General features: G+C 67.7%; 51 protein-coding genes and 2 rRNA genes (1 of these 53 running past the window's edge). 21 read left to right on the top strand and 32 right to left on the bottom strand.

Going from position 1 to position 52,008, the window contains the following annotated elements:
- Together M1D55_RS17710 and rrf are read left to right on the top strand one after the other, a co-directional pair.
- Positions 1–2,053 (top strand): 23S ribosomal RNA (locus tag M1D55_RS17710) (it extends 828 nt beyond the left edge of the window).
- A 126-nt stretch (positions 2,054–2,179) separates the two neighbouring features.
- Positions 2,180–2,293, top strand: a 5S ribosomal RNA gene (gene rrf / locus M1D55_RS17705).
- 155 nt (positions 2,294–2,448) lie between these two features.
- Here rrf and M1D55_RS17700 read toward each other — a convergent pair.
- The 6 genes from M1D55_RS17700 to M1D55_RS17675 all read right to left on the bottom strand — a co-directional run bounded on the left by M1D55_RS17700 (position 2,449) and on the right by M1D55_RS17675 (position 6,404).
- Positions 2,449–2,919, bottom strand: a complete 471-nt coding sequence (locus tag M1D55_RS17700; RefSeq protein WP_006577245.1) for a VOC family protein — start codon at positions 2,917–2,919, stop codon at positions 2,449–2,451.
- Between the two features lie 69 nt (positions 2,920–2,988).
- Complete coding sequence (locus tag M1D55_RS17695; protein WP_456281438.1) at positions 2,989–3,441, bottom strand: YciI family protein; 453 nt, start codon at positions 3,439–3,441, stop codon at positions 2,989–2,991.
- A 48-nt stretch (positions 3,442–3,489) separates the two neighbouring features.
- Positions 3,490–3,939: a YybH family protein gene (locus tag M1D55_RS17690; protein ID WP_456281437.1), complete on the bottom strand. Its 450-nt coding sequence runs from the start codon at positions 3,937–3,939 to the stop codon at positions 3,490–3,492.
- A 71-nt stretch (positions 3,940–4,010) separates the two neighbouring features.
- Entirely contained in the window at positions 4,011–4,385 is a 375-nt protein-coding gene (locus tag M1D55_RS17685) for a YciI family protein (RefSeq protein ID WP_064573660.1), read from the bottom strand.
- A gap of 107 nt (positions 4,386–4,492) precedes the next feature.
- The gene (locus tag M1D55_RS17680; RefSeq protein ID WP_006577249.1) at positions 4,493–4,858 is read right to left on the bottom strand and encodes a YciI family protein; all 366 of its coding nucleotides are present in this window, start codon (positions 4,856–4,858) and stop codon (positions 4,493–4,495) included.
- A 244-nt stretch (positions 4,859–5,102) separates the two neighbouring features.
- Complete coding sequence (locus M1D55_RS17675; protein WP_456281436.1) at positions 5,103–6,404, bottom strand: RNA polymerase sigma factor; 1,302 nt, start codon at positions 6,402–6,404, stop codon at positions 5,103–5,105.
- A 470-nt stretch (positions 6,405–6,874) separates the two neighbouring features.
- On the opposite strand from M1D55_RS17675, the gene M1D55_RS17670 reads away from it, so the two are divergent.
- Positions 6,875–8,200: an Nramp family divalent metal transporter gene (locus M1D55_RS17670; RefSeq protein ID WP_082928304.1), complete on the top strand. Its 1,326-nt coding sequence runs from the start codon at positions 6,875–6,877 to the stop codon at positions 8,198–8,200.
- A gap of 119 nt (positions 8,201–8,319) precedes the next feature.
- Here the strand turns inward: M1D55_RS17670 and M1D55_RS17665 are convergent, their stop codons facing one another.
- The gene (locus tag M1D55_RS17665; protein WP_064573657.1) at positions 8,320–9,276 is read right to left on the bottom strand and encodes a manganese catalase family protein; all 957 of its coding nucleotides are present in this window, start codon (positions 9,274–9,276) and stop codon (positions 8,320–8,322) included.
- 297 nt (positions 9,277–9,573) lie between these two features.
- Positions 9,574–10,467, bottom strand: a complete 894-nt coding sequence (locus M1D55_RS17660; protein ID WP_006577096.1) for a c-type cytochrome — start codon at positions 10,465–10,467, stop codon at positions 9,574–9,576.
- A gap of 207 nt (positions 10,468–10,674) precedes the next feature.
- Between M1D55_RS17660 and M1D55_RS17655 the strand changes: the two genes are divergently transcribed.
- Positions 10,675–11,391, top strand: coding sequence for a hypothetical protein (locus M1D55_RS17655; RefSeq protein ID WP_456281435.1), 717 nt, complete (start codon positions 10,675–10,677; stop codon positions 11,389–11,391).
- A gap of 132 nt (positions 11,392–11,523) precedes the next feature.
- Here the strand turns inward: M1D55_RS17655 and M1D55_RS17650 are convergent, their stop codons facing one another.
- The 4 genes from M1D55_RS17650 to pdxR form a co-directional block, all read right to left on the bottom strand.
- The gene (locus M1D55_RS17650) at positions 11,524–12,510 is read right to left on the bottom strand and encodes a Bug family tripartite tricarboxylate transporter substrate binding protein (RefSeq protein ID WP_456281434.1); all 987 of its coding nucleotides are present in this window, start codon (positions 12,508–12,510) and stop codon (positions 11,524–11,526) included.
- A gap of 167 nt (positions 12,511–12,677) precedes the next feature.
- Positions 12,678–13,601, bottom strand: a complete 924-nt coding sequence (locus M1D55_RS17645) for an alpha/beta fold hydrolase (RefSeq protein WP_456281433.1) — start codon at positions 13,599–13,601, stop codon at positions 12,678–12,680.
- Positions 13,602–13,732: 131 nt separating this feature from the next.
- Positions 13,733–16,162 carry a DUF3772 domain-containing protein gene (locus M1D55_RS17640; protein WP_456281432.1) on the bottom strand — a complete coding sequence of 810 codons (2,430 nt, stop codon included), beginning with the start codon at positions 16,160–16,162 and terminating at the stop codon, positions 13,733–13,735.
- 258 nt (positions 16,163–16,420) lie between these two features.
- Positions 16,421–17,833, bottom strand: a complete 1,413-nt coding sequence (gene pdxR / locus M1D55_RS17635) for a MocR-like pyridoxine biosynthesis transcription factor PdxR (protein WP_456281431.1) — start codon at positions 17,831–17,833, stop codon at positions 16,421–16,423.
- Positions 17,834–18,029: 196 nt separating this feature from the next.
- Between pdxR and M1D55_RS17630 the strand changes: the two genes are divergently transcribed.
- The 3 genes from M1D55_RS17630 to M1D55_RS17620 are packed head-to-tail and all read left to right on the top strand — an operon-like array spanning position 18,030 to position 19,558.
- Entirely contained in the window at positions 18,030–18,416 is a 387-nt protein-coding gene (locus M1D55_RS17630) for a cupin domain-containing protein (RefSeq protein ID WP_006577103.1), read from the top strand.
- Positions 18,413–18,868 (top strand): carboxymuconolactone decarboxylase family protein, encoded by a 456-nt coding sequence (locus M1D55_RS17625; protein WP_023263853.1) that lies wholly within the window; start codon positions 18,413–18,415, stop codon positions 18,866–18,868. The genes M1D55_RS17630 and M1D55_RS17625 overlap by 4 nt, the downstream gene beginning before the upstream one ends.
- Before the next feature lie 45 nt (positions 18,869–18,913).
- Positions 18,914–19,558: an HD domain-containing protein gene (locus tag M1D55_RS17620; protein ID WP_006577106.1), complete on the top strand. Its 645-nt coding sequence runs from the start codon at positions 18,914–18,916 to the stop codon at positions 19,556–19,558.
- A 31-nt stretch (positions 19,559–19,589) separates the two neighbouring features.
- Here M1D55_RS17620 and M1D55_RS17615 read toward each other — a convergent pair whose 3' ends face one another.
- The 18 genes from M1D55_RS17615 to M1D55_RS17530 all read right to left on the bottom strand — a co-directional run bounded on the left by M1D55_RS17615 (position 19,590) and on the right by M1D55_RS17530 (position 35,314).
- Positions 19,590–20,021 carry a YeeE/YedE family protein gene (locus tag M1D55_RS17615; RefSeq protein WP_064573645.1) on the bottom strand — a complete coding sequence of 144 codons (432 nt, stop codon included), beginning with the start codon at positions 20,019–20,021 and terminating at the stop codon, positions 19,590–19,592.
- 1 nt (position 20,022) lies between these two features.
- The gene (locus M1D55_RS17610) at positions 20,023–20,457 is read right to left on the bottom strand and encodes a YeeE/YedE family protein (protein ID WP_006577107.1); all 435 of its coding nucleotides are present in this window, start codon (positions 20,455–20,457) and stop codon (positions 20,023–20,025) included.
- Between the two features lie 18 nt (positions 20,458–20,475).
- Complete coding sequence (gene arsH / locus M1D55_RS17605) at positions 20,476–21,240, bottom strand: arsenical resistance protein ArsH (RefSeq protein ID WP_456281430.1); 765 nt, start codon at positions 21,238–21,240, stop codon at positions 20,476–20,478.
- Positions 21,237–21,665 (bottom strand): arsenate reductase (glutaredoxin), encoded by a 429-nt coding sequence (gene arsC, locus M1D55_RS17600; RefSeq protein WP_064573640.1) that lies wholly within the window; start codon positions 21,663–21,665, stop codon positions 21,237–21,239. The genes arsH and arsC overlap by 4 nt, the downstream gene beginning before the upstream one ends.
- A gap of 48 nt (positions 21,666–21,713) precedes the next feature.
- Positions 21,714–22,790, bottom strand: a complete 1,077-nt coding sequence (arsB, locus tag M1D55_RS17595) for an ACR3 family arsenite efflux transporter (protein ID WP_456281429.1) — start codon at positions 22,788–22,790, stop codon at positions 21,714–21,716.
- Positions 22,787–23,143 (bottom strand): ArsR/SmtB family transcription factor, encoded by a 357-nt coding sequence (locus M1D55_RS17590; RefSeq protein ID WP_456281428.1) that lies wholly within the window; start codon positions 23,141–23,143, stop codon positions 22,787–22,789. Before M1D55_RS17590 ends, arsB begins: the two co-directional genes overlap by 4 nt.
- A 93-nt stretch (positions 23,144–23,236) precedes the next feature.
- Entirely contained in the window at positions 23,237–24,226 is a 990-nt protein-coding gene (locus M1D55_RS17585) for a Bug family tripartite tricarboxylate transporter substrate binding protein (RefSeq protein ID WP_456281427.1), read from the bottom strand.
- Positions 24,227–24,268: 42 nt separating this feature from the next.
- Positions 24,269–25,738 (bottom strand): aldehyde dehydrogenase family protein, encoded by a 1,470-nt coding sequence (locus M1D55_RS17580; protein WP_232205606.1) that lies wholly within the window; start codon positions 25,736–25,738, stop codon positions 24,269–24,271.
- A gap of 28 nt (positions 25,739–25,766) precedes the next feature.
- On the bottom strand, positions 25,767–26,975 hold the full coding sequence (locus M1D55_RS17575) for an iron-containing alcohol dehydrogenase family protein (protein WP_456281426.1): 1,209 nt from the start codon (positions 26,973–26,975) through the stop codon (positions 25,767–25,769).
- 17 nt (positions 26,976–26,992) lie between these two features.
- Positions 26,993–28,531 carry an AMP-binding protein gene (locus M1D55_RS17570; protein WP_456281425.1) on the bottom strand — a complete coding sequence of 513 codons (1,539 nt, stop codon included), beginning with the start codon at positions 28,529–28,531 and terminating at the stop codon, positions 26,993–26,995.
- Between the two features lie 12 nt (positions 28,532–28,543).
- Positions 28,544–29,599 carry an NAD(P)H-dependent flavin oxidoreductase gene (locus tag M1D55_RS17565; RefSeq protein WP_456281424.1) on the bottom strand — a complete coding sequence of 352 codons (1,056 nt, stop codon included), beginning with the start codon at positions 29,597–29,599 and terminating at the stop codon, positions 28,544–28,546.
- A 12-nt stretch (positions 29,600–29,611) separates the two neighbouring features.
- Positions 29,612–30,424, bottom strand: coding sequence for an SDR family NAD(P)-dependent oxidoreductase (locus M1D55_RS17560; protein WP_456281423.1), 813 nt, complete (start codon positions 30,422–30,424; stop codon positions 29,612–29,614).
- Positions 30,425–30,471: 47 nt separating this feature from the next.
- Positions 30,472–31,263 carry an enoyl-CoA hydratase/isomerase family protein gene (locus M1D55_RS17555; RefSeq protein ID WP_232205610.1) on the bottom strand — a complete coding sequence of 264 codons (792 nt, stop codon included), beginning with the start codon at positions 31,261–31,263 and terminating at the stop codon, positions 30,472–30,474.
- A gap of 36 nt (positions 31,264–31,299) precedes the next feature.
- A complete protein-coding gene (locus M1D55_RS17550) occupies positions 31,300–32,451 on the bottom strand; it encodes a thiolase family protein (protein ID WP_456281422.1) in 1,152 nt (383 codons plus the stop codon).
- Positions 32,451–32,852 (bottom strand): Zn-ribbon domain-containing OB-fold protein, encoded by a 402-nt coding sequence (locus tag M1D55_RS17545; RefSeq protein WP_456281421.1) that lies wholly within the window; start codon positions 32,850–32,852, stop codon positions 32,451–32,453. The genes M1D55_RS17550 and M1D55_RS17545 overlap by 1 nt, the downstream gene beginning before the upstream one ends.
- Positions 32,849–33,841, bottom strand: a complete 993-nt coding sequence (locus M1D55_RS17540; protein ID WP_456281420.1) for a Bug family tripartite tricarboxylate transporter substrate binding protein — start codon at positions 33,839–33,841, stop codon at positions 32,849–32,851. The genes M1D55_RS17545 and M1D55_RS17540 overlap by 4 nt, the downstream gene beginning before the upstream one ends.
- A gap of 119 nt (positions 33,842–33,960) precedes the next feature.
- Positions 33,961–34,692 (bottom strand): TetR/AcrR family transcriptional regulator, encoded by a 732-nt coding sequence (locus M1D55_RS17535; protein ID WP_456281419.1) that lies wholly within the window; start codon positions 34,690–34,692, stop codon positions 33,961–33,963.
- A 112-nt stretch (positions 34,693–34,804) separates the two neighbouring features.
- The gene (locus M1D55_RS17530; protein ID WP_456281418.1) at positions 34,805–35,314 is read right to left on the bottom strand and encodes a hemerythrin domain-containing protein; all 510 of its coding nucleotides are present in this window, start codon (positions 35,312–35,314) and stop codon (positions 34,805–34,807) included.
- A gap of 204 nt (positions 35,315–35,518) precedes the next feature.
- On the opposite strand from M1D55_RS17530, the gene M1D55_RS17525 reads away from it, so the two are divergent.
- From M1D55_RS17525 to M1D55_RS17490, 8 genes are all read left to right on the top strand, one after another.
- Positions 35,519–35,689, top strand: coding sequence for a hypothetical protein (locus M1D55_RS17525; RefSeq protein WP_023263859.1), 171 nt, complete (start codon positions 35,519–35,521; stop codon positions 35,687–35,689).
- A gap of 19 nt (positions 35,690–35,708) precedes the next feature.
- Positions 35,709–36,080, top strand: a complete 372-nt coding sequence (locus M1D55_RS17520) for a hypothetical protein (protein WP_370646771.1) — start codon at positions 35,709–35,711, stop codon at positions 36,078–36,080.
- 62 nt (positions 36,081–36,142) lie between these two features.
- Positions 36,143–36,496, top strand: a complete 354-nt coding sequence (locus tag M1D55_RS17515) for a hypothetical protein (RefSeq protein ID WP_456281417.1) — start codon at positions 36,143–36,145, stop codon at positions 36,494–36,496.
- Positions 36,497–36,772: 276 nt separating this feature from the next.
- Complete coding sequence (locus tag M1D55_RS17510) at positions 36,773–37,813, top strand: TolC family protein (RefSeq protein WP_456281416.1); 1,041 nt, start codon at positions 36,773–36,775, stop codon at positions 37,811–37,813.
- Entirely contained in the window at positions 37,810–38,382 is a 573-nt protein-coding gene (locus M1D55_RS17505; RefSeq protein ID WP_456281415.1) for a hypothetical protein, read from the top strand. Before M1D55_RS17510 ends, M1D55_RS17505 begins: the two co-directional genes overlap by 4 nt.
- Before the next feature lie 18 nt (positions 38,383–38,400).
- Positions 38,401–39,573: an efflux RND transporter periplasmic adaptor subunit gene (locus tag M1D55_RS17500; protein ID WP_456281414.1), complete on the top strand. Its 1,173-nt coding sequence runs from the start codon at positions 38,401–38,403 to the stop codon at positions 39,571–39,573.
- A gap of 8 nt (positions 39,574–39,581) precedes the next feature.
- Complete coding sequence (locus M1D55_RS17495) at positions 39,582–42,686, top strand: efflux RND transporter permease subunit (protein WP_456281413.1); 3,105 nt, start codon at positions 39,582–39,584, stop codon at positions 42,684–42,686.
- A gap of 71 nt (positions 42,687–42,757) precedes the next feature.
- On the top strand, positions 42,758–43,144 hold the full coding sequence (locus tag M1D55_RS17490) for a hypothetical protein (protein ID WP_456281412.1): 387 nt from the start codon (positions 42,758–42,760) through the stop codon (positions 43,142–43,144).
- Positions 43,145–43,190: 46 nt separating this feature from the next.
- Here the strand turns inward: M1D55_RS17490 and M1D55_RS17485 are convergent, their stop codons facing one another.
- Positions 43,191–43,964 carry an SDR family NAD(P)-dependent oxidoreductase gene (locus tag M1D55_RS17485; protein ID WP_006577494.1) on the bottom strand — a complete coding sequence of 258 codons (774 nt, stop codon included), beginning with the start codon at positions 43,962–43,964 and terminating at the stop codon, positions 43,191–43,193.
- A gap of 155 nt (positions 43,965–44,119) precedes the next feature.
- On the opposite strand from M1D55_RS17485, the gene gcvA reads away from it, so the two are divergent.
- Positions 44,120–45,040 (top strand): transcriptional regulator GcvA, encoded by a 921-nt coding sequence (gene gcvA, locus M1D55_RS17480; RefSeq protein ID WP_456281411.1) that lies wholly within the window; start codon positions 44,120–44,122, stop codon positions 45,038–45,040.
- 27 nt (positions 45,041–45,067) lie between these two features.
- Here gcvA and trpS read toward each other — a convergent pair whose 3' ends face one another.
- On the bottom strand, positions 45,068–46,084 hold the full coding sequence (gene trpS / locus M1D55_RS17475) for a tryptophan--tRNA ligase (protein ID WP_456281410.1): 1,017 nt from the start codon (positions 46,082–46,084) through the stop codon (positions 45,068–45,070).
- 359 nt (positions 46,085–46,443) lie between these two features.
- Between trpS and M1D55_RS17470 the strand changes: the two genes are divergently transcribed.
- The 5 genes from M1D55_RS17470 (at position 46,444) to M1D55_RS17450 (ending at position 51,849) form a co-directional block, all read left to right on the top strand.
- Complete coding sequence (locus tag M1D55_RS17470) at positions 46,444–47,637, top strand: chromate transporter (protein WP_231906288.1); 1,194 nt, start codon at positions 46,444–46,446, stop codon at positions 47,635–47,637.
- A 186-nt stretch (positions 47,638–47,823) separates the two neighbouring features.
- Complete coding sequence (locus tag M1D55_RS17465; protein WP_064573602.1) at positions 47,824–48,747, top strand: LysR substrate-binding domain-containing protein; 924 nt, start codon at positions 47,824–47,826, stop codon at positions 48,745–48,747.
- A 174-nt stretch (positions 48,748–48,921) separates the two neighbouring features.
- Positions 48,922–50,064, top strand: a complete 1,143-nt coding sequence (locus M1D55_RS17460; RefSeq protein ID WP_456281409.1) for an NAD(P)/FAD-dependent oxidoreductase — start codon at positions 48,922–48,924, stop codon at positions 50,062–50,064.
- The gene (locus tag M1D55_RS17455) at positions 50,048–50,356 is read left to right on the top strand and encodes a (2Fe-2S)-binding protein (protein ID WP_456281408.1); all 309 of its coding nucleotides are present in this window, start codon (positions 50,048–50,050) and stop codon (positions 50,354–50,356) included. Before M1D55_RS17460 ends, M1D55_RS17455 begins: the two co-directional genes overlap by 17 nt.
- Positions 50,353–51,849, top strand: coding sequence for an FAD/NAD(P)-dependent oxidoreductase (locus M1D55_RS17450; protein WP_456281407.1), 1,497 nt, complete (start codon positions 50,353–50,355; stop codon positions 51,847–51,849). The genes M1D55_RS17455 and M1D55_RS17450 overlap by 4 nt, the downstream gene beginning before the upstream one ends.
- Positions 51,850–52,008 lie beyond the last annotated feature (159 nt).

Genomic DNA, 52,008 nt, shown 5'->3' with positions numbered 1-52,008 from the left:
TAGTGCCTCGTGTCTCACCTTCGGGGGTAGAGCACTGTCATGGTTGGGGGGTCTATTGCTGATTACCCCGCCATAGCAAACTCCGAATACCGAAGAGTGCAATCACGGGAGACAGACATCGGGTGCTAACGTCCGGTGTCAAGAGGGAAACAACCCAGACCGCCAGCTAAGGTCCCCAAGATTGGCTAAGTGGGAAACGAAGTGGGAAGGCTAAAACAGTCAGGAGGTTGGCTTAGAAGCAGCCACCCTTTAAAGAAAGCGTAATAGCTCACTGATCGAGTCGTCCTGCGCGGAAGATGTAACGGGGCTAAGCCAGTCACCGAAGCTGCGGACGCGCCTTGTGCGCGTGGTAGGAGAGCGTTCCGTAAGCCTGTGAAGGTGTCTTGTAAAGGATGCTGGAGGTATCGGAAGTGCGAATGCTGACATGAGTAGCGATAAAGGGGGTGAAAGGCCCCCTCGCCGTAAGCCCAAGGTTTCCTACGCAACGTTCATCGGCGTAGGGTGAGTCGGCCCCTAAGGCGAGGCAGAGATGCGTAGCTGATGGGAAGCAGGTTAATATTCCTGCACCGTCGTATGATGCGATGGGGGGACGGATCGCGGAAGGTTGTCCGGGTGTTGGAAGTCCCGGTCCCTGCATTGGAGAAGGCGCTTTGGCAAATCCGGGCGCAGGATTCAAGGATGTGGGGCGAGCGGCCTAGTGCTGCGAAGCAATCGGAAGGGGTCCCAAGAAAAGCCTCTAAGCTTCAGTCATACGAGACCGTACCGCAAACCGACACAGGTGGGCGAGATGAGTATTCTAAGGCGCTTGAGAGAACTCGGGAGAAGGAACTCGGCAAATTGGTACCGTAACTTCGGGATAAGGTACGCCCTGGTAGCTTGACTGGCCTGCGCCAGAAGGGTGAAGGGGTTGCAATAAAATGGTGGCTGCGACTGTTTAATAAAAACACAGCACTCTGCAAACACGAAAGTGGACGTATAGGGTGTGACGCCTGCCCGGTGCCGGAAGATTAAATGATGGGGTGCAAGCTCTTGATTGAAGTCCCGGTAAACGGCGGCCGTAACTATAACGGTCCTAAGGTAGCGAAATTCCTTGTCGGGTAAGTTCCGACCTGCACGAATGGCGTAACGATGGCCACACTGTCTCCTCCCGAGACTCAGCGAAGTTGAAGTGTTTGTGATGATGCAATCTCCCCGCGGCTAGACGGAAAGACCCCATGAACCTTTACTGCAGCTTTGCATTGGACTTTGAACCGATCTGTGTAGGATAGGTGGGAGGCTTTGAAGCGAGGACGCCAGTTCTCGTGGAGCCGTCCTTGAAATACCACCCTGGTTTGTTTGAGGTTCTAACCTAGGCCCGTGAATCCGGGTCGGGGACAGTGCATGGTAGGCAGTTTGACTGGGGCGGTCTCCTCCCAAAGTGTAACGGAGGAGTTCGAAGGTACGCTTGGTACGGTCGGACATCGTACCTAAAGTGCAATGGCAAAAGCGTGCTTAACTGCGAGACCGACAAGTCGAGCAGGTGCGAAAGCAGGACATAGTGATCCGGTGGTTCTGAATGGAAGGGCCATCGCTCAACGGATAAAAGGTACTCTGGGGATAACAGGCTGATACCGCCCAAGAGTTCATATCGACGGCGGTGTTTGGCACCTCGATGTCGGCTCATCTCATCCTGGGGCTGTAGCCGGTCCCAAGGGTATGGCTGTTCGCCATTTAAAGAGGTACGTGAGCTGGGTTTAAAACGTCGTGAGACAGTTTGGTCCCTATCTGCCGTGGGCGTTGGAATCTTGACGGGGGCTGCTCCTAGTACGAGAGGACCGGAGTGGACGTACCGCTGGTGTACCTGTTGTCTCGCCAGAGGCATCGCAGGGTAGCTATGTACGGAAGAGATAACCGCTGAAAGCATCTAAGCGGGAAACTCGCCTGAAGATGAGGATTCCCTGGAGCCTCGAGCTCCTTGAAGGGTCGTTCAAGACCAGGACGTTGATAGGCTGGGTGTGGAAGCGCAGTAATGCGTTAAGCTAACCAGTACTAATTGCCCGTAAGGCTTGATCCTATAACCAGTGCGTTTAGCGCGTTCGATACGCGCCGCTGGTATCCGCATACGTGCCATACAGCACAACCTACGCTACATCCCAATACGCCCGATTGGCCCCACAAGCCAGTCCGGCAACCCTTTATGCCTGGTGACCATAGCAAGTCGGAACCACCCCTTCCCATCCCGAACAGGACCGTGAAACGACTTCGCGCCGATGATAGTGCGGACTACCCGTGTGAAAGTAGGTCATCGCCAGGCTCTCCATTCAAGAACGCCCCAGATCCCAACAGGTCTGGGGCGTTTTGCTTTGCGGTGCAGCCGTGAAAATCACTGTCGTGAAAATCACTGTCCGCGCCGACGCAAGAGCATAAAAAAGCGGCCCCACGGGCCGCTTTTTACTATCCCGCTACCGATCAAGCACCGCAGCCGTGTTCCGCGGCCTTGGCCAGCTCTTCCGGCGGTACGTCACGCACGTGCGTGGCCACCGACCAGCGATGCCCGTACGGGTCTTCCAGTTGGCCGTAGCGGTCCCCCCAGAACATGTCCTGGACGGGCATCGTGACCTTGGCGCCCGCGTCGACGGCGCGGGCCACGGCGGCGTCCACATCCTCGACGTACAGATGCAGCACCACCGGCGTTCCCTTCAATGTCGTCGGCCCAAGGCTCTGCCATTCTGGCATTTCCTCCGCCATCATCACCGGCGAATTGCCGATGCGCAGCATCGCGTGCATCAGCTGGCCCTGCGGGGTAAGCAGCTTGAATTCCTCGGCCGCGCCGAATGCGCGTTTATAAAACTCGATTGCTTCCAGCGCATTCTTGCAAACGATATGCGGGGTCAGCGTGGGCATGCCTTCGGGAATTGGCTTGACTTGCGTTTGTGCCATCTTGGTTCTCCTGTCTGATCGTGCTGTGCGAACGGTCCTGGACCGTCTGTGTTGCGCGTGATCGCGTCGTTATTGCGATTGCTGTGGCGATTGCTGTGGCGATTGCTGTCGCTGCTGGATCTGTTCCAGCTCGCGGAAGCGCTCGATACCTTCGCTTGGCGGAAAATCCTCGAGGTCGTACAGCTGGCGTACCTCGATCTCGCAGTTGTCGTCGTCGGTGGCCGGATTCGGGAAGCGCCGGGTCCATTCCAGCGCCTCTTCGCGCGACTTCACCTGGATGATGGTGTAGCCGGCGATCAGCTCCTTGGTCTCGGCGAACGGGCCATCGGTGACGGTCCGCTGCTGGCCTTGATAGCGGATTCGCCAGCCCTTGGCGCTCGGTTGCAGGCCGGACGCATCGACCAGTACGCCGGCCTTCGATAGCTCCTCGTGGTAGGCCGCCATTTCGGCAATCAGCCCGTCCTCCGGCATCACGCCGCTTTCGGTCTTTTGCGTGGCTCGAACCAGAATCATGAAGCGCATTGCGGTATCTCCTGTCGGTAGATCAGTCTAGGCGATGCCATCGGCCGCTCAGGGCTGGAGTTCGAACAGCGCCTTGCCGCTCTCGATGTCGAACGGTGCGGAAAAATGATCGTGGGCAATCTTCCAGCCCTCGGCCGTCTTGCGCAGGCCGACGGTAACGCGCATCCACGAGGCACTCTCTTTGCCGTTCTCGTCCTGGTGGCCGCAGCGCAGCAGGTAGTGGCCATAACCGAGCTGCATGTCGACGAACAGTTGCAGGTCATGCATCTCGAACACCATCGGCCCGGTGCACATTTCCATGCAGGCCGCCCAGTGCTTGCCGTAGGCGTCGGCGCCCTTGAATTGCAGCTGCATCACGGCGTCGAAGGCGACGACGTCCGGGGTGTAGTGCGACATGATGCGCGGCACGTCGCGGGCGATCGAGGCCTGGCGCCACGCTTCGAGCATGGTCCGGATTTCGTCGTGGGCGGCGGTCTGGGATTGCGTGGCGTTGCTCATCTTGAGTCTCCTGAAAGAAAACGACGGATAGCGAGAGGAACGATGCGAAGTCCGGGGGCCGGCGCCGGCCGTCACTGCGCGGGCGGCGTACTGCCGACCGCCAGTGACATCACCGGCCGCACTTCGATGCTGCCCAGCCGCGCGGCGGGAATTCCCGCCGCCGCGTGCAGCGCCTCGTGCAGGCCTTCGGCCTCGATCAGATAGAAGCCCGCCAGCTGTTCCTTGGTCTCCGCGAACGGCCCGTCGGTGAACGACACCCTGCCGGCGCGTACCCGCAGCGTGGTGGCCGTTGCCGCGCTTTCGAGCGCCTCGCCGGCCAGATACATGCCGTCGCGCTCGAGTGCGGCGCTGAAGCGCAGACACTGTTCCACCAGGCTGCGCCATTCCGGCTCGGGCATCGCTTGCAGGACACGCTCGTCGGTATAGATCAGGCACAGGTATTTCATCGTCGCCGCTCCTCGGATTTCGGTGGCTGTTCGGACTTCCTGTTACCTAGTCGTACGGCGAACGTCCCAATCGACAATGCCCTGCAAAAAAATTCGCGACCCGGTGTTTACGACCCGCTGGCGCCCGGCAATTCCCGGATCGGCCGGATCTCGACGCTGCCGTGGCGCGCGGGCGGAATCTTCGAGGCGACCTGGATCGCCTCGTTCAGGTCGGCCGCCTCCATCAGATAGAAGCCGGCCAGCTGCTCCTTGGTCTCGGCGAACGGCCCGTCGGTGACGGTCACCTTGCCGTCGCGCACGCGCAGGGTCTTGGCGGTCTCGACCGGCTGCAGCGCCTCACCGCCGATGTAGTGGCCGCTGCTGCGCACCTTGTCGCCGAAGCGCAGGCATTCGCCGACCAGCGAATCCCATTCGTCGGGCGGCATGCTGTAGACCTGCTTCTCCTGGTAATAGATCAGGCAGAGATATTTCATCAGAGGCTCCTCGGTAGTGGTGGCGTTGGCCGGCCTCCAAGCGACGCGGCAACGAAACGGCAACGAAACGGCACGGAAAATCAGCATAGACGGCGCCGGCGACGGTGCCATGACGCCGGCAGGGCGATGGCCCTGTCATGGGATAGTCGTTCGGGACCGGGTGAAATCGACAGCGGGGATCGAAAGAAGGGGGCGACGGAGGGCCGAGAGCGAAAAGTCCGTCGCCACAACCGCTGGAAGCCCGTTATTGCGGCAGTGCGGCAAGCCGCCGTTCGATAAAGCGCCGCTCCGGGCCCTGGCGGACCAGCTCGAGCACGGTCCGATAGGCGGCACGCGCATCAGCGTAGCGGCCCAGGCGCCGGCACAGGTCGGCCCGGGCGGCGTGGGCCAGATGGTAGTCGCCCAGTTCGCCGCGGGCCAGGATCGCGTCGACCAGCAGCAGGCCCGCCTCGGGTCCGTCCCGCATCGCCACGGCGACCGCCCGGTTCAGCTCCACCACGGGGGAGGGCTGCAGCGCCAGCAACACGTCGTACAGCGCGACGATTTGCGGCCAATCGGTCGAAGCCGCGTTGTCCGCTTCGGCGTGCACCGCCGAAATCGCGGCCTGCAGCGAATAGGGGCCGAAGCGGCGCGAGGACAACGCGCGCTCGACCAGCGCGGTGCCCTCGGCGATCAGCGCCCGGTCCCAGCGGCTGCGGTCCTGCTCGTCCAGCAGCACCAGTTCGCCGTCGGACGAGGTGCGCGCTGCCCGGCGCGACTCGTGCAGCAGCATCAGCGCCAGCAGTCCCATGACCTCGGGTTCGGGCAGCAGTTCGAGCAGCAGCCGCGCCAGCCGGATCGCTTCGCCGGACAGGTCGTGGCGGGTCAGCTGGTCGCCGGAGCTGGCCGAATAGCCCTCGTTGAAGACCAGGTAGACCACGCGCAGCACGCTATCGAGGCGCTCCGGCAGGTCCTGGCGGTCGGGCACCTGATAAGGAATGCGCGCGTCGCGGATCTTGGCCTTGGCGCGCACGATGCGCTGGGCCAGCGTCGACGGCGCCGTCAGGAAGGCGTGGGCGATGTCCTCGGTGGTCAGGCCGCAGACCTCGCGCAGCGTCAGCGCGACCTGGGCGTCCGGCGCCAGCGCAGGGTGGCAGCAGGTAAAGATCAGGCGCAGCCGGTCGTCTTCCAGACAGGCGTCCTCGAACAGTTCGTCGAAGGCGCGCGTCGCGCTCTCGTCGACGATCGCTTCGACCTGTTCGGTGACGTCGTCCAGCGCCCGGAAGCGGGCATGGCGGCGGATGCCGTCGATCGCCTTGAAGCGGCCGGCCGAGATCAGCCAGGCACAGGGATTGGCGGGTACGCCGTCACGCGGCCATTGCTCCAGCGCGGCCTTGAAGGCGTCGTGCAGCGCCTCCTCGGCCAGGTCGAAGTCGCCCAGCAGGCGGATCAGCGTGGCCAGCACGCGCCGCGATTCGGCGCGGTAGACGGCGGCGACGGCGGCCTCGGAGGCCGCGCGGGCATCGGCAGCGATGGTTTCGGACGGTGCGGCGATGGGATCAGGCATCGGTCGTGGTCGGCGGAGGCCGCCGCGGACCGCGGCTGGCAGAGCGTGCACTGGCGCACGGGCATGCCGATTCTGCGGCGGATGGTTGGCGATGGCAAGGCAAGCCGAACCGTTGTAACAAAGTGCCGGCGTCGCGTTGGGGTGCGGGAGAACAGATGGATGCAGCCGACGTGCTGACGTCGGCAAGGAAAGCGCGATCCGGCGCCATCCGGACGCCTATAGTGTTCAGACCACGCGGGCATGGCTCGTGCTTGATATGGCGGCCGCGAGCAGAGTCGAGCCGAACCGAGCGCGCGCGAAAAAACGAGGAGACGCGAAGCCATGGAACGATTCCGGCGCGACTGGCGTGACCATCCTGTCCGGCTGCTGCTTGGCCTGACGATCAACGGCGGCGGCGTGGCGGTGCTGCTGGCCCGGCTGTTCGCCGATGTCTGAGCGCCCGCTGTCGCACGCTCTGCGGAGGAAGCGCGATGCCGCCTGACGCGACCCCGCCACCGGACGCCGGCGCGCAGGCCGCGGGGCCGCTCGGCGCCTGGCGACGCCCGCCCGGCGGCAAGCTGCATTGGCGCCGTCTGCTGGCCTTCCTCGGGCCCGGCTACCTGGTCGCGGTCGGCTATATGGATCCAGGCAACTGGGCCACCGACCTCGCCGCCGGTTCGGGCTATGGTTACGCGCTGCTGTGGATCGTGCTGATGTCCAGCCTGATCGCGATGCTGCTGCAGACGCTGGCGGCGCGATTGGGCGTGGTATCCGGCATGGACTTGGCGCAGGCCTGCCGGCAGCATTCGAGCAAGCGCTCGGCGCTGGCGCAATGGCTGCTGTGCGAGCTGGCGATCTGCGCGACCGATCTGGCCGAGGTCATCGGCACCGCCATCGCGCTGAATCTGCTGTTCGGCATTCCATTGACCTGGGGCGTGGCCGCGACCGTGCTCGACGTGCTGCTGATCCTGGCGCTGCAGCAGCGCGGCTACCGGCAGCTGGAGGCGGTGGTCATCGCGCTGCTGGCCGTGGTGTTTCTCTGCTTCGCGATCAACCTGGTGCTGGTGCAGCCGCAATGGGGCGAGGTCGCGCGCGGCTTCGTGCCAAGCACGCGCGTGCTGACCGACACCAACATGCTTTACATCGCGATCGGCATCGTCGGCGCGACCGTGATGCCGCACAACCTGTACCTGCATTCGTCGATGGTCGGGCCGCAACGCATCCGTCGCGGCAACGAAAGCATCGGCACCACGCTTGCCTATTACACGGTCGACATCATGCTGGCACTGGTGATCGCCTTCTTCATCAATGCCGCCATCCTGGTGACCGCGGGCGCGGTGTTCCACACCGGTGGCATGCACGAAGTCAACGACCTGCGCGCCGCCTACCAACTCCTGGGGCCACTGACGGGCACCGCGATCGCCAGCGTGCTGTTCGGCGTCGCGCTGCTGGCCTCGGGTCAAAGCTCCGCGGTCACGGCGACGCTCGCCGGGCAGATCGTGATGGAAGGCTTCGTCAAGCTGCGGCTGCCCGCGTGGGCGCGCCGGCTGCTGACGCGCGGCATCGCGGTGGTACCGGCGATGTTCGTCGCGCTCGCCTACGGCGAGGCCGGCATCGGCCAGCTGCTGGTGCTCAGCCAGGTCATCCTGAGCCTGCAATTGCCGTTCGCGGTGGTGCCGCTGATCTGGCTGACCAGCCGCCGTTCGGTGATGGGCGCCTACGTGAACAGGCCGTGGGTCACGGTGCTGGCAGTGATCGCGGTGACGTTGATCATCGGCATGAACGTGACGCTGCTGGCGACGACCGTGTTGCCCTAGCGACAGCCATCGCCAAGGCGGGAGCGCAAGACAACGCGCGTTGCCGACGTCCAAAGAAAAGAGGCGGCCAGATCGGCCGCCTCGTTCTTCATCTCCCAACATCTCGACGCGCGCAGCGCTCAGGCCTTGCCCGGAGGAGTCTTGGGCGAGCCCGATGCCGCACCGCCTGCGCCGGGTGCGCCCGGCGCGACGGTGTCGGTTGGCAGCTCGGACTCGTCGACGCTGCCCAGATCCGCGCCCGTGACCGGATCGCTGTTGACGTCAGACTCGGTGCGCATCGCCGCCGCTTCCACCGCGCTGGCCTGGGTCGGCTCGAGCTGGACTTCCGGCATGCCGCTGCCGCCATCGACCGCCGGCGGCGGATTCTCGACGAACTCGAACGTCGAATCGGCATTCCACGGGCCGCGCAGCGCGTCGCCCTGCGACATCTTGTAGTAGACGCTGGCGAACTCCGGCATCGGCGGCGCCTTGCCCGGCGGGAAGCTGGGCTGGATCGAGTACAGCGCCTTTTCGAACGACTTCTGGTGCGACACCTCGCGCGTCATCAGGAACCCAAGTGCTTCCTGCACGCCGGGGTCGTCGGTGACGTTGATCAGCCGCTCGTAAATGATCTTGGCGCGGGCCTCGGCCGCGATATTCGAGCGCAGGTCCGCGGTCGGCTCGCCGATCGTGTCGATATAGGCCGCGGTCCACGGCACGCCGCCCGAGTTCGTCAGCGGCGGGCCGCCGCCATACAGCAGCTGGGTCACGTGGCTGTCATTGCCGGGGCCCGACAGCGAACGATAGAGCTCGGCCTCCTGTTCGACGCCCTCGGCAAGCTGACCCTTGGCCCCCTTGTTCAGCATGGCGACGATCGAGCCGATCACCTCCAGATGGCTCAGTTCCTCGGTTGCGATATCGAGCAGCATGTCCTTGCGGCCGGGATCGTCCTCGGCGAGCGCTTGCGTGAAATAGCGCAGGGCGGCAGCCAGTTCGCCCTGCGGACCGCCGAACTGCTCAAGCAACAGATTGGCCAGGCCCGGATCGGGCCGTGCTACGCGTACGGTGTACTGCAATCGTTTGTTGTGAATGAACATGGGGATCCTCCGATCTCGGTCAACGGACATCAAGCAGGGACTCAAGCGGTACTTCACGCCGCATGGGCGTGGGTTGCGCTGCAATGCCCATGCCCGCAGCGGGGAACGGCGCGGAGAATCGCCGTCGCGGACACGGCCGCCGGAGCCGCGGGGGCGAGACCGGGAAGGGAGGAGGGCGCTTATCGTAGTTGCGGCCCGGTGAAATTCGGCAAACGTGTAAAACTTTCGCCTTCGGCTCTGTGCTGCGCGGGATGTCGCAAGCCGGCAACGCTTGCGGTCAATCTCGGCCGAGTCGCCTCAGCGCGCCGCCTGCGTCACCGGCAGCGCCTTCAGATGGAGATAGAGCGCGGTCAGGTCGGTGTCGCTCATCTTGGCCAGGCTTTCGAACGGCATCACCTTGCTGACCTCGGTGCCGTCCGGCCGCACGCCGGTGCGCATCATCTCGATGAAGCGATCCGGCGTGCGGTAGCGCAGCATCACGGCACCGGGCCGCAGGTCCGCGGCGGCCGGCCAGTCCGGCGGCGCGCCCGGAATCTTGCCCCCAGCCAGATCGGCGCCGTGGCAGCCGATGCAGGCATTGGCGACATAGGCGCCATATGCGGCCGTGGGCGCGGGCTCCAGCGCCGGCGACGGCGGACGGCTGTGGTCGATCTTTGCGGCCGCGTCCTCGATCATGCCGAAGCCGTACAGCACGCGCGCCATCATCGGCAGGCGGATCTCGGTCATGCCGCTGAGCAGCGGCGGCAGGCTGCGCATATAGGCGACCAGCGCCGACAGGTCCTCGTCGCTGAGCTGGTTGTAGTCCTCGCTCGGCATGATCATCAGCGGCCGGCCGGAGGGCGCGACGCCGTGGCGGATCGCCAGCACCCAATCGCGTTCGCGATAACGCGCGACATCCGGATTGCCGGCGGTCACATTGGGCGTGCGCACGAACATGCCACCCGGGTCGTTGATCATCACGCGGCCGCGGCCGTCGGCCCCGTGGCATTCCATGCAGCCGCGCGATTCATACAGATATTTGCCGCGCGCCAGCGCTTGCGCGTCATCGCGGTAAGCGACGGGAACCGCTGGCACATGCACCCGCCGCTGTGCCTTGCGTTCGGCGAGCAGAATGCCGGTCGCCAGCACCAGGCCCGCGACGACCACCAGTCCGGCGATCGTCCAACCCGCAATACGGATCACGCGCTTCATCGTCGCCCCTGTCGATGCGGAAAGGCGATATTGCAGCGATGGCGGTGGTAGCGGTATGTGCGCGAGCGCACCGAGGCGCGATGAGCGTCAGTCGCGGCGGGAGTCGCGGTATGAGAGGCAAAAGCGAAAGCCAGTTGGTTTCCGCGGTAGCGGCCTTGCGGTCATGGCGCAAAGATGGCAGCCCCATGTCCTCAAGGAGAGTTATCAATGTCACCCATTGCCATTCACGCCCAGCGGCCATTCGACATGCCGCCGGTCCCGCCGCAGGCGAAGTCCCCCGATCAGCGTTACGCAATGTCGCCGCAGGATGCCGCCAATGTGCTGCTGATGAACCTGCTGATCGCCAACCTGACCGCCAACGCATTCGCCCCCCGGGCATCGGCGCCGATCCGGATCAATGCGGTCGTGCTGATCGACAATGCCGGCAAGCTGTCGGCGGCCATCGTGGTGCTGTGGCCGGCGGGGAATCCGGAGCCGCAACCGAAGCAGCGCGACGAGCGGCAGAGCGAGCGCGCCAGACAGCAGCATCATCGGCCCGAACCGTCGCACACCACGCCACAGCCTCAGCGGCCCGAACCGGCGTACAGCGCGCCCCCGCCGCAGCGATCCGAACCATCGCACAGCGCGCCCCCGCCGCAGCGGCCCGAACCATCGCACAGCGCGCCGCCCCCGCAACGCCCCACCACTCCCGTCAATCCCTACGCGCCCGACGGATGGAGCCATGACCGTCTGCCGCACGAAATCCTCGGGCTGAACGCCGGCGAGACCGATGTCGCGAAGATCGGCAAGGCGTTCCGGGCGGCGTCGCTGAAGGCCCATCCCGACAAGGGTGGCACTCAGGAGGCAATGCAGGCGGTGTCCGCGGCGCGGGACTTCATGCAGGCCCAGGCCGAGCAGGCGACCGCAGGCTCGGCTGCCCGCTAAGCGGCTTCTCACCAAGCGGCTTCTCACCAAGCGGCTGCCCACCAGGCGGCAGACAGCATAGGCGCCCCGAGGCGCCAACACTGGCCCGTCCAGCGCAACACGCGGACGGGCCAGTCTGTTTTGAGTCTGTTCTCAGTCGACCTGCGCGCCCGATGCCTTGACGATGCGCGCCCACTTGTCGATATCGCCCTTGAGCTGCGTCGCGAACTGCTGCGGCGTGGCCGACAGCGCTTCGGCCCCCTGCGCGCCCAGCTTTTCGCGCAGCGTGGGGTCGGCCAGCGCGGCCTGCATGGTCTGGGCCAGCTTCTGCGTGATCTCCTTCGGCGTCCCCTTGACCGCGAACAGGCCGACCCACAGGTCGCCGCTGTAGCCAGGCACCGTCTCGCCGATGGCCGGGATGTCCGGCGCGAACGGCGAGCGCCTCGCCGAGCTGACGCCCAGCGCGCGGACCTTGCCGGCCTTGATGTGCGGCAACACGGAGGGCAGGCTGGCGAACGCCATCGGCACCTGATTGCCCAGCACATCGTTCAGCGCCGGTGCGACGCCCTTGTAGGGCACATGCTCCAGCTGGATACCAGCCATGCTGTTCAGCATCTCGCCGAGCAGATGGTTCAGCGTGCCGTTGCCGGCCGACGCAAAGCGATACTGGCCCGGTTTCGCCTTCGCCATCGCGATCAGTTCGGGCAGCGACTTCGCCGGGAAGGCGGGATTGACCACCAGCACGTTGGGCACGGTCGCGACCAGCGCGATCGGCTCGAAGTCCTTGATCGGATCGAATGGAACCTGGCGGTACAGCGACGGATTGATCGCCTGCGTGCTGCTGATCGTCATCAGCAGCGTATAGCCGTTCGGGGTCGCGCGGGCCGCGAACTGCGTGCCGATATTGCCGCCGGCGCCGGGCCGGTTCTCGACGACGACCTGCTGGCCGAGGCGTTGCGACAGATCGGCGGCCACCAGCCGGGCCACGATGTCGTTGGTCCCGCCCGGTGCCTGCGGCACGATCATCTGAATCGGCTTGCTGGGCCAGTTGTCGGTCGGGCTTGCGGCACCGGCCTGCGTGGCGCCGAGCAGTGCTACCGCTGAAACGACGCAGGCCAGGGCCTGGCGAATGCCTTGCATGATGTCTCCTCCTTGTTGACGCGCACCTCGGACGCGCACCTCGGACGCGCACCTTGGTCGCGATGCGCGAGCGACTTTACCGAAGGAGAACCGCGGCGGGAAATTGAATCTGCGACTACGGGCATAAGCGCCGCTTATCGGCGGCTTGACGCGCGTGTCGGCGGACCTTACTTCTCGAGGAACGGCAGCGCGTGCGCCAGCAGCACGTCGGGCGCTTCCTCGGCGATATAGTGCCCGCACGGCAACGGGCCGCCGTCGACGTCGGACGCCACGCGCTGCCATTCCCGCAGCGGCTGGAAGCAGCGATGGACCACGCCCTGTTCGCCCCACAGCACCAGCAGCGGCATCGTCAGGCGCTTGCCGGCCTCGCGATCGGCGCGGTCGTGTTCGAGGTCGATGCCCGCGGCAGCGCGATAGTCCTCGCAGACGCCATGCGCGGCGCCCGGCAGCGCGGCACAGCGCTCGTATTCGCGCAGCGCACGCGGATCGAAGGGACTCAGCCCGGCGCTGCGGCCGCCCATCAGGTCGCGGATATAGCGCGACGGATCGGCCTCGATCAGCCGCTCGGGCAGCGGTGCCGGCTGGATCAGGAAGAACCAGTGCCAGTACGCGCGGGCGAAGGCTTCGGTGGTCTGCTCGTACATGGCCAGCGTCGGCGCGATATCGAGCAGCACCATGCGCTCGATCGCGGCGGGGTGGTCCATGCCGAGCCGATGGGCTACCCGCGCGCCGCGGTCGTGCGCCAGCACGCGAAAGCGTTCGAAACCGAGCGACTGCATCACGCGCAGCGCGTCGCGCGCCATCGTGCGCTTGCTGTAGTTGCCGTGGTCCGCGGTACCGGCCGGCTTCGACGAATCGCCATAGCCGCGCAGGTCGCAGGCCACCACGGTGAACCGCTGCGCCAGCGTTGGCGCAACCTTGTGCCAGATCGCATGCGTCTGCGGATGGCCGTGCAGCAGCAACAGCGGCGGCCCGTCACCGCCGACGACGGCATGGATCGTGACCTCGCTGTCGGTCTCGACGTCGATGCTGCGAAATTGCGGGAAAAGGGAAAGGTCCACGGCGCGATCTCCGAACGGGAATCGCGCCATTCTAGTGCGTCGGCGGGGCGGGATTGGGCGCCTGCCAGGCAACACAAGGCTAACTGGCAGGAAAGAACGGCCAAGGGATGGGGCCTGTGCCGCGGAGCCGCCGCCGCCGCGCCCAAGGCGCCGCCCCGACATCAGGCTGCCAGCGCCTCCGAATTGAGCAGCCGCAGCGTCTGCGGGTTGGTCAGCGGAATCTCGGCCGCGCGCAGCCGCTTCAGGATGTCGAACAGCAGATCGCTCTTGGTGCCGCCGGCGATGCGCGGGCTGGAGACGAAGCCGGTCACGGTCAGCGTGATGCCGTTCGGCGCGAGCTGGCTGAAGGTCACCGACGGCGCCGGGTGCTCGAGGATCGCCTCGTTGTCGGCGTAGGCGGCGAGCAGCATGTCACGCACCTCCTCGGGATCGATGTTCAGCGGGAAGGTCAGCGTCAGCGAGGCCACGCCAAGCGTGCTGTTGTTCATCGTCACGTTGCGCACGCTCTGCGAGATCAGCTGCGAATTCGGCACGATCATCGTCGAGCGGTCGCCCAGCTGGATCTCGGTGGCGCGCACGCTGATGCGGCGGATATCGCCCTCGACGCCCCCGATATTGACCATGTCGCCGACCTTGACGGGCCGCTCGGTCAGCAGGATCAGCCCCGAGATGAAGTTCTTGACGATCTCCTGCAGGCCGAAACCGATGCCGACCGACAGTGCGCTGACGATCCAGGCCAGGTTGTCCCAGCGCACGCCCAGCAGCGACAGCGTCATCAGTACCAGCAGCACGTAACCGATATTGCTGAACAGCGTGACCAGCGAGGCGCGCATGCCGGGCTCCATGCCGGTCTTGGGCAGCAGGTCCGCATCGAGCCAGCGGCGCACCGAACGCAGGATGTAGACGCCCACGCCGGTGGCGATCACCGCGTTCAGGATGCGCTCCGGCATGATGTTCATCGCCCGCAGCCGCTCGCCGCCCAGCACCATCAGCAGGCTGTCGAGCAGGTCCTTGGGCGTGGTGCCGAAGCCGCCGGTCAGCAGCGCAATCACCGCCATCAGCAACAGCAAGCTCGAGCCGAGCCCCGACAGCACGGTCGACACCTGGTCCAGATGGCTGTCGCCGAGCCCGAACAGTTGCTTGATGATGCGGCCGCTCGAATAGTTGACCGAGAACAGGCTTTCGCAGGCATCGCGCGTCAGCTTGGTCAGCAGATAGAGGCTGCACAGCACGATGTCGAACCAGACGATCTCGTAGGTCAGGAAGCGGGCGAACGTGATATAGCCGGTCAGCAGCGCGGCCAGCGTGACGACGATGGTGACGGTCAGCGCGGCCAGCACGATGCCGGTCAGCGTCGAGCCGCTGCCCGGCCGCTCGCCGGCCGCGACCAGCCTCGCACGCACGCGGTTGGCCCGCAGCAGCGCGGCGCCGATCGTCAGCGTGACCACCAGCGAGACCAGGCCGCGTCCGAACAACGTGACCTGCACGCTAGTGTCGATCGTGCGGTTCAGCTGCTCGATGGTGCCGGCCAGCAACAGCAGGCCCGCCAGCACGATGGGGAAGGGCCGCAGCGCGCGGGCGATGTCGTCGTGCAGCGACGGCAGGCGCCAGGTCGGATGGCGCGTGCACAGCAGCGCGCGGCCCAGGCCGGCGATCAGCGCGCTGGTCATCGTCAGCTTGATCAGCTCGTCGGCCAGATCGCGCATCGGCTCGGACAGCTCGTAGTCGCGGGTGAAGGCGAACAGCACGATGCGCACCGCCAGCGCGGTGGTCAGCACCGTGGCCAGCGCGGTCGACAGCGCCAGCGCGCTGCGCCGCAGCCGGTGCTCCGGCAGCCGGTGCAGGCAAACCCATGCCATGCCGCGCTCGATCAGCCGGCGGCCCAGCGACCAGATCGCGAAGGCCAGCACCAGCAGCATCACCGTGCCGGTCCGGTGTTCGGCGTCCCAGGCCTGTTTCGCCATCGGCGTGACCAGCGAGCGCAGCGATTCGAAGCGCTGCCGGTCCTGGCGGCTCGGGTCGAATGCCGGCATCCAGAAGTCGCCGCTGAGGATGCTGTTGGAGCGCAGCGCGACCTGGTCCTTCAGATGGCCGCGCTGCAGCTTGGCGATCTGCTCGGCCAGATTGCCCAGGCTTTCCTTGTCCTCTTCGGCCTTCGTCAGTTGCTCGTCGAGCGCCTTGGCGCGCCCGTTCAGCTCGGCGCGCTGACGGGCCACCGCGGGCGCCTCCGATGCGCTGCCATCGGCCGGCGGCGGGCCCAGCAGATCGATCTGTGCCTGTACCTTGGCGCGCTCGGCCACCAGCGTGCCGCTCAGCGTATCGACGTCGGCCAGCAACCGGTGGACGGCGTCGTCGAGCTCGGTCAACTGGTTGCCGCTGGTGTCCCTGGAGGCTTGCTGCTTGATGCGGTCCTGCTCGGTCTGCAGCCGCTTGAGCTCCGCGCTGGCCGCGGCGGCGGAGAACGGCGCCGCAGGCTTGTCTTCGGTCTGGGACGGCTCGTCCGCGCCAAACGCCGCGGGCGCCGCGGCGGGTAACAAATGCAAAAAGACGATCAGCAGCAGGCTGAGCGCCATTCCGGGAAGTCGACGCATGTAGGGAGCACCTTTGAGCCGGCGCCTGCAGGCGCCGGACGTTGCCGTGGGGTCATCCGATGCGTGCCGGACGTCCCGCCATGCCGCGGGGAGTGGGCACGGCCACGAGCGGGCGTCGCAGCCAACGCGGATGGACGCCGCCGGCACCGGAAAGCCCGGAATTATACATACGTCGTCGAACGCCACTGCAAAAGTGGCTAATTAGCCTCTATCGTGCGGAATGGTGGATGTCAATGTCAGCCGGCAAGCGCCATCGCATTAGCGCCGGAAGCGCTCCACCACCGCCAGCAGACGGTCGCAGGCAGCCGCAACCTGCTTGGGCGGCGCCGTCGCGATGCCGAGCAGCAGGCCGGATCGGGCGCGAGCCGGGGACGCATACCAGACCGACAGCGGCGACGGCGCGATGCCGAACGCCGCCGTTTCCTTCGCGATCGCGACATCGGCGCTGCCATCCGGCAGCGCCAGCAGCACGGCCAGCCCGGTCGGGGCCGCCGCGTCGCCGACGCGCGGCCGCAGATGGGCCAGCAGCCCGTCGCGCTGCGATGCATAGAGCCGCTTGGTGCGCCGCAGATGCCGCAGGTAATGGCCGTCCTGCATGAACTCGGCGGTGGCGAGCTGGATCGACGACGCCGGAGCGGGTGCGAGACAGGCCGCGATCTCGGCGAAGCGGGACACCAGCGACGGCGGTGCGACGACGAAGCCCAGCCGCAGGGTCGGGCTGATGGTCTTGCTGAACGAGCCGATGTGGATCACGCGTCCGGCGCGGTCCAGCGAGGCGAGGGCAGGCGCCGCGCGGCCCTCGAGCCGCAGTTCGCTGAGGTAGTCGTCCTCGATGACCCAGGCGCCTTGCGCCGCGGCCCAATCGAGCAACTGCAGGCGCCGCGGCAGCGACAGCGTGCCGCCGAGCGGGGCCTGCTGTCCGGGCGTCAGCACCACCACCGCCGCATCCGGCGCGTGCTGGATGCCATAGTCCACATCGATGCCATCGGCATCCACCGGCACCGCTACCAGCGACAGGCCCGCCAGCTCCAGGCCGCGGCGCGTGTACGGAAAGCCCGGGTCCTCCGTCCAGCCCTTGCGCCCGTCCAGGCCGAGCACCCGCAATGCCAGCCCGAGGCCGCCGGCGAATCCGCCGGTGATCAGTACCTGCGAGGGCGAACACTGGATGCCGCGCGCGATGGCCAGGTAGGCGGCGATTTCGCGGCGCAGCGCGGCTTCGCCGCGCGGGTCCGGATAGAGCGCGGCGGCGCCGAGTTCGGCGCGCGCGGCATGGGCGCGCACCCGCGAGAACAGCTTGGCCGGAAGGCTCTGCTGGGCCGGCACGCCCATCTGGAAGATCGCCGGACCGGCCATGAATTCCAGATATCTGTCCATGAACGAGCCGGGATCGGGCCGCTCGTCTGCGTCGGCGCGCCGCGCGGGCCGGTCGGCGACCCGGGTGCCGCTGGCGCGCGAGGCGACGACGAGCTGCGCATCGGCCAGCTTCTCGTAGGCCGCCTTGACCGTGCCGCGCGCGACGCCGAGCTGGGTCGCCAGGTCCTGCCATGACGGCAGCCGCGCGCCGGGCGCCAGCACGCCGTGTTCGATGGCGGTGCCGATGCCGTCGCGGATCTGGTCGGCCAGCGGCGTCCTGGCGGACCGGTCGAGGGCGAGATGCAGGGGCTGGGTCATGGCCAGTTCATGGCCCGGTCACGGCTGCGGTGACCGGGCGCGTAGTACATGGAAATCAATCATTCTTGGTTCTTTTATTTGTACCAGCGCGCGACCAGAATGGGAACACTTATCTGGAGAGTGCCCCGTGAATATCCGATCCTTGATTGGCGTCGCCTTTGCCGCGACTTACGCCACTGCCGCTGTTGTCTGGAGCATGTCCGCCTTCGCCCATGGCGCGGGAGAAACCGTCACCGAGAATTTCAACCAGCGGATTCCCAACGTCCCGGGCAAGTCGCTGATTGCCGTGGTGGTCGACTATGCGCCGGGCGCCGCATCGCCCGCGCATCTGCACGCGAACTCGGCGTTCATCTACGCCTACGTCGTGTCGGGGGCGATCGAGTCGCAGGTCAATGACGGCCCGAAGCGCATCTACCGGGCGGGCGAGAGCTTCAGCGAGTCGCCGGGCTCGCGCCACCCGGTCAGCCGCAATGCCAGCGCGACGCAGCCCGCCAGGCTGCTGGCCGTGTTCGTCGTCGACACCAGCGACAAGGTGCTGACCACCCCGATCCATTCCTCTGTCACCAAGGAGTCAAAGCAATGAGCAAGCGTCTCGACTACAACCAGATCGCCCCGGCCGGCATGAAGGCGCTGGGCGGTGCCTACGGCTACGTGATGCAGTCCGATCTGCCGCCGGTGCTGGTCGACCTGGTCTACCTGCGCGTGTCGCAGATCAACAACTGCGCCTACTGCCTCGACATGCATACGCGCGACCTGCTGAAGAAGGGCGTCAAGGTCGAAAAGCTTGCGCTGGTCCAGGCCTGGGCGGAGGCCGGCAATCTGTTCGACGAGCGCGAGCGCGCGGCGCTGGCGTGGGCCGAGTCGGTGACGCGCGTCGCGCAGACCGGCGTGCCGGATGCCGATTACCAGGCCGCCCGCGCGGTGTTCGACGAACGCGAACTGGTCGACCTGACCATCGCGATCGGCGTGATGAACCTGTACAACCGCATGGCGATCAGCTTCCGCAATACGCCGCAGGCCGCGCTGGCGCAGTAAGCGGCTCGTTCAGCCGTTTCCGATCCATCTCCGAGGAGTACCGCCGTGGCGACCGACAACATCGCGGGCATCGCGATTCCCGACAGCAAGCTCGCCCGCGAGGCGACCGAACTGATCCGCGATACCGAGAGCGACCTGCTGTTTCACCACTCCGTTCGCGTCTATTTGTGGGGCAGCCTGCTGGGACGCCGGCGGCAGTTCCGTTTCGATCCGGAACTGCTCTACGTCGCGGCGTTGTTCCACGATATCGGCCTGACTTCCCGCTATCGCGAGAGCCAGCTGCGTTTCGAAGTCGACGGCGCCAATGCCGCGCGCGACTTCCTGCGCAGCCACGGCATCGCCGAGAGCGAGATCGCGACGGTGTGGGCGGCCATCGCCCTGCATACGACGCCGGGTATTCCGGAACACATGCATCCCGAGATCGCGCTGCTCCAGGCCGGAGCGGGAATGGACGTGGCAGGGCGGGGCTTCGAGCATTTCGGCGACGACGAGCGCGCAGCGGTGATCGCGGCCCATCCGCGCGGTCACGGCTTCAAGCACGGCATCATCGACGCCTTTTATGAAGGCATGAAGCACCGGCCCGATACCACGTTCGGCACCTTCAACGACGACGTGCTCGCGTTCAAGGATCCAGGTTTCCGGCGCGGCAACATCTGCAGCATCATTCTCGGCTCGCGCTGGCCGGATTGAGTCCGGGGCTCACAGCCACGACGGGGCTCGTTCAGGCTTGCTGGCTGCGAGGCTTCAGCCGTTGGACCCCCTCGAACACCAGCATGCCGGCCGCCATCGCGCCGACGAAGCCGGCTGCCTTCGGATAGCCGGCTCCGAGCGCCACCAGGGCGGGGCCCGGGCAGAATCCGGCCAATCCCCAGCCGATGCCGAATGCCGCGCTGCCCAGCACCAGGCGCAACGTGACGCCGGTCGCGGCGGGAAGCTGCATCGGCCGGCCCAGCAGCGAGCGCTGGCGCCGATTCGCGAGGAAGAACGCCGGTGCCGCGACGGCAATCGCGCCGATCATCACGAAGGCGAGCGAAGGATCCCATGCGCCGGCCATGTCGAGGAAGCCCAGTACCTTGGCCGGGTTCGCCATGCCGGACACCATCAGGCCGATGCCGAACAACAGTCCGGCGACCAATGCGGCAATCGCGGCCATGTCAGCCGCCCACCAGATGACGTTGCACGAAGACGGTCAGCAGCCCCGTGCCGATGAAGGTCAGCGTGGCGACCAGCGAGCGGACCGAGCCCCGTGAGATGCCGCATACGCCGTGGCCGCTGGTACAACCGCTCGCGTAGCGGGTTCCCAGCCCGACCAGAAAGCCGGCGATCAGTATCTGACCCCAGCCACTGTCGATGTCGGCCGTTGCCGGCATGCCCAGCAGCGCAGCGAGCACAGGGACGCCGATCAATCCCGCCAGAAAGATCAGGCGCCAGCCCGTGTCCCCGCGCGGCAAACTCAACAGACCGCCCAGGATGCCGCTGATGCCGGCAATCCTGCCGTTGAACAGCACCAGCACGGCGGCCGCCAGTCCGATCAGCAGGCCGCCAAAGAAGGAGAGGCCCGGCGTGAAGTTGGCAACATCGATTTGCATATCCGTTCTCCTGACGCGCTATTCGACCTCGCCGTCGTCGGTGTCGCCGGCCCTGGCGTCCTGCTCGTGGCGCATCGCCGCGGCCGTCAGCGTCGTGGCGACCGCCGGCGCGGCTTCCTTGCGTTCGCTGTAGCGGTCGGTCAGATAGTCCGAACGGTCGCGCGTCAGCAAGGTGAACTTGATCAGTTCCTCCATGACGTCGACCACGCGATCGTAGTACGAGGACGGCTTCATGCGGCCATGCGCGTCGAATTCCTGATACGCCTTCGGTACCGACGACTGGTTTGGGATCGTGATCATCCGCATCCAGCGGCCCAGCACGCGCAACGCGTTGACGGCGTTGAAGGACTGCGATCCGCCGCAGACCTGCATCACCGCCAGCGTGCGGCCCTGGGTCGGCCGAATGCCGCCGCTTTCCAGCGGCAGCCAGTCGATCTGGTTCTTGAAGACAGCGGTCAGCGTGCCGTGGCGCTCGGGGCTGCACCAGACCTGTCCCTCGGACCACTCGGACAGCTTGCGCAGCTGCGCGACCTGCGGGTGGTCCGCCGGCACGCTGTCCGCGATCGGCAGTTCGTGCGGATCGAACACGCGCGTTTCCGCGCCGAGGCGCTTGAGGATGCGTTCGGCCTCCAGCGTCAGCAGCCGGCTGTACGAGGTTGCGCGCAGCGAGCCGTAGAGCAGCAGGATGCGCGGCGGGTGGGTGCTGGTCTTCGCCGGCTCCAGCTTGCGCGGGTCGGGAATGTCGAGCAGCGACGGCACGACGTTGGGCAGGTCGGCGCTCATCGGCCGACCCTCCGGCCCTCGGCGTCGATGACCAGCTCACCGTCCTCCTTGGCAAACGGACCTTGCTGCGGCGAGGGCAGGATGTCGAGCACCAGTTCCGACGGCCGGCACAGCCGAACGCCAAGTTCGGTGACCACGAGCGGCCGATTGATCAGGATCGGGTTCGCCAGCATCGCGTCGAGCAACTGGTCATCGGTCAGCGACGGATCGTCGAGGCCGAGCTCGGCATAGGGTGTGCCCTTTTCGCGAATGGCTTCGCGTACGCTTAGGCCAGCCTGCCGGATCATGCCTTCGAGTTCGCCGCGCGTGGGCGGCGTCTTCAGGTACTCGATGACCGTCGGCTCGATGCCGGCATTGCGAATCATTGCCAGCGTGTTGCGGGACGTGCCGCAGGCGGGGTTGTGATAGATCGTGACAGCGGACATGGCGTTTATCGGGAGGCGTTTTTCGGAGCGCTTTGCAGCAGGCGTTTCTCAGCAGGCTTCGTACCAACGTTGCGAGCGATTGACCACGCCGACGACCAGCAGCATGATCGGCACCTCGATCAGCACGCCGACCACGGTGGCCAGCGCCGCCCCGGATTCGAAGCCGAACAGGCTGATCGCGGTGGCGACGGCCAGCTCGAAAAAGTTGCTGGCGCCGATCAGGGCAGACGGACCGGCCACGCAATGCGCCACGCCCAGTTTGCGGTTCAGCACATAGGCGAGGCCGGAATTGAATATGACCTGGATCAGGATCGGCACGGCCAGCAACAGGATGATCAACGGCTGTTCGACGATCGCATTGCCCTGGAAGCCGAACAGCAATACCAGCGTCGCCAGCAGCGCGGCGATCGAATACGGGCCGAGCGCGCCGGTCACGCGCCGGTAGGCCGCCTCGCCGCGCGCGAGCAGCAGCCTGCGGATGGCCTGCGCGATCAGCACCGGAATCACGATGTACAGCAACACCGACACGATCAGCGTGTCCCATGGCACCGTGATCGACGACAGCCCGAGCAGCAGCGCAACCACCGGCGCGAACGCCACCACCATGATCGCGTCGTTGACGGCGACCTGCGACAGCGTGAAATACGGATCGCCCTTGCACAGCTGCGACCAGACGAACACCATCGCGGTGCAGGGCGCGGCCGCCAGCAGGATCAGGCCGGCCACATAGCTGTCCAGCTGTTCGGCCGGCAGCCACGGCGCAAACAGATGCCGCACGAAGATCCACGCGAGCAGCGCCATCGAGAACGGCTTGACCAGCCAGTTGACGAACAGCGTCACGCCGATGCCGCGCCAGTGGCCCGCGACCTGTCCCATCGCGCCGAAGTCGATCTTGATCAGCATCGGCACGATCATCACCCAGATCAGCAGCCCGACCGGCAGGTTGACCTGCGCGACTTCCATCGCGCCGATCGCCTGGAACACGCCCGGAAACCACTGGCCCAGCAGGATGCCGGCAACGATGCACAGCGCGACCCAGATCGTCAGATAGCGCTCGAAAAAGCCGATGCCGCCGGCCGGCGACACCGTTCCGGCAGCCTTCGCCGTCTGTTCGGCCGCCGTCATGCCTTCGACTCCGCGGCGCGCGGCGACGACACCGATACGGGGGAACAAGCGGGCACGGGCGAGCACGGATTGCCGCCGCAGCAGTTCTCCGTCAGATAGCCGAGCAGCGCGTTCATGGTCTCGTAGTGCGCCATGTAGACGATCGAGCGGCCGTCCTGGCGGCTGCGCAACAAGCCGGCGCGATGCAGCTCCTTCAGGTGGAAGGACAGCGACGAGGCCGGCATTTCCATCCGTTCGGCGATCCGGCCGGCAGGCAGGCCTTCCGGGCCGGCCTGGACGAGCATGCGGAAGACGGCCAGCCGCGCGGAATGGGCGAGGGCGGAGAGCGCTTCGAGGGCGTTTTCAGTTTCCATCGTTCGAATATATTCGAAGCATGGAAACGAAGCAAGCATGCCCATGCAATGGACGCAACCCACGTCCTCCGGGCCCGGGCCGCTCCTTATTGGTCAGTCCAGCTTGATCCCGGCCCGAACGATGGTGCGTCCGACCCGCTCGCGCTCCTTGTCGAGGTGACTGGCAAAGGCCGCCGGGCCGGGGGCGGCCAGGCGGCTGCCGCGTCGTTCGATGGTCTCTACGTAGCGGGGCGCCCGCGAGCCGCGTTCGACGGCCTTGGCCAGCACCGCGACAATCTCGGGCGACAGGCCGGGCGGTCCGACGACGCCGAGCCACGACGAGGCCACCAGGTTCGGATAGGTCTCCGCGAGCGTTGGCAGATTCGGGAATTGCGGCAGCCGGGACGGTGCCGCGGTGGCCAGCACCTTCAGCTGTCCGGACTGCACCGCCTGCGAGACGGAGCCGAGGCTGTCGATCATGAAATCGACCCGGCCGGCGATCAGGTCGTTGGTCGCCTGCGCGCCGCCGCGATAGGGCACGTGCACGGCGTCGATGCCCGCGGCTACCTTCAGCATCTCGCCGGCGATATGCATCGTGGTGCCGATGCCGGGCGAGCCGAAGCTCAGTTCGCGCGGATGGGCCTTGCCCCAGGCGACCAGGTCCTGGACAGTGCGGAACTTCGACGTGGCCGGCACCAGGAAGACGAAGGGGCTTTCGTTGACCAGGCTGATCAGCGAGAAGCGGGTGTTCGGATCGAAGCCGAGCGACTTCTGCGTCAGCGGATTGACGACCAGCTGGCCCGGCGAGGCCAGCATCAGCGTGTAGCCGTCCGGCCTGGCGCGGCTGAGCTCCGCCGTCGCGATATTGCCGCCGGCGCCGGTGCGGTTGTCGACCACTACCGGCTGGCCGAGCAGCTCGCCCATTTCGGTGGCGATCTGGCGCGCGGTGATATCGGTGACGCCCCCGGCCGCGAAGCCGACGATCATGCGGATCGGCCGGCTGGGAAAGTCCGTCGGCGATGCAGCAGATGCGGGCGACGCGGGCGGCGCGGCCCACAAACCGGCAGCGGCGAACGCAAGCAGCACGCCAGCGAAGCGTTTCATGGTCTGTCTCCTGGATAGTTTTGTGTTCGTGGCAAGTCGCCGCTACCGCATCGAGAACCGCACGTTCTTGACCTGCGTGTTCTCCAGGATCGCGTCGATGCCACGCTCCTTGCCGAGCCCCGATTCCTTGTATCCGCCGAAGGGGGCGTCGACCGTCGCCTTGATCGGATTGTTGATCGCCAGATTGCCGATCTGCAGCGCCTGGCACAGGCGCATGGCGCGGCCCGCATCGCGTGTATAGACCACGCCCGCCAGACCGAACCGGCTGTCGTTGGCCAGGCGCACCGCCTCCTCTTCATCGCCGAAGCGGATCAACGCCTGCGCGGGCCCGAAGATTTCCTCCTGCGCGATGCGCATGCCGTTGTCCGCGGTGGCAAACAGCATGGGCGCCACGAAATAGCCGTCGCGCAGCTCGGCCCGGTCGCCAAGTTCGGCCATCGCGACGGGCGACGCGCCTTCGTCGCGGCCGATGGCCAGATAGCCGTTGACGCGATCGAACTGCGCGCGGCTGACCAGCGGCCCCATCTCGGTGGCGGGATCGTCCGGCAGGCCGATGCGCACGCCAGCGCAAGCGGCGCGCAGCTTGTCGGCGAAGGCGTCGGCGATGTCATGCTGGACCAGCAGCCGCGTGCAGGCGATGCAGATCTGGCCGGTATTGCGGGTGATGTCCTGCAGTGCGACGCCGACCGCCGCGTCGAGGTCGGCATCGTCGAACACGATCAGCGGCGACTTGCCGCCCAGTTCCAGCGTCACGCGCTTGATCCGTTCGGCGGCGCTGCGGTAGATCGCCTTGCCGGTCGCGGTGCCGCCGGTGAACGAGACCTTCTCGACCAGCGGATGGTCGACCAGCGCCTGCCCGATGGTCGCGCCGGGGCCGTGGACGATGTTGATGACCCCGGGCGGAAAGCCGGCCTCGAGGATGGCTGCGCCGAGCTCCACGGTGGACAGCGGCGTGACCTCCGACGCCTTGATCACCGCCGTGTTGCCGGCCGCCAGCACCGGCATCAGCTTGCTGATGGTCAGCGTCAGCGGATAGTTCCAGGGCAGGATCAGCGCGACCACGCCAAACGGCTCGCGCAGCGTGAAGTTGATCACCGAGGTATCGGCAACGTTCAGCGTCTGTCCGCCGATGCCCTGCGATACGCCGGCGACGTAGTCGATGCCGTCCAGCATGGTCAACAGCGACGCGCGCGTCGTGGTGATCGGCCGGCCGACGTTCCACGTTTCCAGCCACGCCAGCTGTTCGCGCCTTGCGTCCAGCGCCTGCGCGAGCTTGCGCAACAGGCGGCTGCGCTCGCGCGCCGAGGTCTTGCGCCAATGGTGGTCGAACGCGTGCCGGGCGGCGCGCACCGCAGCGTCGACGTCCTCGACGCCGGCCTGTGCGACATGCGCCAGCGTGCGGCCGTTCGACGGATTGCCCACGGCAAAGCTGGCGCCGCTGGCGGCTTGCCGTTCGGCACCGTCGATCAGAAGGGGGTAGATGCCGGTGCGCAGCACGGAGGTCGGTTGCATGGCGAATCTCGATGGATGGAGGCGGGGGTCAGCCGAGCGGCACGTCGAGCTCGCCGCGCATCGCGGCATAGAGCGCGGCGATGTCGTCGTCCGACAGCGGCCGCCCGTTCAGGCGCGCCGATGCGTTGTTGGCCGCCGCGGCATGAACGGCGCCGAGGTCGGCCGGAACGTCGCCGAGCGCATCGAGCGAGCGCGGCAGACCGGCGAGGTCGCGCAGTTCGCACACCTTGTCGATCAGCGCCGTGGCTTGCCGCACGGTGGACAGCTGCGGCGCTGCGAGGCCGCAGGTTCGTGCCGCCGCGGCATAGCGATCGGCCATCGCCGCCATGTTGAAACGCATCAGCGGCTCGCAGACCACCGCCAGCACATGCGCATGCGGTGCGTCGACGATCGCCTCGAGCGGCGTGCACAGGCCGTGGATGCCATCGACGCCGCGCAGGCTCATTGCCACGCCGGCGAGATAGCTGGCCAGCAGCATGTCGGCGCGCGCCGACTCGTCGTCGGGACAGGCCAGGACGGCGGGCAGGGCGGAGACGGTCCGGCGCAGCGCGTCGATCGCCAGCGCTTCGCCAATCGGATGGCTGGCGCAGTTTGTTGCCGCGCCGAGCGCGTGCATCAGTACGTCGAAGCCCGTGCTGGCGGTGACCGCCCGCGGCACGGTCAGCGTCAGCAGCGGGTCCAGCGCAATCCACTGCGGGCGGCAGCGATGGCTTCGCATCACGTGCTTGCGTCCGGCCTCGTCCTTGATCAGCGCCGCGACGGTGCTCTCGCTGCCGGTGCCGGCGGTGGTCGGCACCGCGGCAAACGGCGGCACGGGCCCGGACAGCGCGGCGTCGCCGCGCTGCAGGAGGTCGGCCAGCGGCGCGTCGCTGGCCAGCACGGCGGCGAGTACCTTGCCGACATCGATCACGCTGCCGCCGCCGAGCGCGATCAGCCCATCGCAGTGGTGCTCGCGCCAGCGCCGCGCGGCCGCATGGACATGAGCTGCCGACGGGTTCGCGGCGACATCGTCGTGACATACCGGATCGATGCCGGCCCGGCGCAGGTCGTCCGCGACGCGGGTGAGCAGCCCCGTGGCCGCCAGTCCCGCATCGCTGAGCAGCAGCGGGCGGTGCACGCCCTCACGACGGGCCCATTGCGGCAGCCGATCCACGCACCCCGCGCCGAACACCGCCTCGCCGGGCCAGCGCGTGCCGAAGTGTCCTGGCGTCGTGCCGAAGAAGGAGGCGGCGGGCATTGGCATGGCGTCGCGCATCAGATCTTCCGTCCGATGCGTTCCCAGTGCGGCGCGCGCAGCCGGTTCTTGAAGACCTTGCCCATGCTGTCGCGCGGCAATGCGTCGTGGAACTCGACGTGGCGCGGTACCTTGTAGCCGGCCACGCGTTGGCGCAGCCAGCCGCGCACATGGGACGCGTCGATCGTGCTGCCCGGCGCGCGTACCACCGCGGCGGCCACCGCTTCGCCGAATTCGGCATCGGGGACGCCGAACACCGCGCAGTCGGCGACCTGCGGATCGGCGACCAGCGCGTGCTCGATCTCGGCCGGATAGATATTGACCCCACCGGAGATGATCATGTCGCGCTTGCGGTCGGTGATGAACAGATAGCCGTCGGCATCGAGATAGCCGACATCGCCATTGGTGATGTAGCCATCGCGCTCGATCGCGCGGCGCTGGGCCTCGTTGTGGCGATAGGTGAAGGGCAGGGCGTTGTCGCCGGTATCGACATAGATCTCGCCGACTTCGCCGGGCGGCAGTTCGCGGCCCGCCTCGTCGAGGATGCGGATCGACGTGCCGGGAAACGGCCGTCCCGCAGTTCCGGGCCGCGCCAGCCATTCGGCCGCCGTCACGAAGGTGATCAGGCCCGCTTCGGTCGAGCCATAGGTTTCGTTGACGATCGGTCCCCACCACGCGATCATCGCGCGCCGCACCTCCGGTGCGCAGGGCGAGCCGCCGTGCGTCACGTTCTCCAGCGACGACACGTCGTAGGCGCCACGCACCGCCTCCGGCAGCTTCAACAGCCGGACCAGCATGATCGGCACCAGCGACAGATGCGTGATCCGATGGCGTTCGATCGTCTGCAGCAGCTGCTCGGCGTCGAAGCGAGGCAGCACCACGATGTCCTGTGCCAGTTCGAGCGCCACGCGCGCGGCGGCGTTGGGGCCGGCGTGATATAGCGGACCGACTACGGCGCAGCGCATGCCGGGGCGCGCGGCGCTGGCGATCGAGCGGATGCGCAGTGAGCCCTGATGCTGGGCCGGCGTGCCTGGCAGCCGCATCACGCCCTTCGGTCGGCCGGTTGTGCCCGATGTGTAAAGCATGCTGCCGACCGAGGGCACGCGATCGGCCGTCGACGGGGCGAAGCGATCCCGCCATTCGTTCCAGCACCGCGCGCCGTCGGGCAAACCGGGGGGCGGTTCGGGCAGGCGGTAGGCGGCGACGATCTCCGGCGGCGTCGGCACGACCAGCAGCGGCATGCCGTCCGGTACGCCGCTCGCGATGCCGGGCAGCAGGTCCGCATGGACGACGAAGGCCTTCGCGCCGCTGTCGCGCAGGATGAAGGCCGCCTCCTCGACCTGGAAGTGCCAGTTGATCGCGACCAGATGGACGCCCAGTCGGTCGAGCGCGACGATCAGCTCGAGGTACGGAATATCGTTGCGCAGCATCACCGCGACGGCATCGCCGGGCCGCAGCCCCAGCTCGGCGAAACCGCTAGCCGCGCGCGCCGCACGGTCCTGCAGCGTTGGCGAATCGATACGGCGCTCGCCGAAGTGGATGGTCAGGTTGGCTTGCATGAGGTATCGCTGTCAGGTTGTAGTGGCGTTGGCATTGGCGGGCGGCGGCGGCGGTGCGGACAGCGACTGCAGCCGCCGCGCGGCGCCGCTTGCCTGCGCCATCAGCCGCTCGACGGTCGCGGTCACCGGCTCGATCGCATTGGCAAAGCCGATCGCAGGCCCCATCGACAACAGGCCAGTGTCCCAGTCGCCGTGCCGGTAGCCGTGATCGCGCCCAAGCTTGCCGGTCGCCAGCGCGCCGAAGTCTTCGTAGCGGTGCGCGCCGTCCGCTTCGAGCCGCCGCGTCTCGCGCACCGTGGCGTTGTCCAGCACGCGCCACGGATGCCCGGTGCTGCGCAGCGCCAGCGTGGAAGACTGCGCCGGCTGCGCGGCGAGGTGGCGCTTGTACCCGTCGTGCGCCCAGGCCTCTTCGCAGGTCAGGAAGCGGGTTCCCATCAGCACCGCATCGGCGCCGAGCGCGAGCGCCGCGGCAATCTGCCGGCCATCGCCGATGCCGCCGCCGATCGCCAGCGGCACGCGCAGGCGCTCGAGCGCGAGTGCCCCGAGCGTGAAGGCGGACAGCTCGTTGGTCCCCGGATGACCGCCGGCTTCGGCCCCGACCAGCGCGACGGCATCGGCGCCGGCCTGCTCCGCCTTCAGCGCGTGTTCGACAAAGGCGCATTTGTGGATCGCCAGCCCGCCGCCGGCGTGAATCCGCTCGAACAGCGGCCCCGGCGAGGCACCCACCGTCTCGAAGTGCCGCACGCCTTCTTCCAGCGCGATGTCGAGCCAGGCAGGGACCAGGCGATTGGCGTCCGCGCGGCGCGATTGCGTCAGGTTGACGCCGAACGGCAGTCCCCGCGTCAGCGCCTTGCAGTCGCGCAGCGCGGCGCGATAGGCCGCCAGTCCGTCGAACGAGCGCGGCGTCAGGAATGCCATCGTGCCGGCGTCGACATGGGCGGCGACGTAGCGCGCGTCCGACAGCCACATCAGCCCGCCGGCAAGGATCGGATGACGGATGCTGAAGCGCTCCGTGATCCGTGTGCGGAACGATGGGGAAGCGCTGTCGTCGGCGCGAGGGCTCGTCATGATGGCGGCAGCTCAGAGCATTACAAAGCCGCCGCTGACGCCGATGCTCTGGCCTGTGATGTAGGCGGCGCGGTCGGAGGCCAGCAGGCACACCATGCCCGATACGTCCTCGGGACGCGCCAGCCGCTGCAGGCCGCGGCCGATGGGGTAGGCGTTCAACATCCTGGCCAGGCGCTCGTTGTTCTCGGGCGTCGCATCGGGATGCAAGGCGCCTTCCTTGATGCCCTCGTGCGACACCGCGCCCAGCGCCACCACATTGACGTTGATGCAGTCGCGCCCATGCTCCTGCGCGATCGCCTTGGCGAAGCCGAGCATCGCGGCCTTCGCGCCCGAGTACACCGCCAGCCGGCCTTCGCCGGCCCGGCCGGCTTCGGACATGATGTTGACGATCTTGCCGTAGCGGCGCGCCTTCATGCCGGGCAGCACCGCGCGGCAGCAATGCATCATGCCGAACACGTTGAGCGCGACGATGCGCTCCCAGGCCTCGGGCGTGGTGTCGATGAACATTGGTGCGGCGCCGCCTTTCTCGCGCCGCTCGACCAGCACGCCGGCGTTGTTGACGAGGATGTCGATCGGGCCCAGTGTCTCCTGCGCGGCCGCGATGGCCGTGTTGATGTCGTCTTCGCGCGTGATGTCGGCCACGGCGGCAAAGCCGCGGCCGCCGGCGGCCTCGATCTCGGCGACCACCGCCCGCGCCCGTTCGGCGAACAGGTCGTTGACCGCGACGCGGGCGCCCTCGGCCGCCAGATCCAGGCAGATGCGCCTGCCGACGCCCTGGCCGCCCCCGGTGACGAACGCCACCTTGCCTTGCAGATTCAGATCCATGTCGATGCCTTTTTCTCGTTGTCGTTGGACAGTTGCGATGGCGCGGCCTAGCGTCCGCGGAACACCGGCTTGCGCTTCTCGATGAAGGCGCGCATGCCTTCCCTGCGGTCCTCGCTGGAGACCACCAGTGCCGCGGCGTAGCGCTCGTATTCCAGGCCGGCGTCGATACCCACCTGCATGCCGAGGTCGATCGCATGCTTGACGTAGCGCAGCGCCAGCGGCGCGTTGGCGGCCATGCGTCCGGCCATCGCCAGTGCCGTCGGCAACAGCGCATCGGGCGGCACCACGTGGTTGACCAGCCCGATCGTCAGCGCTCGCTCGGCGTCGATATGGTCCCCGGTCAGCATCAACTCCTTGGCGATGCCGACACCGACCAGCCGCGGCAGGCGCTGCGTGCCGCCGGCCGCGGGCAACACGCCGATGCGCGCTTCGGGCAGGCCTAGCCGCACGCCTTGGGCGGCGATGCGCACGTCGCAGCAGAGCGCGATCTCGAGGCCGCCGCCGAGCGCCACGCCGTTGATCGCGGCGATCACGGGCTTCTCGAATTGCTCGAGCGCGCGGAACAGTTCGTGCGTGGCCTTCTGCAGCAGGTGATATTCGGCCTGGGGCACGACGCGATCGGCGCGTTCCTTGATGTCCGCGCCCGCGCAGAAGGCCTTGTCGCCGGCGCCGGTGATCACGACGCAGCGCACCGTGTCGTCGCCACGGGCGCGCTCGAACAGCGCATGCGCCAGTTCGGCCTTCATGTTTCCGCCGATCGCGTTCATCCGTTCGGGCCGGTTCAGCTGGATCAGCGCGACGCCGTCGCGCGTGTCGTAGAGCAGGGTGGAGTAGTCCATGTTCAATGTGGCTCGCTGGTCGGTGAGAGAAGCGGCTCAGCCGCGCGACAGCACATGGGCGACGGCCACCGAGCCGAGGCCGATCATGTGGGCAAGCGCCAGGCGCGCGCCGGGGTGCTGGCGGTCGCCGGCCTCGCCGCGCAGCTGGCGCGTGATTTCGGCGACCTGGCCGATGCCGGTCGGTCCGAGGGGATGGCCCATGCCGATCAGGCCCCCGGACGGATTGACCGCGCACTGGCCGCCGATCTGCGAGCCGCCGCGGGCCAGGAACGCTGGCCCTTCGCCGGCCTCGCAGACGCCGATCGCCTCGCTGTACAGCAGCTCCTCGATCGTGAAGGCGTCATGCAGTTCGACGATGTCGAGCTCGCGCGGCCCGATGCCGGCGTGATCCAGCGCCTGGGCGGCGGACTTGCGCACCAGTTCGACCAGCGCCGGTGCGTCGTCGACCAGTTCCTCGCTGCTGGCCACCGACGACAGCACGCGCACCGCGCGGGAGCGATCCAGCCCCAGTTCGCGCATGGCCTGTTCCGACACGACGATTGCCGCCGCAGCCCCTTCGCCACGCGGGCAGCATTGCATGGCCGTCAGGTCGCCGGCGATGCGCGGCGAGTTCAGGACCTGCTCGATGGTCCTTGGCTTGCGGAATTGCGCATACGGATTGCGCGCGGCGTTGCCATGGTTCTTGACCGCGACCGCCGCCAGATCCTCGATGTGCAAGCCGCCTTCGCGCATGGCCCGGCGTGCCAGCAGCGCGAATTTGACCAGGGGCACGTTGGCGGTCGGGCTCAATGGCGGCAGGCCGTCCTTCAGCACGGCGCGCCGGCCGTCGCCAAACTTGTCGACGCCGACGGCGAGCACGACATCGCGTTCCCCGGAGGCCACCTGCAGGCAGGCCAGACGGAAGGCGGTCGAGCCGGAGGCCGACGCATTCTCGACCTGCGCCACCTCGAGCCCGGTCGAGCCCAAGTGGCGCAGCATCACTCGGCCGGCTGCCATGCCCAGCGCCGCCGTCCCGACGAAGGCGCTCTGCACCTGCGCCCATGCCAGCCCCGCATCGGCCAGCGCCTCGCGCACCGCGCGCAGGCCCAGCTGCGGGTAGGGCGTCTCGCTCGGAAACTGGTACGGGTGCATGCCGATGCCGATCACGTAAACCGGTCGTTGCTGCAGCAGCGAGGTTGGGCGGCCCATCACACGTTCTCCTGCAGCGGCACCGCTTCCGCGCTTGCCGCGCGAAAGATCCAGCCACCGCCGTTCTCGTCGTCGACCCACACCGGCCGCACCGGCGTGCCCGGCGGTACCGCGCTCTCGTGCTCGGCGTCGATGCGGACCTCTTCGACCAGGCCCGGGCACAGCTCGACCTCGCCGATGATCGCGGGCACGGCGAGTCCGGGGGCGAGCGGTGCATGCACGGTGATCACGTCGCGCAGCGGGACCGGGCCCATGCAATCGACCGCGTCGAGCGCTTCGGCCGGGGCGCCGCAATGGCGGCATCCGGGCACGTTCGCGGGGTAGCTGTAGCCGTGGCAGTGACTGCAGCGCGCGGCCTGCAGGGTGGACGGCCGGCCGTCCATGGAGGAGCTTGCGTTCATTCGATCGACATTCCGGAGTCGCGCACCAGCTGGCGCGCGTTGCTGCGTTCGGCATCCAGTGCCCTGGCGAATTCCGCCGGCGTGCTGGCCTTGATGCCGGTGCCCAGCTCCGCGAGGCGGGCCTGCACCGACGGTTGCTTCAATGCGCCGGCGAACGCGGCGTGCAGCCGCTGCACGATCGGCGCCGGCGTGCCGGCCGGCGCGACGATGCCGAGCCAGGTGGTCACGTCGAAGTTCGGGACGCCGGCCTCGGCGACGGTGGGCACGTCCGGCAGGTCCGCCACACGCCGGCCGCCGGTCACCGCCAGCGCGCGCAGCCGGCCGTCGCGAATCAGCGGCAGCGTGGTGGAGCGGCTGTCCGCCATGAAATCGAGCTGGCCGGCCAACAGATCGTTCAGCGCCGGGCCGCTGCCCTTGTACGGAACGTGGATCAGTGGCGTGTTCAGCCGCACCTGCAGCGTCGCGCCGGCGACATGCATCGAGCTGCCGTTGCCAGCCGAGCCGTAGCTCAGCTTGCCGGGTTGCTGGCGTGCCCTGCCCAGCAGGTCGCCCATCGATCGGAATGGCGAGTTCGCCGGGACCACGACGACCATCGGGCTTTCGGTCAGCTGGGTGACCGGCACGAAGGCCTTGACCGGGTCGATCGGCACCCGCTTGTAGAGGAAGGGGTTCAGCACCAGCGGCCCCGGATTGCCGAGCAGCAGCGTGTAGCCGTCCGGTTCGGCGCGCGCCACCACTTCGTTGGCAATGTTGCCGTTGGCGCCGGGGCGGTTCTCGATGACGACCGGCTGGCCGAGATCCTTCTGCAAATGGGGCTGCAGCAGCCGCGCGACGATGTCCGACGCCCCGCCCGGCGGGAAGCCGACCACCAGCCGGACCGGCTTGCCGGGAAAGTCGGCGGCATGGGCGGGCGCGGCCGCGGCGGCGAAGACGGCGGCACAGGCCGCTGCAACGGCCGCGGTGCCAGCCTGGAACCAGCGATGTGACATGGGCCTTGTCTCCTGTATTTTTTGGTGTTGTTGTCGTTGTACGGGCGAGCGCGGTCCGGCCGCGTCGCATCATGGATCGGCGCGCAGTCGGCGTGGGAACGGCAAGGGGAACGCGCCGGCTACTCGGGCGCTTCGGCAGGCTTTGCGGGGCGCACCAGGCGCGCGCGCAGGTTGTCCTTCAGCGCCCGGATCGCAACCGCGATATTGCTGGTGGTCGGATTGAGCATCGACTGCATTCGCAGTCCGCGCACCGTCGCGATCAACAGCTGCGCTTCTTCCGAGGCGACGATATCGGGGCGAATCTGCCCGGTGCGCTGGCCGGCTTCGATATGGCGAGTGATCGCACGGTGCCAGCGCGCGCTGATCGCGGCGAAGGTCGGTCGGACCTGCGGGGCCGGGCCGATCGACTCGAGCATCAGCACGAAGAAGGCGCGAGAGTTTTCGGACGGATCGTCCATGCCTTCGAGGTAGCAATCGATCTCGCAGAAGATCGCGTCCAGGCCGGTCAAGCCCTGCATCCGTGCCAGCAGGCGTTCGCGGTGGGCGTTCGCAATATGCTTGACCAGCTCTTCGAGCAACCGGTCCTTGGTGCCGAAGCGGTGCTGCACCAGGCCGCGGCTATATCCGGCTTCGATGCCGGTCGCTTCCAGCGTCGTGTGCGTGTAGCCGCGGGTCGCGATCAGCCGCGTCGCCGCGGCCATCAGCCGGCGGTCGGACTCGGCGACGCGCTCGGCCTGCGTGCGGCGCGGGCGTTTGATCGGTACCGCCTCAGCGCCATCGGGCAGCGCGCGGCTTTCCGCTCCAGACGAATCGGCCTGGGAGCCGGGGAGGGTGGCAAGTGTCTTGGGCATGCGAGCCAGTGTATTTACGATCGGTACGTACCGCAAGTTAACGATGTTAGGCGTATACCCGCAGATACTTGCTGGGCGTACCGCAAGTTTTCTGTCTGAGGGCCGGGCGTCCTTAACCGCCGCGGCGCTGCGCCATCCGTTGCCCGATCGCCTGCAAGGTCGACTCCGGCAGCCGGGTCGCGAAGGGAAAGATTTCGTGCTCCTCGCGTTCGACATGACGCAGGTAAGCGGCGGCGAACTGCGCTAGCGCTTGCGGCGCCGCGCCGGCCGATCCCTGCTGCACGGCCTCCAGCCACGGCCGGGCCTGGTTCCACAGCGCGTCGAGCGCGTCGTGGTCAACCTCCAGGGCCCGCATCGCCGACGTCAGCGCCTCGTCGCCGAGCGCGCGAAGGGCGGGGAACAGGTCCTGTTCCTCATCGTCATGGTGCAAGGGCGCGGCAACGGTGAAGTACCGTACGATGCCGGCCGCCGCCGTGCGCGCCTGGTCGTCCGCGCCATGCCGGGCGGTGTGCTCGGCCAGGCGGCCGCACAGCGAGGCAAAACGCCTGACCTTGTCGTGGCAGGCGATCAGCAGTTCGATCGGGGAATCGAATGAAGGAATGGTGGTCGTATTGGGCAGCATGGCGCGCCCATTATCGCGCCGTCGGGTGGGCGCCGTCTGGACGCCATGGTCCAAGCGCCCTTCCGGGGGCGGGCGGGCAATCTTTACCGGCCGGTTCGGCTCGCACCGCACGTGTCCGGCCATTCCAGCGGTGGCGCAGGGCTTGCTTGGCGTCAAGGGATTGCGCTGCGGTTCGACCACTTTAGTGACTCTCTGGAGACCACCATGTCCGATGGAAAACTTGGCATCGCCGGCACGACGTTCATCGCCTTTGCCGTGGCCGGGCTCGCGCTGGCCGCTTCGATGTATCTGGCGTACCTGGCGGCGCCGCCGAAGGGCAGGGCCCTGATCCGCAATGCACTGGATCACGACTCGGGGCCCGGTCCGCAAGGCTGATCCTTTGGCGATGAAGGCGTTGCGCAATCCCAGGTGCCTGCTGCTCGAGAGCCGCTGGCTGGTCCCACGGCATTTCGACGGCATCAGTCTGGGCCCGATCGTGCTGCTTCGGCCGGGCGTTTCGGCCGGGCTGATCGCGCATGAGCTGGTTCATGTGCGCCAGTTCTGGCGCCGGCCGTTCACCCACGGGCCGCGCTATCTGCTGTCAAAGGCCTATCGGCAGGCCTGCGAGGTCGAGGCCTACCGTGCGCAGCTGGAAGCCGCGGGAAGGACGCCATCTCGCATTGCCAATCTGGCGCGCTACCTGGCGACAAAGTACCGGCTCGATCTCGACGAGGAGACGGCGGCGCGGCTGCTTTCCGCCGTTTCCGCCGACGATTCGCCACCGTGATCCCGCCAGCGCCGCCGGCGCGATTCCAGGGCGCCGGCCACGATTCCGGTAGAATCCCGGCCATGTCGCGCGTCGTTGCCATCCTCCTGATGCTGTTGCTGCCGCTGCAGGCCATGGGCGCGGTGGACCGGCAGTTCGCGCACGCCTCCGAGGCCATGCTCGAGCACATGGTCGCGCATGCCGAGCATGTGCCGCACCATCACGACGAGGACGGTGCGATGCACGAGGACGACTCGACGGCCTCGGCATCGCATCAGCTGGACTTCGATTTCGCGTCCGGCCTGTACGGCACCGTCGGCCTCGCGTTTTCGGTACCGCTGGTGCCGCCGCGCTACCTGACGCCGTCATTCCTTCCTGGGCCCATTCCCAGTCCCTTCAGCAGTCCGCCTTTACGTCCGCCTCACGCCGCCGCCTGACGGCGGGGAAGCGTTCGTTCCATGTCTGCGCCGCGCCGGCACTGGCGCGGCACCCCGTCGCATCGTCGATCCGCTTTCGTTGCGTTGGGGTGTTTCATGCAGAAGATATTGCTGTTCATTGCAACAGCCGTCGTGCTGGCGCGCATTGCCTGTGCGCAGGCGCCGGCAGGCCAGGCCGCGCCTGCCGACCTGCACGCGCTGTTCGAAGCCGCGTGGGCGCATTCGGTCGCGCTGCAGGCCGCCGAAGGTCGGCGGGGGGAGGCGGCCGCCAGCCGCGTGCAGGCCGACGCCTGGATTGCCGGCCCGCCGGTGGCCGAACTGCGGCATCGCGGTGATCGCCTGGCCGATCGCCGGGGCGTGCGCGAGAGCGAGGTCTCGCTTGGCGTGCCGATCTGGATGCCGGGCCAGCGTGCCGCGCGCGGCGAGCTGGCCGATGCGCAGATGGCGGAGGCCGACGCCCGCGCAAGCCTGGCGCAACTGGTGCTGGCCGGTGACCTGCGCGAGCGTGTCTGGGAACTGGCGGCCGCCACCGCCGAGCAGCAGGTGTTGCGCCGCCGCGTGGCGGTCGCGACATCGCTGCGCGACGATGTGGCGCGCCGGGTCGATGCCGGCGACCTGGCCCGCACCGATCTGTTGCTGGCGGACCAGGATCTGCTCGCCACGCGTGCGCTGGTGACCGAGGGACAGTCGCGGCTGAACCAGCTGGCGACGCAGTTGTTCCAGCTGACCGGCGTAGCGGCGCTGCCTTCGCGATACGAAGAGCGGCCCGCCTCGCCGCAGGCCGCGATGACCCATCCCGCAATGGCGGCGGCGGACACTGCGCTGCTGAGGGCGCAGCGGCAGCTGGGCTACCTGCGGAAATCCCGGCGCGACGCACCGGAGGTGGGCGTCTCCTACCGGCGCGATGCGGCAGGCGGCGGCTTGCCTTCCGACCACACCGTCGGCGTGTTTGTGCGCATCCCGTTCGCGACCGACGCGCGCAATCTGCCGCGCGAAACCGCGGCGCACACCGACGTCGCGACGGCGATCGCCGAACGCGACCGAACCGAACGCGTGGTGCGGTCCGAGACGGATGCCGCGCGGCAGGCGCTGACGCTGGCCGACGAGCAGCTGTCCCTGGCCGAGCAGCGCAGCGCGATGCTGGCCGAGCGGGCGCAGCTGCTGCGCAAGACCTTCGACGCCGGCGAGATCGGGCTGCCCGAAGTGCTGCGCGCACAAAACCAGGCGCTGGAAGCCGAGGCCGAAGCCGCACGCCAGCGTGCGCGTCGGGGCCTTGCCATCGCGCGACTGAACCAGTCCCTTGGAGTGTTGCCATGAACCGTTGTCTCGTTCTCGTTCTGCTGGCATGGGTCTGCGGCGTCGCGCAGGCCGGTCCCGGCGCGCATGGTCCGGACGGACAACACCTGGATGCGCCGGCCGCCCAGGCCAACGCGGCCGTTGCGCCCACTGTCGAGGCCAGTACCGAGACGTTCGAGCTGGTCGGTACGCTGCTCGACGACGAGCTGTCTGTGCTGGTCGATCGCTACGCGACCAACGAGCCCGTCACGGAGGGCACGCTGGAGGTCGAAGCCGGCGACGTCAAGGCGACGGCGAAACTGCACGCGGACCTTGGCGACTTTTCGTTCACCGATCCGGCGCTGCTCGCGGCCCTGCGCCGCCCCGGCGAGCATCCCCTGGTCTTCACCCTGATGACGGGGACCGATTCGGACCTGATCGAGGGTCGCCTTGCCGTGGCCGCAACGGGCGACGACCACGATCACATGGATCGGACCGTTGCGGGCTGGGCCGCGCTGGCCGTGGCAGGCGCGGCCGCGCTCGTCATGGCGATCCGCCGGTTCCGGCGGAACCGCCGGAACCATCCGATCCCGCGCCATCCGTCGGCGTGAAGCGACAAGGACGACCCGATGATGAACAAGACTTCGTTCCGGACGCCGGTGGCCTTCGCGCGCATTGCACGGGTAGCACTGGTTGCGCTGGTTGCGCTGATCGGTGCCATCGATGCCAACGGCCCGGCCTCTGCCGCGCCGGGCGCCCATGGGCCCGATGGCCAGCATCTCGACGGACCGGTCGCCGGCCCGCCGGCGGCAGGGCTGGCACGGCTGCCGGATGGCAGCGTGCAGGTGTCCAAACTGGCGCAGCGGCGCATGGGCATCCGTACGCTGATGCCGCAGGCCGGCGATCACCCGCTTGCCGTCGAGCTCAACGGCACGGTGGCGATCGACCCGAACGCCGGCGGTCGCCTGCAGGCGGGGCACCCCGGCTGGATCGAGGCGCCGGCGGGCGGCTTTCCGGTGCTGGGCCAGCGCGTCGGCAAGGGCCAGGTGCTCGCGGTGTTGCGGCACAAGCATGAGCCGTTCGATATCGGCAATCAGCAGGCACAGTTCGCCAACCTGGAGGCCAACCTGAAGCTGGCGCGGCAACGGCTGCAACGCCTGGAATCGCTGCGCGACAGCATTCCGCGCAAGGACATCGAAGCCGCGCGGGCCGAAGTCCAGAGCCTGTCGGGCCAACGTGCCGCGGTGGCCGCCAGCCTGCATCGGACCGATGCGCTGCGCGCTCCGGTCGGCGGCATCGTTGCGTCGGCCAACGCGATCGCCGGCCAGTACGTCGAGGGATCGGACGTGCTCTACGAGATCGTCGATCCGGCGCGGCTGCTGATCGAGGCGCAAAGCGCCGACGCATCGCTGGCCATGCGGATCCGGGACGGTGCGCTGGCCAACGTCGACGGCGGGGCCCTGCAGTTCGTCGGAGCGGGGCGCAGCCTGCGCAATGGCGCGGTGCCGCTGACGTTCCGGCTCGCCGGCGGGTCGGCCGTGCCGCTGGCGGTTGGCCAGCCCGTCACCGTGGTGGCTCATCTGACCGACACCATCAAGGGCATCGCGTTGCCGAGCGAGGCCGTCGTGCGCGGCACGAACAACGAGACGATCGTCTGGGTCAAGTCCGGGACGCAGCGCTTTATCGCGCAGCCGGTACAGGTTCGCGTCCTCGATGCCCGCCGCGTCGTGGTGGTCCAGGGCCTGTCGCCGGAGAACCGCGTGGTGGTGCAGGGCGCGGCCTGGATCAACCAGATCCGGTAGGGGCGGACATGTTCGACTGGATCGTTCGAGCGAGCCTGGGCAACCGCCTGCTCGTATTGGCGCTGGCGGCAATCCTGATGGTCTGCGGCGCCGTGACGGCCTGGCGTACGCCGGTCGATGTGTTCCCGGACCTGGACAAGCCGCTGGTCACCGTCATCACCGAAGCGGGTGGCATGGCGCCGCAGGAGGTGGAGCTGCTGGTGTCGTTCCCGATCGAAACGGCGCTCAACGGCATGCCCGGTGTGACGCGGGTGCGCTCGGTCTCCGGCGTTGGCCTGTCGATCGTCTATGCCGAGTTCGACTGGGGCAGCGACGTGTACCGGAACCGGCAACTCGTATCGGAGCGGCTTGCGCTGGTGCGCGAGCAATTGCCGGGCGGATTGACGCCGATCATGGGACCGGTCTCGTCGATCATGGGCGAGATCATGCTGATCGCGCTGCCGATCGATGCGGCGGCGGTCAGCCCGATGGCGGCGCGCGAGTACGCCGACTTCGTGTTGCGGCCGCGCCTGCTGTCGGTCCCCGGCGTGTCGCAGGTGATTCCGATCGGCGGCGAGGTACGGCAGCTGCGCGTCGAGCCGGACACCGCCAGGATGGCGCAGTTCGGGGTATCGCTTCGCCAGCTGACCGACGCCTTGCGCGACTTCGCCGCCAACAGCAGCGGCGGTTTCCTCGACTTGAATGGCCAGGAATACCTGATCCGCAATCTGGGCCGTACCACGCGCGTGGACGATGTGGCCGGCCTCGCGGTGGCCTACCGGGACGGTGCGCCGGTGCTGCTGCAGCAGGTTGCCACGGTTCGGTACGCGGCCGCGGTCAAGCGCGGCGACGCGGGTTTCAACGGCAAGCCCGCGGTGATCGTCAGCGTGCAGAAGCAACCGGCCGCCGACACCGTCAAGCTGACGCGCCAACTGGAGGCGGCGTTGTCCGAGCTCAGGCCCGGCATGCCGAAGGGGTTGGAGGCGCCGCGCGTGCTGTTCCGTCAGGCCGACTTTATCGAGGCATCGATCGGCAACGTGGTGGAGGCGCTGCGCGATGGCGCGATCATGGTCGCCATCGTGCTGTTCGCCTTTCTGTTGAGCGCACGCACGACCGCCATTTCGCTGATCGCGATTCCGCTGTCGCTGGCGGTGACCGCCCTGGCGTTCCATCTGCTGGACCAGTCGATCAATGTGATGACGCTGGGCGGACTGGCCATCGCCATCGGCGAACTGGTGGACGATGCGGTGGTCGATGTCGAGAACATCCTGCGCCGGCTTCGGCAGCGCGAGCGGGCGAACGATCCGCCTTCGGTGCTGGAGGTGATCTGGCGCGCCTCGGTGGAGGTGCGATCCGGCATCGTCTACGCGACGCTGATCGTGGTGCTGGTGTTCGTGCCGCTGTTCGCCTTGCCGGGCATCGAGGGCCGGCTGTTCGCGCCGCTGGGCGTCGCCTATATCGTGTCGATCCTGGCCTCGATGCTGGTGTCGATGACGGTCACGCCGGTGCTGTCGTATTACCTGCTGCCCGGCATCAAGCGGCTGGAGCGGCCGGACAGTCCGCTGGTGCGCTGGCTGAAGGCGCTGGACTCGCGCGTGCTCGAGTGGTCGTTGCCCCGCGCGCGCGCCGTGCTGGCGGCGGCCGGCATCGTCGCCCTGATCGCGGCGGCGTCGGTGCCGTGGATGCCGCGTGCGTTCCTGCCGCCGTTCAACGAGGGCTCGCTGGTGCTGTCGCTGATGTTCCAGCCGGGCACCTCGCTGGCCGAGGCGAACCGGATGGGAGCACTGGCCGAAGCGCTGATCCGGCAGGTGCCGGAGGTCGCGCAGGTGGGCCGTCGGACCGGGCGCGCCGAACTGGACGAGCATGCCGAGGGCGTGCACTCGTCCGAGATCGATGTCGACCTGAAGCCGTCCGCGCGGGGCCGCGAGCAGGTGATGGCGGCCATTCGGACGCAGCTCGCCTCGCTGCCGGCGTCGGTCGCGATCGGCCAGCCGATCTCGCACCGGCTGGACCATCTGCTGTCGGGCGTGCGCGCGCAGATCGCGCTGAAGATCCATGGTGACGACGTCGATACGCTGCGCGGCGTCGCGGAGTCGATTCGAGCCCGCCTGTCGCGGGTGCCCGGTCTGGTCGACATCACGGTCGAGCGGCAGGTATGGATTCCGCAGGTCAATGTCCGGCTCGACCATCGCAAGGCGGCCCAGTATGGGATCACGCCCGGCGACGCGCTCGCCGCGATGCAGACGCTGTCCGAGGGCACGCGCGTCGCCCAGCTGATCGATGGCGTCAGGCGCCACGATGTGGTCGTGCGCCTGCCCGATACCGGGCGCACGCCACAGGACCTGGCCCGCGTCATGCTGCAGTCGCCGCGCGGACCGATACCGCTTGCCGCCATCGCATCGGTGGAGCAGGGCGATGGTCCCAATCAGATCGGCCGCGAGAACGGCCGGCGGCGCATCGTCGTCTATGCGAACACCGACGGCACCGACATGGGCCGCGTGATCGAGGGCGTGCGGGGTGCCGTCACGGGCGCGAGCCTGCCCGGCGGGTACTTCGTCGGCATCGAGGGACAGTTCCAGGCGCAAGAGCAGGCAACCCGGCTGATCGCGCTGCTGGCCGCGATGTCGCTGGCGCTGATCTATCTGGTGCTGTATTCGCGTTACCGCTCGCACCGGCTGTCGCTGATCGTGATGGCCAATATCCCGTTCGCGCTGATCGGCAGCGTCGTCGCGATATGGGCGACCGGGCTCGCGCTATCGGTCGCCTCGATGGTCGGCTTCATCACGCTGACCGGCATCGCGAGCCGAAACGGCATCCTGAAGGTCAGCCACTACATCAATCTGTGCCGGCTCGAAGGCGAGCCGTTCGGCATGCCGATGATCGTCCGCGGCTCGCTGGAACGGCTGACGCCGGTGCTGATGACCGCGCTGGTCGCCGCGTTCGCGCTGACGCCGCTGCTGCTTGCGGCCGATGCGCCCGGCAAGGAGATCCTGCATCCGGTGGCGGTGGTGATTTTTGGTGGCCTGATCAGCTCGACGCTGCTCGACACGGTGTTGACGCCGCTGGCGGTCTGGTTGTTCGGGCGGGAACCGATCGAGCGTCTGGTTGCCCAGGCGGGTACGGAAGCGTTTTGACACGACACGACACGACACGACACGACACGACGGCGCGCGCGCCGTCGGTCATTCCTTTTCAGGAGAACGGCATGAACCCACGCATTGGGGCGGCACTGGCTGCCATCGGCATCTCGCTCGGCACGCTGCCGGGTGCCGTGATCGCCCACGACGCGACACCGGCCCAATATGGCGGCATCGTCCAGACCGCCAGCGACCTGCAGTTCGAGCTGGTGGAAAAGGACGGCAGGGTCAGCCTTCATGTCGACGATCACGGCCGCAAGAAGGCCGTGGCCGGGGCGAGCGGCAAGCTGACGGTGCTAAATGGCGCGCGCAAGAGCGAAACCGCGCTCCAGCCGGCGCGGGACAACGTGCTGGTGGCCGCCGACAAGGTCGTGCTGGCGCGCGGTGCCAAGGCCGTGGCGAAGGTCACCTTCGCCGACGGCAAGACCGTGACCGTGCGGTTCGTGGTCAAGTAGGCTGCAGCGGTCCCGGCAGAGGCGCGGGTCGGCGTGCTGTCGTGGATCAGTTGCGGCCGGCCATCACGCCGCCGTCGACGTCCCAGATTGCGCCGGTGACCCAGCCCGCCTTGTCCGACAGCAGGAAGGCGATCACCTCGGCGACATCCTGCGGCGTGCCGACGCGGCCGATCGGGTGGAAGCCGTTGAAGCCCTGCATCGCGCTGTGGACCTCGGCCTTCGGGATGAAACCTTCGTAGATCGGCGTCTGCACCACCGCGGGCGACACCGCATTGACGCGAATGCCGTTGGGCGCCAGCTCCATGGCCAGGTGCTGCGTCAGCGAGTGCAGGCCGGCCTTGGCCATCGAGTACGCCGACGACGGCGTGGCGGCGATGGCCTGCTTTGCCCACATCGAGCCGATATTGACGATGGCGCCGGGACGTTCAGCGGCAACCAGATTGGCCGCGACCTTCTGCGTGATGAAGAAGAACGCCTTGTTCAGCTTCATGTACTGGTCGTAGTCCGCTTCCCGATGTTCGAGGAAGGGCTTGGGGAAGAACACGCCGGCCGCATTGACCAGCAGATCGACATCGGCGTGCTGCTCGTCGATCGCCCGCAGCAGCGTGGCGAGGCCTTCATCGCTGCTCAGGTCCGCCGTCAGCGCCGACACGGGGCCGAGCGCCGCCAGTTCCTTGCGCGCGTCTTCGGTCTTCTCGGGCCGGTGGCCGACGATGACTGCGCTGCCGCCGCCGGCGAGGACCATGCGGGCCGTCTGCAGGCCGATGCCGCTGGTGCCGCCGACCACCAGCAGCTTGCTGCCGTTGAATTGCTTGTCCATTCTGGGATCTCCAAGAAAAGCTATCGAGCCGGCTGGCTCGCAGCCCGCGCGGGGGCGCCTGCCGGCGGCGCTGAACTGAAGCGAATTCTTGGCCGATTTAGCGCGACCGGCAAACGAGATAAAGTGTGCGGCATCGAAAGAAAAACTTTGCCGACATGAAGTCACTCGTTCATCTGAACGCGTTGCGCGCCTTCGAGGCCAGCGCCCGCCATCGCAGCTTCTCGGCCGCGGCGGACGAACTGCACGTCACGCCCGCCGCGGTGGGCCAACTGGTGCGCACGCTGGAGGAGTGGCTGGGAACGCCGCTGTTCCTGCGCGGCAGCAGCGGGCGCGCTCGCCTGATGCCCACCGATGCGGCCGAGCGGGCATTGCCGGACATCCGCGCGGGGCTGGACCGGCTGGCGTTGGGTCTGGAGCGGCTGAAGGAGGGCGCGATCAGCGGGGTGCTAACCGTGACCGTCAGCCCGGCCTTTGCCGCCAAGTGGCTGCTGCCACGGCTCGATCGCTTCCAGGCCGCCTGCCCGGACACCGATGTGCGGCTGGAGACCAGCCTGAAGCCGGTCGATTTCGTCGCGCAGCGCATCGATATCGGCGTGCGCTATGGTGGCGGCAGCTGGCCAGGACTGGTGGCCGACAAGCTGATGGATGAGGAGGTCTATCCGGTCTGTTCCCCTGAACTGCTGCGTCAGCGCCGGGCTCCGCGCGAGCCCCGCGATCTGGCGCGGCAGACGCTGATCCACGATCTGTCGATGGACGGCCACGCGGGATTTCCATCGTGGGACGTGTGGCTGCGCAAGGCAGGCGTGACCGACGTGCCAACCACGCGCGGCTTGAAGATCAACAACTCCGCCGCCGTGCTGCAGGCAGCGATCGACGGGCAGGGCGTGGCGCTGGCCCGCAGCGTGATGGCGCATGACGATGTCGCGGCCGGACGCCTGGTACGGCTGTTCCCGAAGACGACGTTTCCGTCGGCGCTGGCGTACTACGTCGTCTATCGCGCCGAATCCGCGAACCTGCCGCGGCTGGTGGCGTTCCGCGAGTGGTTGCAGCGCGAGGCAACGGCCCGGTCGAGGTGAGCATCGACCCGCCGCCGAGCAGGGGGTTCAACTGCCGAAGTAGTTCAGCCCCAACGCGCCCTTGACCTCGGCGAGCGTCGCGCCGGCGGTTTCCCGCGCGCGCATCGTGCCTTGCCGCAGGATCTCCAGCACGCCCGCGCGGTCGCGCTCGAACTCGCGGCGCCGCTCGCGGATCGGCGCGATCAGCGCCTGCAGGCGCTCGTCGAGCCGGCGCTTGACGACGCTGTCGCCAAGGCCGCCACGGCGATAGTGGGCCTTCATCTCGTCGATCGCAGCGGTATCCGGATCGAACGCATCGAGGAACATGAAGACGACGTTGCCCTCGACCTGGCCCGGATCGCTGACCCGCAGATGATTCGGGTCGGTGTACATCGCGTGGACCGCCTTGGAAATCTCGTCCGGCGTGGCACCGAGCGTGATGGCGTTGCCGAGCGACTTGCTCATCTTGGCCTTGCCGTCGATGCCGGGCAGCCGTGGCACCTGCGACAGCACCGCCCGGCATTCGACCAGCACCTCGCGTCCGACCGTCTGGTTGAAGCGGCGTACCAGCTCGTTGGTCTGCTCGATCATCGGCTGCTGGTCGTCCCCGACCGGCACGAGCGTCGCCTTGAACGCGGTGATATCGGCGGCCTGGCTCACCGGATAGGTCAGAAAGCCGGCAGGGATGTCGCGCTCGAAGCCGCGCAGCCGGATTTCTTCCTTGATGGTCGGATTGCGCTCGAGGCGGGAGACAGTCACCAGGTTCAGCAGGTATTGCGTCAGTTCGGCCAGCTCGGGCACCTGCGACTGGATCACGATGGTGGACTTGTCGGGATCGATGCCGACGGCGAGATAGTCGAGCGCGACCTCGACGACGTTCTCGGTGACCTTCTGGTGGCGGCCGACGTTGTCGGTCATCGCCTGCGTATCGGCGAGCAGCAGGAACTGCTTCGCTTCGTGCTGCAGCTGCACGCGCGAGCGCAGCGAGCCGATGTAGTGGCCGAGGTGAAGCGGACCGGTGGTGCGGTCGCCGGTCAGGATGACGGGCTGTGAGGTGGTGGTCATTCGATGGTGTTCCGGTTGCCGACACCACCAGCCACTGTGCGCAGAAACGAAAATGCCGCCAGCAGGCTGGCGGCATCGCGTTTTCGAGGTGCGTATGGAAACGGGCCGCCTGGGTCAGGCGCGCCACCAATATTGCCGGGAGGGCGTGTTGGGCATCGTATTGGGCTTCGTATCCATGGGGAGCGAGTATAGCGCAGGGGGAGGCGGATCAACCTGGGCTGCCCGATCCGCCCGCATGCCCCGGCGACGGCTGCCATGGCGGTTTCTACGGTGTTGCCGCGATCGATCGGCCTGCATATGCTCGCGGTATGCCATTTTCCGGCCGATCGCCAACCATGAGCTCGCATCAAGAACTGCCGATGACCCCGCCCGCATCGATCGACGTACCGCCCGGCGCCAACGGACCGACTTACACGCTGCGGCAACTGGTGCTGTATTTCCTGCGCCTTGGCACGCTGGGCTTCGGAGGACCGGTGGCGCTGGCCGGCTATATGCACCGCGACCTGGTCGAATCGCGGCAATGGATTGGCGAGGCCGACTACAAGGAAGGCCTTGCGCTCGCACAACTGGCGCCGGGCCCGCTGGCCGCGCAATTGGCCATCTATCTCGGCTTTGTGCATTACCGCATCGTTGGCGCGACGCTGATCGGCATCGCCTTCGTGCTGCCGTCGTTCCTGATGGTGGTGGCGCTGGGCTGGGCGTACGTGCGCTTCGGCGGGCTGACGTGGATGCAGTCCGTGTTCTACGGCGTCAGCGCTGCCGTGATCGGCATCATCGCCATCAGCGCGTACAAGCTCACCAGCAAGAGCGTCGGCAAGGACAAGCTGCTGTGGGCCGTCTACCTGGTGCTGGCGGCGGTGACGGTGATCACCGAGTCGGAGATGGCGTGGTTGTTCCTGGCCGCCGGCATTCTGGTCTGGTTCTGGCGGGCGCCGCCTCGATGGCTTCCCAACCGGCTGAACGCGGCAGCCGCGGCGCCGATTGCCGCCTCGGGCGGCTTGCTGAGCACCATCGACTGGCCGCTGCTGACGCAGATCGGGCTGTTCTTCGCGAAGGCCGGCGCCTTTGTGTTCGGCTCGGGGCTGGCCATCGTGCCGTTCCTGTATGGCGGCGTGGTCACCGAACACCAGTGGCTCAACGAGAGGCAGTTCGTCGACGCGGTGGCGGTGGCGATGATCACGCCGGGTCCCGTCGTCATCACGGTCGGCTTTATCGGCTATCTGATTGCCGGACTGCCCGGTGCGTGCGTGGCCGCGGTCGCCACCTTCCTGCCGTGCTACCTGTTCACCATCCTGCCGGCGCCGTACTTCAAGAAATACGGCAAGTTGCCCGGCATCCTCGCCTTCGTCGATGGGGTGACCGCGGCCGCGATCGGCGCGATTTCCGGCGCGGTGATCGTGCTGGCCAAGCGTTCGATCGTCGACGTGCCTACCGCCCTGGTGGCGCTGATTACGGTCGTCTTGCTGCTGAAGTTCAAAAGGTTGACGGAACCGGTGATCGTCTTTGGCGCCGCCGTGATCGGCCTGGTGGCCTATCCGCTGCTGCATCACTGAGCCGATAGACGGTTCCTGCCGGCTCTTCGGCGTAGCGCGCGCAAGCACGCTGCTGGTGCCGGTCGCCATACGCTCTGGCCGGCATTTTCGGGGAACATATACGGATTTGTTATACCATCGGGGCGGTCGCGTGCCGCGGCTGCTGCTTGTCTTTTCGTCCCCCGTTTTCCGTTCGAAGTCCCTGGCATGAAGTTCAAGGAAATCAGTGCGTTCCAGGCCGTGATGCGCTCCGGCTCGATGACCGCGGCAGCGGCCGAACTCTATACCTCCCAGCCCAATATCAGCCGCATGATTGCGCAGCTCGAGCACTCCACCGGGCTGACGCTGTTTGCGCGCAGTGCCGGCCGGCTGACGCCGACCGAGGAGGGACTGGCGTTCCTGCGCGAAGTCGAGCGCGCGTTCGTCGGTCTCGATGCGTTGAAGGACGCGGCCCGCAATATCCGCCAGTTCGGCAAGGGCCGGCTGCGCATTGCCGCGGTGCCATCGCTGGCGATGACGGTGCTGCCGCTGGTGCTGCAGCGTTTTCATGCCGAATTTCCCGACGTCAACGTCGCGATGGAGACCGGCAGCACGCAGCTGGTTGCCGACCGCGTCGGCAGCCGCTACTGCGACCTGGGCCTGGTGTCCTTCCTGCCGCCGGCCGCGGTGACCGAGTCCCAGCCGATCGCGCAGCTCGCCGGATGCTGCGTGGTGCCGCCAGGGCACCGGCTCGCCGAACGGGAAGTCATCACGCCCGCGGACCTGGCCGGCGAATCGTTCATCTCGATGAGCCACGGCGATGGCCTGCGCGCCGCCGTCGACGCCGCCTTTGCCGGCGATGACCAGCGCGTGATGCATTTCGAGACGCCCTATGGCGCCACCATCTGCAAGCTGGTGGGCCTCGGGCTCGGCGTGGGGATCGTCAACCCGCTCGTCGCGCGCGAGCATGCCGGCGAAGTGGTGGTTCGGCCGTTTCAGCCGCAGATTCCGTTCGTCAGCTATCTGCTGCTCGCTCGTAATCGGCCCGTCAACGTGCTGGTGGACCGGTTTACCGAGCGGATGATCGAGGTGATCGACGCCGAAATGGCATCGCTGCCGCCGGGCCTATCAGGTTATTGCATGGGAGCCTGACGGACTCGTATTTGCCGCTGCGGCGCACGCGCCGCATACTCGCTCGAACCGACACACCGGGTCCGATCCAATGCCGATCGGGCGATTTGACCGGTGGCATCACGATTCCTGCGAGACCCACATGAGATTCACCAGGGCCCAAGGCCCGCATCGTTCGCTGCGGAGGCGCGCCCGATGACGGCAGCCTCCACCTCCCGATATCCGTTGTTCGACGTTGCCGTGGTTGGCGGCGGCCTGGTCGGCTCGGCGCTGGCCTATGGGCTGCGCCAGCATGCCGGTTCGATCGTCGTGCTCGACGAGGGCGATATCGCGCTGCGGGCGTCCCGCGGCAATTTCGGCCTGGTCTGGCTGCAGAGCAAGGGCTATGGCATGGGCGCCTACAGCCGCTGGACCCTGAAGTCCACGCGGCTGTGGCCGACGCTGGCGGCCGACCTGCTGCAGGAGACCGGCATCGACGTCGCGCTCGAGCAGAAGGGCGGGCTGACGCCGCTGATGGGCGACTACGAGATCGAGGCGCGGCTGGCGTGGGTCAACACGCTGATGTCGCAGCCGGACGTCGAGCCTTATGAGTGGAAGCTGCTGGACCACCATCAGGCCGCGTCGCTGGTGCCGGGCCTCGGACGGGATGTCACCGGCGCCATCTGGACCCCGCACGACGGCATCGTCAATCCGCTGAAGCTGCTGCGCGCGTTCCATACCGCGTTCAGCACCAGCGGAGTGCAATACCTGCCGCACCACGGCGTGACCGGCATCGTGCAGCAAGCCGGCGGCGAATTCGTGCTGACCACCGCCAACGGGGTCGTGCGTGCTCGCAAGGTGGTGCTGGCCGGCGGGCTGCGCAATGGCGATCTGGGCCGCATGGTCGGCATCGATCTGCCGATGGCCCCGCAACGCGGCCAGATCCTGGTCCTCGAACGGACGCGCCGGCTGCTCGATACGCCGATGGTCACGCTGCGCCAGAACGACGAGGGCAGCTGGCTGGTCGGCGACTCGCAGGAAGACGCCGGCTACAACGACCACGTCACCACGCTGCCCGTGCTTGCCACACTGGCCGACCGCGCGGTGCGTACGCTGCCCGCGCTGCGCGACGTGCGCGCGGTGCGCGCCTGGTCCGCGCTGCGCGTGCGGGCCAAGGACGGTTTTCCGGTCTACGAGCAATCGGGCACGCATCCTGGCGCGTTCGTCGTGACCTGCCACAGTGGCGTGACGCTGGCGGCAACGCATGCGCTGCATCTGGCCCCGATGATCGCCGCCGGCGAACTGCCGCCCGAGCTGGCCACTTTCTCGACCCGGAGGTTTCATGTTCCGAAGAATTGACGCGGCCGTCTCGCAAGCGGCGGACCGCAAGGTGCGGGTCACGGTCGATGGTGCCTCGCTGGAATGCCGCGAGGGCGACAGCGTCGCCGCGGCGCTGTTTGCCGCCGGCGTGCTCGCCTGCCGGGACACCGCGGTGTCCGGCGCCGCGCGCGGACCGTTCTGCATGATGGGCGTCTGCTACGACTGCCTGGTGCGCATCGACGGCCGGCCCAACCAGCAGGCCTGCATGACGCCGGTGCGCGAGGGCATGACGGTGGAGCGCCAGCTTGGCGCGCGTGAGGTGGCCGCATGAGCGTGGACATCATGACCTGCGACCTGCTCGTGGTCGGCGCCGGCCCCGCGGGCCTGGCCGCCGCGACCCGTGCCGCCGGGCTCGGCCTGTCGACGGTGCTGATCGACGAGCAGCCGGCTCCGGGCGGGCAGATCTATCGCGCCATCGGCAATACGCCGGTGCGCGATCGCGCGATTCTCGGCGAAGACTACTGGCATGGCGAAAGCCTGCTTGAACCGTTCGCCAATAGCGGGGCGCGGCATCTGTCCGGCGCCACCGTGTGGTCGATCAATGCCCACGAGGGGCAGGCCGCGGCTGGCGCCGAAGGGCAGGGCGAGGGCCCGCGTGCTGGCTTCGAGGTCGCCTATTCGATCGCCCGGCCCGGCCAGGACCCGCAGGCCGCGCTGCTGCATTGCCGCCATATCGTGCTGGCCACCGGCGCGCAGGAACGGCCATTCCCGATTCCTGGCTGGACGTTGCCGGGCGTCATCACCGCCGGCGCGGCGCAAATTCTGCTGAAGACCTCGGGCGTCGTCCCGGAGGGGCGCACGGTGCTGGTCGGCGGCGGTCCGCTGCTCTATCTGCTGGCCTGGCAATACCTGAATGCGGGCGTCAAGCTCGAAGCCATTCTCGAAACCACCGACGCCGGCCAATGGCGCAAGGCGCTGCCGCATGCCTGGGGTTTCCTGCGTTCGCCTTATCTCGGCAAGGGGCTGAAGCTGCTGCGCAAGGTCCGCAAGGCGGTGCCGATCGTCAACGGCGTGACGGCGCTCGAAGCGATGGCAGGCGCCGACGGCAAGGTCGCCCAATTGCGCTACCGGGCCGGAGGGCAAGACCGCACGATCGCGGTCGACCAGGTGCTGCTGCACCAGGGCGTCGTGCCCAATACCAACCTGTCGCGCGCGGCCGGTGCCGAGCACGCATGGAACGAGCGGCAGGACTGCTGGGAACCCGTGGTGGACGCCTGGGGCGCGACCTCGGTGCCGCACCTGACCATTGCCGGCGATGGCGCCGGCATCGCCGGCGCGGTGGCCGCGGAGCATCGCGGCCGGATTGCGGCGCTGCATGCCGCCGCGGACCTCGGCCGGATCGGCATCGCCACGCGCGACAGGGAGGCCGCGACGCATCTTGCGGCGCTCGCCAGGGCGACGCGCGGGCGCGAGTTCTTCGAGATCCTGTATCGCCCGCTGGCCCAGTTCCGGCGCCCGGTCGGCGACACGATCGTCTGCCGCTGCGAGGAGGCCACCGCGGAGCAGGTGCGCCATGCCGCGCGCATCGGCTGCCAGGGTCCCAACCAGCTGAAGGCGTTCCTGCGCTGCGGCATGGGTCCTTGCCAGGGGCGTTTCTGCGGGCTGACCGTCACCGAGCTGATCGCCGACGAGCAGCAGCGCCATCCGCGCGACGTGGGCTACTACCGGCTGCGTTTTCCGACCAAGCCGGTGACGCTCGGCGAGATCGCGACGCTGCCGCAGACGCAGGCATCGCGCGAGGCCGTGGTGCGCTTCAAGAAATGAAGCGGCGCATGGCGAGGCAGCACACCGGCCCGCACGGCGGGCCGGTCTGAATACAGCAACACCACAATAAGCGAGCAAGGCCGGATCGCCCCGTGGCATGCCGAGTCTTGCCGATTGCACCAGCACAGCGACGAAACCTGAGAGCACTCCCCAAACTAT

This window comes from Cupriavidus sp. JZ107 (assembly GCF_053903255.1).
The sequence above is the reverse complement of the archived record's forward strand: the minus strand, read 5'-3'. Positions and strand labels throughout refer to the sequence as shown.

What these genes read in the sequence shown, in the direction of transcription:
- M1D55_RS17700 (WP_006577245.1), bottom strand. Translation starts at nt 2,919, where the DNA reads ATGGCACAAACGCAAGTCAAGCCAATTCCCGAAGGCATGCCCACGCTG.
- trpS (WP_456281410.1), bottom strand. Translation starts at nt 46,084, where the DNA reads ATGACCACCACCTCACAGCCCGTCATCCTGACCGGCGACCGCACCACC.
- M1D55_RS17685 (WP_064573660.1), bottom strand. Translation starts at nt 4,385, where the DNA reads ATGAAATACCTGTGCCTGATCTATACCGACGAGCGTGTCCTGCAAGCG.
- M1D55_RS17515 (WP_456281417.1), top strand. Translation starts at nt 36,143, where the DNA reads ATGTCGCGCGTCGTTGCCATCCTCCTGATGCTGTTGCTGCCGCTGCAG.
- M1D55_RS17460 (WP_456281409.1), top strand. Translation starts at nt 48,922, where the DNA reads ATGACGGCAGCCTCCACCTCCCGATATCCGTTGTTCGACGTTGCCGTG.
- M1D55_RS17465 (WP_064573602.1), top strand. Translation starts at nt 47,824, where the DNA reads ATGAAGTTCAAGGAAATCAGTGCGTTCCAGGCCGTGATGCGCTCCGGC.
- pdxR (WP_456281431.1), bottom strand. Translation starts at nt 17,833, where the DNA reads ATGACCCAGCCCCTGCATCTCGCCCTCGACCGGTCCGCCAGGACGCCG.
- M1D55_RS17565 (WP_456281424.1), bottom strand. Translation starts at nt 29,599, where the DNA reads ATGACGAGCCCTCGCGCCGACGACAGCGCTTCCCCATCGTTCCGCACA.
- arsC (WP_064573640.1), bottom strand. Translation starts at nt 21,665, where the DNA reads ATGTCCGCTGTCACGATCTATCACAACCCCGCCTGCGGCACGTCCCGC.
- M1D55_RS17535 (WP_456281419.1), bottom strand. Translation starts at nt 34,692, where the DNA reads ATGCCCAAGACACTTGCCACCCTCCCCGGCTCCCAGGCCGATTCGTCT.
- M1D55_RS17550 (WP_456281422.1), bottom strand. Translation starts at nt 32,451, where the DNA reads ATGGGCCGCCCAACCTCGCTGCTGCAGCAACGACCGGTTTACGTGATC.
- M1D55_RS17560 (WP_456281423.1), bottom strand. Translation starts at nt 30,424, where the DNA reads ATGGATCTGAATCTGCAAGGCAAGGTGGCGTTCGTCACCGGGGGCGGC.
- M1D55_RS17615 (WP_064573645.1), bottom strand. Translation starts at nt 20,021, where the DNA reads ATGGCCGCGATTGCCGCATTGGTCGCCGGACTGTTGTTCGGCATCGGC.
- M1D55_RS17655 (WP_456281435.1), top strand. Translation starts at nt 10,675, where the DNA reads ATGTCACCCATTGCCATTCACGCCCAGCGGCCATTCGACATGCCGCCG.
- M1D55_RS17590 (WP_456281428.1), bottom strand. Translation starts at nt 23,143, where the DNA reads ATGGAAACTGAAAACGCCCTCGAAGCGCTCTCCGCCCTCGCCCATTCC.
- M1D55_RS17555 (WP_232205610.1), bottom strand. Translation starts at nt 31,263, where the DNA reads ATGGACTACTCCACCCTGCTCTACGACACGCGCGACGGCGTCGCGCTG.
- M1D55_RS17680 (WP_006577249.1), bottom strand. Translation starts at nt 4,858, where the DNA reads ATGAAATATCTCTGCCTGATCTATTACCAGGAGAAGCAGGTCTACAGC.
- arsH (WP_456281430.1), bottom strand. Translation starts at nt 21,240, where the DNA reads ATGAGCGCCGACCTGCCCAACGTCGTGCCGTCGCTGCTCGACATTCCC.
- M1D55_RS17490 (WP_456281412.1), top strand. Translation starts at nt 42,758, where the DNA reads ATGAACCCACGCATTGGGGCGGCACTGGCTGCCATCGGCATCTCGCTC.
- M1D55_RS17610 (WP_006577107.1), bottom strand. Translation starts at nt 20,457, where the DNA reads ATGCAAATCGATGTTGCCAACTTCACGCCGGGCCTCTCCTTCTTTGGC.
- M1D55_RS17575 (WP_456281426.1), bottom strand. Translation starts at nt 26,975, where the DNA reads ATGCCCGCCGCCTCCTTCTTCGGCACGACGCCAGGACACTTCGGCACG.
- M1D55_RS17470 (WP_231906288.1), top strand. Translation starts at nt 46,444, where the DNA reads ATGACCCCGCCCGCATCGATCGACGTACCGCCCGGCGCCAACGGACCG.
- M1D55_RS17530 (WP_456281418.1), bottom strand. Translation starts at nt 35,314, where the DNA reads ATGCTGCCCAATACGACCACCATTCCTTCATTCGATTCCCCGATCGAA.
- M1D55_RS17660 (WP_006577096.1), bottom strand. Translation starts at nt 10,467, where the DNA reads ATGAAGCGCGTGATCCGTATTGCGGGTTGGACGATCGCCGGACTGGTG.
- M1D55_RS17690 (WP_456281437.1), bottom strand. Translation starts at nt 3,939, where the DNA reads ATGAGCAACGCCACGCAATCCCAGACCGCCGCCCACGACGAAATCCGG.
- M1D55_RS17450 (WP_456281407.1), top strand. Translation starts at nt 50,353, where the DNA reads ATGAGCGTGGACATCATGACCTGCGACCTGCTCGTGGTCGGCGCCGGC.
- M1D55_RS17665 (WP_064573657.1), bottom strand. Translation starts at nt 9,276, where the DNA reads ATGTTCATTCACAACAAACGATTGCAGTACACCGTACGCGTAGCACGG.
- M1D55_RS17580 (WP_232205606.1), bottom strand. Translation starts at nt 25,738, where the DNA reads ATGCAACCGACCTCCGTGCTGCGCACCGGCATCTACCCCCTTCTGATC.
- M1D55_RS17495 (WP_456281413.1), top strand. Translation starts at nt 39,582, where the DNA reads ATGTTCGACTGGATCGTTCGAGCGAGCCTGGGCAACCGCCTGCTCGTA.
- M1D55_RS17455 (WP_456281408.1), top strand. Translation starts at nt 50,048, where the DNA reads ATGTTCCGAAGAATTGACGCGGCCGTCTCGCAAGCGGCGGACCGCAAG.
- M1D55_RS17570 (WP_456281425.1), bottom strand. Translation starts at nt 28,531, where the DNA reads ATGCAAGCCAACCTGACCATCCACTTCGGCGAGCGCCGTATCGATTCG.
- M1D55_RS17695 (WP_456281438.1), bottom strand. Translation starts at nt 3,441, where the DNA reads ATGCGCTTCATGATTCTGGTTCGAGCCACGCAAAAGACCGAAAGCGGC.
- arsB (WP_456281429.1), bottom strand. Translation starts at nt 22,790, where the DNA reads ATGACGGCGGCCGAACAGACGGCGAAGGCTGCCGGAACGGTGTCGCCG.
- M1D55_RS17640 (WP_456281432.1), bottom strand. Translation starts at nt 16,162, where the DNA reads ATGCGTCGACTTCCCGGAATGGCGCTCAGCCTGCTGCTGATCGTCTTT.
- M1D55_RS17485 (WP_006577494.1), bottom strand. Translation starts at nt 43,964, where the DNA reads ATGGACAAGCAATTCAACGGCAGCAAGCTGCTGGTGGTCGGCGGCACC.
- M1D55_RS17500 (WP_456281414.1), top strand. Translation starts at nt 38,401, where the DNA reads ATGATGAACAAGACTTCGTTCCGGACGCCGGTGGCCTTCGCGCGCATT.
- M1D55_RS17540 (WP_456281420.1), bottom strand. Translation starts at nt 33,841, where the DNA reads ATGTCACATCGCTGGTTCCAGGCTGGCACCGCGGCCGTTGCAGCGGCC.
- M1D55_RS17630 (WP_006577103.1), top strand. Translation starts at nt 18,030, where the DNA reads ATGTCCGCCTTCGCCCATGGCGCGGGAGAAACCGTCACCGAGAATTTC.
- M1D55_RS17625 (WP_023263853.1), top strand. Translation starts at nt 18,413, where the DNA reads ATGAGCAAGCGTCTCGACTACAACCAGATCGCCCCGGCCGGCATGAAG.
- M1D55_RS17650 (WP_456281434.1), bottom strand. Translation starts at nt 12,510, where the DNA reads ATGCAAGGCATTCGCCAGGCCCTGGCCTGCGTCGTTTCAGCGGTAGCA.
- M1D55_RS17670 (WP_082928304.1), top strand. Translation starts at nt 6,875, where the DNA reads ATGCCGCCTGACGCGACCCCGCCACCGGACGCCGGCGCGCAGGCCGCG.
- M1D55_RS17525 (WP_023263859.1), top strand. Translation starts at nt 35,519, where the DNA reads ATGTCCGATGGAAAACTTGGCATCGCCGGCACGACGTTCATCGCCTTT.
- M1D55_RS17505 (WP_456281415.1), top strand. Translation starts at nt 37,810, where the DNA reads ATGAACCGTTGTCTCGTTCTCGTTCTGCTGGCATGGGTCTGCGGCGTC.
- M1D55_RS17545 (WP_456281421.1), bottom strand. Translation starts at nt 32,852, where the DNA reads ATGAACGCAAGCTCCTCCATGGACGGCCGGCCGTCCACCCTGCAGGCC.
- M1D55_RS17675 (WP_456281436.1), bottom strand. Translation starts at nt 6,404, where the DNA reads ATGCCTGATCCCATCGCCGCACCGTCCGAAACCATCGCTGCCGATGCC.
- gcvA (WP_456281411.1), top strand. Translation starts at nt 44,120, where the DNA reads ATGAAGTCACTCGTTCATCTGAACGCGTTGCGCGCCTTCGAGGCCAGC.
- M1D55_RS17645 (WP_456281433.1), bottom strand. Translation starts at nt 13,601, where the DNA reads ATGGCGCGATTCCCGTTCGGAGATCGCGCCGTGGACCTTTCCCTTTTC.
- M1D55_RS17585 (WP_456281427.1), bottom strand. Translation starts at nt 24,226, where the DNA reads ATGAAACGCTTCGCTGGCGTGCTGCTTGCGTTCGCCGCTGCCGGTTTG.